The 57,671-nt window shown below is 73.8% G+C and carries 48 protein-coding genes and 2 pseudogenes (2 of these 50 running past the window's edge); 21 read left to right on the top strand and 29 right to left on the bottom strand.

The window, feature by feature from the left end:
- Positions 1 to 1,140, top strand: partial view of a beta-ketoacyl-[acyl-carrier-protein] synthase family protein gene (locus tag ACL02T_RS19365; protein WP_412832120.1) — the 3' portion only. 99 nt of this gene lie to the left of the window's left edge; only the last 1,140 of its 1,239 coding nucleotides appear in the window; its start codon lies off the left edge, out of view; the stop codon is at positions 1,138 to 1,140.
- Between the two features lie 84 nt (positions 1,141 to 1,224).
- Here ACL02T_RS19365 and ACL02T_RS19360 read toward each other — a convergent pair whose 3' ends face one another.
- The 3 genes from ACL02T_RS19360 to ACL02T_RS19350 all read right to left on the bottom strand — a co-directional run bounded on the left by ACL02T_RS19360 (position 1,225) and on the right by ACL02T_RS19350 (position 3,581).
- Positions 1,225 to 1,788, bottom strand: a complete 564-nt coding sequence (locus ACL02T_RS19360) for a hypothetical protein (RefSeq protein WP_412832119.1) — start codon at positions 1,786 to 1,788, stop codon at positions 1,225 to 1,227.
- Positions 1,789 to 1,825: 37 nt separating this feature from the next.
- Positions 1,826 to 2,314: a DUF3145 domain-containing protein gene (locus ACL02T_RS19355; protein WP_412832118.1), complete on the bottom strand. Its 489-nt coding sequence runs from the start codon at positions 2,312 to 2,314 to the stop codon at positions 1,826 to 1,828.
- 571 nt (positions 2,315 to 2,885) lie between these two features.
- Complete coding sequence (locus ACL02T_RS19350; protein WP_412832117.1) at positions 2,886 to 3,581, bottom strand: transglutaminase-like domain-containing protein; 696 nt, start codon at positions 3,579 to 3,581, stop codon at positions 2,886 to 2,888.
- Between the two features lie 239 nt (positions 3,582 to 3,820).
- Here ACL02T_RS19350 and ACL02T_RS19345 point away from each other — a divergent pair, with 239 nt between their 5' ends.
- The 3 genes from ACL02T_RS19345 (at position 3,821) to ACL02T_RS19335 (ending at position 5,338) form a co-directional block, all read left to right on the top strand.
- The gene (locus ACL02T_RS19345) at positions 3,821 to 4,033 is read left to right on the top strand and encodes a helix-turn-helix domain-containing protein (RefSeq protein ID WP_051738157.1); all 213 of its coding nucleotides are present in this window, start codon (positions 3,821 to 3,823) and stop codon (positions 4,031 to 4,033) included.
- Between the two features lie 234 nt (positions 4,034 to 4,267).
- Positions 4,268 to 4,474 carry a helix-turn-helix domain-containing protein gene (locus ACL02T_RS19340; protein ID WP_412832182.1) on the top strand — a complete coding sequence of 69 codons (207 nt, stop codon included), beginning with the start codon at positions 4,268 to 4,270 and terminating at the stop codon, positions 4,472 to 4,474.
- A 60-nt stretch (positions 4,475 to 4,534) separates the two neighbouring features.
- A complete protein-coding gene (locus tag ACL02T_RS19335; RefSeq protein WP_412832116.1) occupies positions 4,535 to 5,338 on the top strand; it encodes a transglutaminase-like domain-containing protein in 804 nt (267 codons plus the stop codon).
- Positions 5,339 to 5,453: 115 nt separating this feature from the next.
- On the opposite strand, the gene ACL02T_RS19330 is transcribed toward ACL02T_RS19335, so the two are convergent.
- Entirely contained in the window at positions 5,454 to 5,912 is a 459-nt protein-coding gene (locus ACL02T_RS19330; protein ID WP_412832115.1) for an NUDIX hydrolase, read from the bottom strand.
- Between the two features lie 179 nt (positions 5,913 to 6,091).
- Between ACL02T_RS19330 and ACL02T_RS19325 the strand changes: the two genes are divergently transcribed.
- Positions 6,092 to 7,096: an alpha/beta fold hydrolase gene (locus ACL02T_RS19325; RefSeq protein WP_412832114.1), complete on the top strand. Its 1,005-nt coding sequence runs from the start codon at positions 6,092 to 6,094 to the stop codon at positions 7,094 to 7,096.
- Positions 7,097 to 7,300: 204 nt separating this feature from the next.
- On the opposite strand, the gene ACL02T_RS19320 is transcribed toward ACL02T_RS19325, so the two are convergent.
- The 3 genes from ACL02T_RS19320 to ACL02T_RS19310 form a co-directional block, all read right to left on the bottom strand.
- Positions 7,301 to 10,177: a vitamin B12-dependent ribonucleotide reductase gene (locus ACL02T_RS19320; protein WP_412832113.1), complete on the bottom strand. Its 2,877-nt coding sequence runs from the start codon at positions 10,175 to 10,177 to the stop codon at positions 7,301 to 7,303.
- A 134-nt stretch (positions 10,178 to 10,311) separates the two neighbouring features.
- A complete protein-coding gene (nrdR, locus tag ACL02T_RS19315) occupies positions 10,312 to 10,815 on the bottom strand; it encodes a transcriptional regulator NrdR (RefSeq protein ID WP_412832112.1) in 504 nt (167 codons plus the stop codon).
- A 556-nt stretch (positions 10,816 to 11,371) separates the two neighbouring features.
- Positions 11,372 to 11,869: a hypothetical protein gene (locus ACL02T_RS19310; protein WP_412832111.1), complete on the bottom strand. Its 498-nt coding sequence runs from the start codon at positions 11,867 to 11,869 to the stop codon at positions 11,372 to 11,374.
- 782 nt (positions 11,870 to 12,651) lie between these two features.
- Between ACL02T_RS19310 and lexA the strand changes: the two genes are divergently transcribed.
- Complete coding sequence (lexA, locus tag ACL02T_RS19305; RefSeq protein ID WP_412832110.1) at positions 12,652 to 13,374, top strand: transcriptional repressor LexA; 723 nt, start codon at positions 12,652 to 12,654, stop codon at positions 13,372 to 13,374.
- Between the two features lie 86 nt (positions 13,375 to 13,460).
- Here the strand turns inward: lexA and ACL02T_RS19300 are convergent, their stop codons facing one another.
- The 6 genes from ACL02T_RS19300 to ACL02T_RS19275 all read right to left on the bottom strand — a co-directional run bounded on the left by ACL02T_RS19300 (position 13,461) and on the right by ACL02T_RS19275 (position 19,462).
- Positions 13,461 to 14,294, bottom strand: coding sequence for a universal stress protein (locus ACL02T_RS19300; protein ID WP_412832109.1), 834 nt, complete (start codon positions 14,292 to 14,294; stop codon positions 13,461 to 13,463).
- 84 nt (positions 14,295 to 14,378) lie between these two features.
- Positions 14,379 to 15,455, bottom strand: a complete 1,077-nt coding sequence (locus ACL02T_RS19295) for an SMP-30/gluconolactonase/LRE family protein (protein ID WP_412832108.1) — start codon at positions 15,453 to 15,455, stop codon at positions 14,379 to 14,381.
- Positions 15,424 to 16,962: a GTPase HflX gene (gene hflX / locus ACL02T_RS19290; RefSeq protein ID WP_412832107.1), complete on the bottom strand. Its 1,539-nt coding sequence runs from the start codon at positions 16,960 to 16,962 to the stop codon at positions 15,424 to 15,426. Before hflX ends, ACL02T_RS19295 begins: the two co-directional genes overlap by 32 nt.
- 57 nt (positions 16,963 to 17,019) lie before the next feature.
- Positions 17,020 to 17,850 carry a diaminopimelate epimerase gene (gene dapF, locus ACL02T_RS19285; RefSeq protein ID WP_412832106.1) on the bottom strand — a complete coding sequence of 277 codons (831 nt, stop codon included), beginning with the start codon at positions 17,848 to 17,850 and terminating at the stop codon, positions 17,020 to 17,022.
- Positions 17,847 to 18,746, bottom strand: a complete 900-nt coding sequence (gene miaA, locus ACL02T_RS19280; protein WP_412832105.1) for a tRNA (adenosine(37)-N6)-dimethylallyltransferase MiaA — start codon at positions 18,744 to 18,746, stop codon at positions 17,847 to 17,849. Before miaA ends, dapF begins: the two co-directional genes overlap by 4 nt.
- The gene (locus ACL02T_RS19275; RefSeq protein WP_412832104.1) at positions 18,743 to 19,462 is read right to left on the bottom strand and encodes a class III extradiol ring-cleavage dioxygenase family protein; all 720 of its coding nucleotides are present in this window, start codon (positions 19,460 to 19,462) and stop codon (positions 18,743 to 18,745) included. The genes miaA and ACL02T_RS19275 overlap by 4 nt, the downstream gene beginning before the upstream one ends.
- A gap of 1,065 nt (positions 19,463 to 20,527) precedes the next feature.
- On the opposite strand from ACL02T_RS19275, the gene ACL02T_RS19270 reads away from it, so the two are divergent.
- Entirely contained in the window at positions 20,528 to 21,793 is a 1,266-nt protein-coding gene (locus ACL02T_RS19270) for a DUF349 domain-containing protein (RefSeq protein WP_412832181.1), read from the top strand.
- 103 nt (positions 21,794 to 21,896) lie between these two features.
- On the opposite strand, the gene ACL02T_RS19265 is transcribed toward ACL02T_RS19270, so the two are convergent.
- Together ACL02T_RS19265 and miaB are read right to left on the bottom strand one after the other, a co-directional pair.
- Complete coding sequence (locus ACL02T_RS19265; RefSeq protein WP_412832103.1) at positions 21,897 to 22,424, bottom strand: Rv2732c family membrane protein; 528 nt, start codon at positions 22,422 to 22,424, stop codon at positions 21,897 to 21,899.
- Between the two features lie 35 nt (positions 22,425 to 22,459).
- Complete coding sequence (gene miaB, locus ACL02T_RS19260; protein WP_412832102.1) at positions 22,460 to 23,932, bottom strand: tRNA (N6-isopentenyl adenosine(37)-C2)-methylthiotransferase MiaB; 1,473 nt, start codon at positions 23,930 to 23,932, stop codon at positions 22,460 to 22,462.
- A gap of 319 nt (positions 23,933 to 24,251) precedes the next feature.
- On the opposite strand from miaB, the gene ACL02T_RS19255 reads away from it, so the two are divergent.
- From ACL02T_RS19255 to ACL02T_RS19240, 4 genes are all read left to right on the top strand, one after another.
- Positions 24,252 to 24,452, top strand: a complete 201-nt coding sequence (locus tag ACL02T_RS19255) for a hypothetical protein (RefSeq protein WP_412832101.1) — start codon at positions 24,252 to 24,254, stop codon at positions 24,450 to 24,452.
- Positions 24,453 to 24,649: 197 nt separating this feature from the next.
- On the top strand, positions 24,650 to 25,678 hold the full coding sequence (locus ACL02T_RS19250; RefSeq protein ID WP_412832100.1) for an iron ABC transporter substrate-binding protein: 1,029 nt from the start codon (positions 24,650 to 24,652) through the stop codon (positions 25,676 to 25,678).
- Positions 25,675 to 27,228 carry an ABC transporter permease gene (locus ACL02T_RS19245; protein ID WP_412832099.1) on the top strand — a complete coding sequence of 518 codons (1,554 nt, stop codon included), beginning with the start codon at positions 25,675 to 25,677 and terminating at the stop codon, positions 27,226 to 27,228. Before ACL02T_RS19250 ends, ACL02T_RS19245 begins: the two co-directional genes overlap by 4 nt.
- On the top strand, positions 27,225 to 28,232 hold the full coding sequence (locus ACL02T_RS19240; protein ID WP_412832098.1) for an ABC transporter ATP-binding protein: 1,008 nt from the start codon (positions 27,225 to 27,227) through the stop codon (positions 28,230 to 28,232). Before ACL02T_RS19245 ends, ACL02T_RS19240 begins: the two co-directional genes overlap by 4 nt.
- 1,557 nt (positions 28,233 to 29,789) lie before the next feature.
- Here the strand turns inward: ACL02T_RS19240 and ACL02T_RS19235 are convergent.
- Positions 29,790 to 30,521, bottom strand: a pseudogene (locus ACL02T_RS19235) (AMP-binding protein); the annotation flags it as partial.
- Between the two features lie 670 nt (positions 30,522 to 31,191).
- On the opposite strand from ACL02T_RS19235, the gene ACL02T_RS19230 reads away from it, so the two are divergent.
- From ACL02T_RS19230 to ACL02T_RS19215, 4 genes are all read left to right on the top strand, one after another.
- Positions 31,192 to 31,920, top strand: a complete 729-nt coding sequence (locus tag ACL02T_RS19230; protein ID WP_412832180.1) for an amino acid ABC transporter ATP-binding protein — start codon at positions 31,192 to 31,194, stop codon at positions 31,918 to 31,920.
- Positions 31,921 to 31,975: 55 nt separating this feature from the next.
- Positions 31,976 to 32,875 (top strand): glutamate ABC transporter substrate-binding protein, encoded by a 900-nt coding sequence (locus ACL02T_RS19225; RefSeq protein WP_412832097.1) that lies wholly within the window; start codon positions 31,976 to 31,978, stop codon positions 32,873 to 32,875.
- Positions 32,876 to 32,999: 124 nt separating this feature from the next.
- Entirely contained in the window at positions 33,000 to 33,650 is a 651-nt protein-coding gene (locus tag ACL02T_RS19220; protein ID WP_412832096.1) for an amino acid ABC transporter permease, read from the top strand.
- Positions 33,647 to 34,531 carry an amino acid ABC transporter permease gene (locus ACL02T_RS19215; RefSeq protein ID WP_412832095.1) on the top strand — a complete coding sequence of 295 codons (885 nt, stop codon included), beginning with the start codon at positions 33,647 to 33,649 and terminating at the stop codon, positions 34,529 to 34,531. The genes ACL02T_RS19220 and ACL02T_RS19215 overlap by 4 nt, the downstream gene beginning before the upstream one ends.
- Before the next feature lie 223 nt (positions 34,532 to 34,754).
- Here ACL02T_RS19215 and ACL02T_RS19210 read toward each other — a convergent pair whose 3' ends face one another.
- Together ACL02T_RS19210 and ACL02T_RS19205 are read right to left on the bottom strand one after the other, a co-directional pair.
- On the bottom strand, positions 34,755 to 36,755 hold the full coding sequence (locus ACL02T_RS19210) for a S9 family peptidase (protein ID WP_412832094.1): 2,001 nt from the start codon (positions 36,753 to 36,755) through the stop codon (positions 34,755 to 34,757).
- Positions 36,756 to 36,791: 36 nt separating this feature from the next.
- Complete coding sequence (locus tag ACL02T_RS19205) at positions 36,792 to 37,169, bottom strand: hypothetical protein (protein WP_412832093.1); 378 nt, start codon at positions 37,167 to 37,169, stop codon at positions 36,792 to 36,794.
- Between the two features lie 378 nt (positions 37,170 to 37,547).
- Here ACL02T_RS19205 and ACL02T_RS19200 point away from each other — a divergent pair, with 378 nt between their 5' ends.
- Positions 37,548 to 37,967: a hypothetical protein gene (locus ACL02T_RS19200; RefSeq protein ID WP_412832092.1), complete on the top strand. Its 420-nt coding sequence runs from the start codon at positions 37,548 to 37,550 to the stop codon at positions 37,965 to 37,967.
- Between the two features lie 568 nt (positions 37,968 to 38,535).
- Here ACL02T_RS19200 and ACL02T_RS19195 read toward each other — a convergent pair.
- The 6 genes from ACL02T_RS19195 to ACL02T_RS19170 all read right to left on the bottom strand — a co-directional run bounded on the left by ACL02T_RS19195 (position 38,536) and on the right by ACL02T_RS19170 (position 45,634).
- The gene (locus ACL02T_RS19195; RefSeq protein ID WP_412832091.1) at positions 38,536 to 39,282 is read right to left on the bottom strand and encodes a succinate dehydrogenase/fumarate reductase iron-sulfur subunit; all 747 of its coding nucleotides are present in this window, start codon (positions 39,280 to 39,282) and stop codon (positions 38,536 to 38,538) included.
- Positions 39,283 to 39,316: 34 nt separating this feature from the next.
- The gene (locus tag ACL02T_RS19190) at positions 39,317 to 41,260 is read right to left on the bottom strand and encodes a fumarate reductase/succinate dehydrogenase flavoprotein subunit (protein ID WP_412832090.1); all 1,944 of its coding nucleotides are present in this window, start codon (positions 41,258 to 41,260) and stop codon (positions 39,317 to 39,319) included.
- A gap of 5 nt (positions 41,261 to 41,265) precedes the next feature.
- On the bottom strand, positions 41,266 to 42,078 hold the full coding sequence (gene sdhC, locus ACL02T_RS19185; RefSeq protein ID WP_412832089.1) for a succinate dehydrogenase subunit SdhC: 813 nt from the start codon (positions 42,076 to 42,078) through the stop codon (positions 41,266 to 41,268).
- A gap of 223 nt (positions 42,079 to 42,301) precedes the next feature.
- Positions 42,302 to 43,060, bottom strand: coding sequence for a succinate dehydrogenase/fumarate reductase iron-sulfur subunit (locus ACL02T_RS19180; RefSeq protein ID WP_412832088.1), 759 nt, complete (start codon positions 43,058 to 43,060; stop codon positions 42,302 to 42,304).
- Positions 43,057 to 45,000, bottom strand: a complete 1,944-nt coding sequence (locus ACL02T_RS19175; RefSeq protein ID WP_412832087.1) for a fumarate reductase/succinate dehydrogenase flavoprotein subunit — start codon at positions 44,998 to 45,000, stop codon at positions 43,057 to 43,059. The genes ACL02T_RS19180 and ACL02T_RS19175 overlap by 4 nt, the downstream gene beginning before the upstream one ends.
- A gap of 1 nt (position 45,001) precedes the next feature.
- On the bottom strand, positions 45,002 to 45,634 hold the full coding sequence (locus ACL02T_RS19170; protein ID WP_412832086.1) for a succinate dehydrogenase cytochrome b subunit: 633 nt from the start codon (positions 45,632 to 45,634) through the stop codon (positions 45,002 to 45,004).
- A gap of 205 nt (positions 45,635 to 45,839) precedes the next feature.
- On the opposite strand from ACL02T_RS19170, the gene ACL02T_RS19165 reads away from it, so the two are divergent.
- Positions 45,840 to 46,778 carry a LysR family transcriptional regulator gene (locus ACL02T_RS19165; RefSeq protein ID WP_412832085.1) on the top strand — a complete coding sequence of 313 codons (939 nt, stop codon included), beginning with the start codon at positions 45,840 to 45,842 and terminating at the stop codon, positions 46,776 to 46,778.
- Positions 46,779 to 46,908: 130 nt separating this feature from the next.
- Here ACL02T_RS19165 and recX read toward each other — a convergent pair whose 3' ends face one another.
- From recX to ACL02T_RS19145, 4 genes are all read right to left on the bottom strand, one after another.
- Positions 46,909 to 47,730, bottom strand: coding sequence for a recombination regulator RecX (recX, locus tag ACL02T_RS19160; protein ID WP_412832084.1), 822 nt, complete (start codon positions 47,728 to 47,730; stop codon positions 46,909 to 46,911).
- Positions 47,731 to 48,233: 503 nt separating this feature from the next.
- Positions 48,234 to 49,283, bottom strand: coding sequence for a recombinase RecA (recA, locus tag ACL02T_RS19155; RefSeq protein WP_345383571.1), 1,050 nt, complete (start codon positions 49,281 to 49,283; stop codon positions 48,234 to 48,236).
- A 264-nt stretch (positions 49,284 to 49,547) separates the two neighbouring features.
- On the bottom strand, positions 49,548 to 49,757 hold the full coding sequence (locus ACL02T_RS19150) for a DUF3046 domain-containing protein (protein ID WP_412832083.1): 210 nt from the start codon (positions 49,755 to 49,757) through the stop codon (positions 49,548 to 49,550).
- A gap of 51 nt (positions 49,758 to 49,808) precedes the next feature.
- Positions 49,809 to 50,564, bottom strand: coding sequence for an ABC transporter permease (locus ACL02T_RS19145; protein WP_412832082.1), 756 nt, complete (start codon positions 50,562 to 50,564; stop codon positions 49,809 to 49,811).
- A 193-nt stretch (positions 50,565 to 50,757) separates the two neighbouring features.
- Between ACL02T_RS19145 and ACL02T_RS19140 the strand changes: the two genes are divergently transcribed.
- Complete coding sequence (locus ACL02T_RS19140; RefSeq protein ID WP_412832081.1) at positions 50,758 to 51,393, top strand: TetR/AcrR family transcriptional regulator; 636 nt, start codon at positions 50,758 to 50,760, stop codon at positions 51,391 to 51,393.
- Positions 51,394 to 51,397: 4 nt separating this feature from the next.
- Positions 51,398 to 52,675 (top strand): CoA transferase, encoded by a 1,278-nt coding sequence (locus ACL02T_RS19135; protein WP_412832080.1) that lies wholly within the window; start codon positions 51,398 to 51,400, stop codon positions 52,673 to 52,675.
- A gap of 29 nt (positions 52,676 to 52,704) precedes the next feature.
- Here the strand turns inward: ACL02T_RS19135 and ACL02T_RS19130 are convergent, their stop codons facing one another.
- Positions 52,705 to 53,295: a TetR/AcrR family transcriptional regulator gene (locus ACL02T_RS19130; protein WP_412832079.1), complete on the bottom strand. Its 591-nt coding sequence runs from the start codon at positions 53,293 to 53,295 to the stop codon at positions 52,705 to 52,707.
- Here ACL02T_RS19130 and ACL02T_RS19125 point away from each other — a divergent pair.
- Both ACL02T_RS19125 and ACL02T_RS19120 read left to right on the top strand, forming a co-directional pair.
- Positions 53,288 to 54,118: pseudogene (locus ACL02T_RS19125) on the top strand (DMT family transporter); the annotation flags it as partial. The gene ACL02T_RS19130 and the pseudogene ACL02T_RS19125 overlap by 8 nt on opposite strands.
- 106 nt (positions 54,119 to 54,224) lie before the next feature.
- A protein-coding gene (locus ACL02T_RS19120; protein WP_503129096.1) for an ATP-dependent helicase crosses the window boundary here: on the top strand, positions 54,225 to 57,671 show its 5' portion. Its footprint extends 1,467 nt past the window's final position; only the first 3,447 of its 4,914 coding nucleotides appear in the window; its start codon is at positions 54,225 to 54,227; the stop codon falls past the right edge of the window.

The following is a 57,671-nucleotide window of genomic DNA, read 5'->3' as shown; positions in this document are numbered from 1 at the left end:
GGGACCACCACCGGTGAGTGGGTGGACAAGCACGACCTGCCCGTGAAGATCTCCGCGCAGCTCGCCGTGGACCCCTCCGAGGTCCTGCCCCGCGTGCAGGCGCGCCGGATGGACCGCTGCGAGCAGGTCGCGGTGATCGCGGCACGGGAGGCGTGGTCGCACGCGGGCCTCGCCGTCGGCAAGGACGAGGAGCCCAGGGTCGACCCGACCCGGCTCGCGGTGGTCATCGGCACCGGCATCGGGGGCGCGGTCACCCTGCTCGACCAGGACGACCTGCTCGAGACGGGTGGCCTGCGCAAGGTCTCCCCGCTGACCGTCCCGATGCTGATGCCCAACGGCCCGGCCGCGATGGTCAGCCTGGAGATCAACGCCCAGGGCGGGGTCCACTCCCCCGCCTCCGCCTGCGCGACCGGGGCCGAGGCCCTGGCCTGGGCGTACAGGCTGCTCAAGGCGGGCGAGGTCGACGTCGTGGTGGCCGGCGGTGCGGAGGCCTGCATCACCGGCATCACCGTCGCCGGCTTCGTCCAGGCCCGGACCCTCTCCCAGCGCAACGACGCCCCGGAGGCGGCCTCGCGGCCGTTCGACACCGGGCGCGACGGGTTCGTGCTCGGCGAGGGTGCGGGTGTACTGGTGCTCGAGCGCGAGGAGTTCGCCACCGCGCGCGGCGCCACCGTGCACGGCCGGCTCGCCGGCATCGGCCTGACCTCCGACGCCTACCACATCACCGGGCCGGACCCGGAGGGCACGGGCCAGGCCCGCGCCATGGAGGCGGCGATCCGCACGGCCGGCCTCACGGCCTCCGACGTGGGGCACGTGAACTGCCACGCGACGTCGACCGTGGTCGGCGACGTCGGCGAGGCACGGGCGATCCGGAAGGCGTTGGGCGACCACCCGGTCCTGACCGCGCCGAAGGGCGCGCTCGGCCACCTGGTCGGCGGCGCCGGCGCGGTCGAAGGGCTGGTCGCACTGCTGTCGGTGCGCGACGGGATCATCCCGGCCACGCTCAACCTGGACGAGAAGGACCCGGGCGTCGAGCTCGACGTCGTCGCCGGCGAGCCGCGGAAGCTGGAGCTCACCGCCGCGGTCAACAACTCCTTCGGCTTCGGCGGGCACAACGCCAGCCTGCTGTTCACGAAGTAGCCCGTCCGGCGGGTCCCGTCGGCACGGTCCCGTCGGCAGGGTCCAGCGGCCGGCTCCGTCGGCGGGCTCCGTCGGTGAGGTGGCTCAGCAGGGTCGGGAGAGCGTGCTCCCCGGTGCCCCGGCGCCGATCGCGAGGCCGGCGCCGGTCATCGGGAGCGCGCTGCGCCAGCAGATCCGCCCCACCCGCAGATCGGCGGGCGCGTCGGCGAGGTCCTGGGTGCTCGTGAAGCGCACGAGCGCGAGCACGCCGTCGGCGATGTCCTCGATCCGGTCGACGCGGATGGTGCCGTCCTGCGTGCTGCGCACGCCCGCCAGCCAGATTTCGGCGGGCTGCGCGGCGACCCGCTCCGGGGTCACGGTGGCCGCCCAGGCGGCGTGGTCATGGGCGTTGACCGCGTCGAAGTAGGCCTGGAGCCGCTCGCGCACCGCGAGGTGCAGCGGATGGCCCAGCGCGTCGAGGCTCAGCTCGACGGTCGTCGGGCCGGACCCCGCGGCCGGGACCGCGGCGGGCGCGTCCGTGGGCGCGCCCGCCTCGAACGCCCGCCCGCCGACCAGCCAGGCCGCGGCCGCCGCCGCGACCACCACCAACCCGAGCGCCCCCGCCGTCGCGACCGCCACCGCACCCCGCACGAGGACAGTCTCCCCCATCCACTGCTCCGGACGGAGCAGCCGGGGGGACGAGCGGTCAGCCGACCTGGTGCAACCAGGTCACCGGGGCACCGTCGCCGGCGAACCGGCAGGCCTCCAGCTCGGCGTCCCACGCCTCGCCCAGGGCGTCGGAGATGCGCGCGGCGAGCTTCGCCGCCGGCCCGTCGGCGACGATGGTGCGGAGCTGGTCCTCACCCAGGAGCACGTCGCCGTTGGCGCTCATCCGGCCCGTCCACAACCCCAGCCCCGGGACATGGCAGAACCGCTGACCGTCGACGCCCGAGCTGGGCTCCTCGGTGACCTCGAAGCGCAGCATCGGCCACGCTCTCAGTGCGCCTGCGAGCGCACCGCCACTGCCCACCGGGCCCGTCCAGCTGAACTCGGCGCGCAACTGACCGGGTACGGCCGGCTGCGCGCTCCACTGGAGCGTCACCCGTGTCCCGAGCACGCCCGAGACCGCCCACTCGACGTGCGGGCAGACCGCAGTCGGCGACGAGTGGACGTGGACCACGCCGCGTGTGCTCACTGCAGACCTCCGCTTCTGACAGACGTGGATCGTCTTCCCCTACGTCCACGGTCGTCGGCGTCGGCCGGCGCTCCGGGTCCTCCGGCCCGGACGGGATGGAACTGTGCGTGATCACTCTGCCCGATCCCGCTCGCGTCTGCCAGCACTGAACGGTGGCTGCGGCGTGTCGCACGAACTCGGGAGTGTCGATCGAGTAGGCGCACGCACGGGCACCTCCGCGGCTCCGGAAGCCTCATCCGCGCACCTCTCCCCCGTCGACGAACACGGTGTCCCGCAGTTTCGCGGCAGTCCGGACGCGGCCACCCCGGTGGTACCCCGGGCTGGTCCGCACCCCCGTGCCGCTCTGCCTCGGCCCGATCGACCACCACGGCGCCGCGGGACGGCGGCCGGCGCCGAGGTCGGCCCGGTCGGCCGGTGACGAGCGAGGCCGCAGCACCGTCCTGGATCGAGTGCATGCACGGAGAGTACGGATGACGTTACGCCGAGTGGCACAACGGTCCCGGCGTGTCCCGCGCCGTCGGTGGATCAGGACGGGTCGTCGCGCAGCGATCGGTCGAGCGGTGGTTCGTTCTCAGCGGACGAACGTGTCGGGTTCCGCACCCTCCGCGTCGGGCGACCCGGCGCCGGTCAGCCGGCCGGGCCCGTAGAACTCGTCGAAGGTGGTGAGGATGAGATCGAGCGGCAGGTCGGTGAAGACGCCGCGGTGGTGCACGTACTCCATGTACCGGCTGCCGTCGCCGGAGAACTCGTGCATGAGGGCGTCGGCGCGGCCGTCGAACGAGATCGGCGAGACGCCGAAGCGGGCGCACAGCTCGGCGTTGAAGGCCGGGGTGGCCTTCACCCAGCGGCCCTCGAGGTACAGGTCGGTGTAGCCGTGGAAGACGAAGACGTCCGAGCCCATCCGCTCACGCAACCGCGGGGTCGTGAGGTGGTTGCGGACGTCGGCGAAGCCCAGCCGCGCCGGGATGCCGCGGGCCCGCGCCGCGGCCGTCAGCAGGACCGCCTTCGGCACGCACCAGTTGCTCGGCGTCGTGGCCACCGTGCTCGCCCGGTAGTCCGCGGGATCGGTGGAGAGATGGTGCGGGTCGTACCAGATCCCGTCCCGTACGGCCTCGAACAGCCGCGCCGCGACCTCGACGGGGTCGGTCGCGTCGCCGGCGGCCCGGGCCGCGAGCGCACGGACGTCGGGCGAGTCGGAGTCGACGAAGGCGGCGGGCGCGAGGTGCTCCGGGAGCGCCGGGTCGGCGGCATCGACGGTGGTCTTCACCCCTCGCAGCGTAGGCGTCCGCCCGCCCTCGCCTTCTGTGACGGCGCCCGCGTGAGCACCCTCCGTGGATCAGCAGTGACTTTCCGTTGCGCACCGCGCCGTTTCCACTCGTTCGGGAGAGTGCGAACCACCCGGATGGTGACGCTGGGTCGTCTAGGGTTCCCGCACAGGAACACCACAGGTGAGCGCGCCGGGCCCGGACGGGGGTCCGGCGCCGACAGGGCGGAGGGGCGCACGGCATGGCTACAGGGGATCGGGACCACCCGGACGTGATCGGCGCTCCGTTCCTCACCGTCGCCGAGGTGGCGGAGCGGATGCGCGTGTCCAAGATGACCGTCTACCGCCTGGTGCACAGCGGCGAGCTGCCCGCGGTGCGGTTCGGCCGTTCCTTCCGTGTGCAGAAGGGCGCGGTGGAGGAGCTCATCGCCGCGGCCCGGTACGAGGCGGGCTGAACGCCCCTCGCGGGCCGCTCGGCGCTCGCGGCGTCACACCGGCCTGACAGACTCTCCGCGATGCGACGCGACGTGACCACCCGGCTGCAGCTGACCGTCTCCGAACCCGCGCTGATGGCGTTGCAGATCGCCGTCGCCGGTCACGCGGCCTCCGAACGGCTCACCCTCACCCTCGACGACACCGTGCTCGACCCACCGCGCGAGCTCGACGCCGGACACGGCGGGCGCACACACGTGGGGGATCGGGACCACCCGGACGTGATCGGCGCTCCGTTCCTCACCGTCGCCGAGGTGGCGGAGCGGATGCGCGTGTCCAAGATGACCGTCTACCGCCTGGTGCACAGCGGCGAGCTGCCCGCGGTGCGGTTCGGCCGTTCCTTCCGTGTGCAGAAGGGCGCGGTGGAGGAGCTCATCGCCGCGGCCCGGTACGAGGCGGGCTGAACGCCCCTCGCGGGCCGCTCGGCGCTCGCGGCGTCACACCGGCCTGACAGACTCTCCGCGATGCGACGCGACGTGACCACCCGGCTGCAGCTGACCGTCTCCGAACCCGCGCTGATGGCGTTGCAGATCGCCGTCGCCGGTCACGCGGCCTCCGAACGGCTCACCCTCACCCTCGACGACACCGTGCTCGACCCACCGCGCGAGCTCGACGCCGGACACGGCGGGCGCACACACGTGCTCGACTGCGCGCCCGGCGAGCTGGTGGTGGAGTACGTCGCCCAGGTCGAGGGGCGGCAGGAGCCGCCGGCGGCACCGCTGCCGGACGAGATGGACCGGTTGGTCGCGCTCCGACCCAGCCGGTACTGCCCGTCGGACCGGCTGCTGGCCACCGCGACGCGCGAGTTCGGCTCGGTCGAAGGGGCGCAGGCGCGGATCGCCGCCGTGACGGGGTGGGTGCGCAACCGGCTCGCCTACGTGGGCGGGTCGAGCAAGCCGACGGACGACGCCGTCGACACCCTGCTGCAGGGCGAGGGGGTCTGCCGGGACTACGCGCACCTGGTCGTCACGCTGCTGCGGGCCCTCGACGTGCCGGCCCGCCTCGTGGCGGCGTACGCGCCGGGGCTGTTCCCGATGGACTTCCACGCGGTCGTCGAGGCGTGGGCGGGCTCGCGCTGGGTGGTGGTCGACGCCACCGGCCTCGCGCCCCGGGAGTCGATGCTCCGGATCCACACCGGGCGCGACGCCGCCGACACCGCCTTCCTCACCACCCACCACGGTGTCGTCGAGCTGACGTCCATGCAGGTCATGGCGGTGGTCGACGAGCTTCCGAAGGAAGATCCCGACGCGGTGGTGGAGCTGGGGTAGCGGGCGCGCGCCGTCGATCGGCGTTCGCGTGCGCTGGCGGCTTGCTCGGGTGTCGTGGATGCAGGGAATCGACGATCACCGGACGCTCGCCGTGCTGAGCGGCCTGCCCGAGGCCTCAGAACCCGTGCGTCGTGATCGCCGCCGGGCCCGCGCCGCGCAGCGCCTCGAAGACCGCCCGCTCGTGCGGGACGACGGGGTCGGGCAGGGCGTCGAGCGGGAACCAGCCGAGATCGGCGGTCTTGGCGCTCTCCACCAGCCGGGGTGCGCCGGTCCAGCGACGGCAGGCGAAGAAGAAGTCGACACGCTCGTCGATCGGGTCGCCGGTCGCCTCGGTGCGGTGCATCGCGGTCAGCGGCCGCAGGTCCGCGAGTGCGATCCCCACACCCAACTCCTCGCGGGCCTCCCGCACGGCCGCCGCGAGCACGGACTCGCCCTTCTCGACGTGCCCGGCCGCCGCCGTCGCCCAGAACCCGTCGCGGAACCCGGTGTTCTGCCTCAGCTGCAGCAGGATCTCGTCCGGCTCGCGGAGCAGGACGACGTACGCGGCGGGCACGAGCTGGTAGCGCGGGGTCACCGCACCACCGTAGGACCCGTCGCGGTGATCCACGGACCGGCGGCGGTCGCTCGAGATCCCTCCCGAACGTGGGTCGTCGTGAGGGCGGTCGCCCGGACGGCGACGCACACCGCGGGGCAACACGGTGGTAATCCCGCGCGCCTAGCGTCAGGACGACGCGAGCCCGCGGAGGTGACGCCATGGCCGGTCCGGCCCGCCCACGCATCCGCTCGGCCGGCGGCCGCCTCGGCGCGGTCCCGCCGCGCGACGCCGACCTGCGCTTCCGCACCGTCCACGGCTACCGGCGTGCCTTCCGGGTCGCCGGGTCGGGCCCGGCCGTGGTGCTGATCCACGGCATCGGCGACAACTCCACGACCTGGGAGTCCATCATCCCGGCGCTCGCCCGGCACCACCTCGTGATCGCGCCGGACCTGCTCGGCCACGGCCGCTCGGACAAGCCGCGCGCCGACTACTCGGTCGCCGCCTACGCCAACGGCGTCCGCGACCTGCTCGGTGTGCTGGGGATCCGCCGCGCCACGCTCGTCGGGCACTCGCTCGGCGGGGGTGTCGCCATGCAGTTCGCCTACCAGTTCCCCGACCGCACCGAGCGCCTCGTGCTGGTCGGCAGCGGCGGCGCCGGCCCCGAGGTCAACCCGGTGCTGCGGGCCATGACCCTGCCCGGTGCGACGGCCGCCCTGCACGCGTTGCGGCTGCCGACCATGCGCTGGCAGGTGGGCACGGTCGTCGAGGCCCTGCGGGTGTTCGGCACCGGACTCGGCCGCGACGCCCCCGACATGCTGCGGGTGGTCGACGCCCTGCCCGATGCGACCTCCCGCGCCGCGTTCATCCGCACTCTGCGGGCGGTCGTCGACTGGCGCGGGCAGGTGGTGACGATGCTCGACCGCTGCTACCTCACCCGCGGCATGCCCACGCTCCTGATCTGGGGCGCGCACGACGCGATCGTCCCCGTCGAGCACGGGCACCGCGCCCACGCGGCAATGCCCGGCAGCAGGCTGGAGATCTTCCCCGACGCCGGGCACTTCCCCTTCCACACCGACCCCCACCGGTTCGTCGGCCTGCTCGAAGAGTTCCTCGCCCGCACCGAACCCGCCCGCTGGAGCCCGGAGCAGTGGCGCCAACTCCTGCGCGCCACCCCCGACACCGTCGCCTCGGTCGAACCCTCCGCCCAACGCTCCGCCACCTGACCCGCATCGTGGATCCACAACGCCGTCGATCGGGCGGGGGATGTCGCATTATGACTCCACAACGCGGCCAGATGGGCCGGAAGCTCGCGTTATGGTTCCATAATGCCGTCAGACGGGGCGGGAGTTCGCATGATGGTTCCCTCGTGCGCTCGGACGCGGACGGCCCGCTCCCGGGTGGGAGCGGGGCCGTCCGGCGGCGAGGACTCAGCTGCAGCCGCTGGTGGAGCCGCAGCCCTCGCAGAGGTAGCACGAGCCCGCGGGGCGCATCTTGGTGCCGCAGGTGAGGCAGAGCGGCGCGTCGGCCGCCTTGCCGAGACGCAGCTCCAGCAGCTCGGTGGAGCTGCCGACCTCGACCGGCGCCGGGTCCACACCGGCCGGCTCGGGGGTCGTCGGGGTCGTGTCCACGCTGGACCGCACCGCATCGAGATCGACCTCGGCCGGGCCGTAGTCCTGCTCCACCTGGGACGCCCGCTCCGCCGCGGAGAAGATGCCCAGCTGGGCGCGCTTCTCGTAGGGCAGGTGGTCCAGCGCCAGCCGGCGGAACAGGTAGTCGAGCACGGAAGTCGCGATCCGGACGTCCGGGTCGTCCGTCATGCCCGCCGGCTCGAAGCGCAGGTTGGAGAACTTCGAGACGTAGAACTCCAGCGGGATGCCGTACTGCAGGCCGACCGAGATCGACATGGAGAAGGCGTCCATGACACCGGCCAGGGTCGAGCCCTGCTTGCCGAGCTTGACGAAGATCTCGCCCAGCCCGTCGTCGGGGTAGCAACCGGCAGTCAGGTAGCCCTCGGCGCCCGCGACCGTGAACGAGACGGTCTCGCTCGGCCGTTTCTTCGGGAGGCGCTTGCGCACCGGCCGCTGCTCGACGACGACCGTGGGCTCCTCGGCCTTCTCCCCCGCCTCACGCGCCTTCTTCCCGGCGGAGAGCGGCTGGCCGACCTTGCAGTTGTCGCGGTAGATCGCAAGGGCCTTGAGTCCGAGCCGCCAGCCCTCGAGGTAGATCCGCTCGACGTCGTCGACCGAGGCGGCCTCGGGCATGTTGACCGTCTTGGAGATCGCGCCGGAGAGGAACGGCTGGACGGCCGCCATCATCCGCACGTGCCCCATGGGCGCGATGGACCGCTCACCCATGGCGCAGTCGAACACCTCGTAGTGCTCGGGGCGCAGACCGGGCGCGTCGACGACGTGCCCGTGCTCGGCGACGTACTCGACGATCGCCTCGGCCTGCTCGGCCTGGTAGCCGAGCTGGTCGAGCGCCCGGCGCACGGTCTGGTTGACGATCTGCATGGAGCCGCCGCCGACCAGCTTCTTGAACTTGACCAGCGCCAGGTCCGGCTCGATGCCGGTCGTGTCGCAGTCCATCATCAGGCCGATGGTGCCGGTCGGGGCCAGCACGGAGGCCTGCGCGTTGCGCCAGCCGTTCTTCTCGCCGGTGGCCAACGCCTCCTTCCACGTGCTGGTGGCCAGCTTCTGGATGGCGGTGCTGGCCGGGAAGGTGCGGTAGCCGTCGTTGGCGGCGGCGTGCTTGCGCATGACGCGCTGGTGGGGCTCGGCGTTGCGGGTGTAGCCCTCGTACGGGCCGACGACGCCGGCGAGCTCGGCGGAGCGCTTGTAGGCCGCGCCCGTCATCAGCGAGGTGATCGAGGCGGCGAGCGAGCGGCCGCCCTCGGAGTCGTACGCGTGCCCGGTGGCCATGAGCAGCGCGCCGAGGTTGGCGTAGCCGATGCCCAGCTGGCGGAACCTGCGGGTGGTGTCCGCGATCGGCTCCGTCGGGAAGTCGGCGAAGCAGATGGAGATGTCCATCGCGGTGATGATCAGCTCGACGGCCCGGGCGAACCGCGGGGCGTCGAACCGGCCGTCCTCGCCCAGGAACTTGAGCAGGTTCAGCGAGGCCAGGTTGCAGCTGGAGTTGTCCAGGTGCATGTACTCCGAGCACGGGTTCGACGCGCTGATCCGGCCCGACTCGGGGCAGGTGTGCCAGTCGTTGATCGTGTCGTCGTACTGCAGACCCGGGTCGGCGCACTCCCAGGCGGCCTGCGCGATACCGCGGAACAGTGTGCGGGCGTCCGTGCGCTCGATGATCTCGCCGGTGGTGCGGGAGCGGAGCCCGAAGTCGGTGCCGCCCTCGACCGCGTGCATGAACTCGTCCGTGACGCGGACGGAGTTGTTGGCGTTCTGGTACTGCACCGACGTGATGTCGGAACCGCCCAGGTCCATGTCGAAGCCCGCGTCCCGCAGGACGCGGATCTTCGCCTCCTCCTTGGCCTTGGTCTGGACGAACTCCTCGATGTCGGGGTGGTCGACGTCGAGCACGACCATCTTCGCGGCCCGGCGGGTGGCACCGCCCGACTTGATCGTGCCGGCGGAGGCGTCCGCGCCGCGCATGAAGGAGACCGGGCCGGAGGCGGTGCCGCCGGAGGACAGCAGTTCCTTGGACGAGCGGATGCGGGAGAGGTTGAGGCCGGCACCGGAGCCGCCCTTGAAGATCAGGCCCTCCTCGCGGTACCAGTTCAGGATCGACTCCATGGTGTCGTCGACCGAGAGGATGAAGCAGGCGCTGACCTGCTGCGGCGAGGCGGTGCCGACGTTGAACCACACCGGCGAGTTGAAGCTGAACACCTGGTGCAGCAGCATCCAGGTGAGCTCCTGGGCGAAGATCTCCGCGTCCTCGTCCGTGGCGAAGTACCCGTGCTCGACGCCGGCGCGGTGGTAGGACCCGACGACCCGGTCGATCAGCGTGCGCAGGCTGGACTCGCGCTGCGGGGAGCCCACCGCGCCACGGAAGTACTTGCTGGTCACGATGTTGGTGGCGTTGACCGACCAGAATTCGGGGAACTCGACGCCCCGCTGCTCGAAGTTCACGCTGCCGTCGCGCCAGTTCGTCATCACGACGTCGCGCCGTTCCCAGGTCACCTCGTCGTACGGGTGGACCCCGGGGGCGGTGTGGAGCCGCTCGACGACCAGGCCGCGCCTGAGGCCCTGCTTGCCGGCCTTCGCGGCCCGGCCGCGACCCGAACCCCCCGCCGCGCTCTTGGCGCCGGCCGTGCTCCCGGCGGACTCCGCCCCGACGGTCTCCGTCATGCTCTCCCTCATTCGCATCCGACCCTGTGCTGCACCCTCCGCCGGCTGGGGCGGCGGACGGTGTCCTGCGTGCGAGATCGGGGTCGGCTCGACTTCCGTAGTCCGGGTCGGCCCCAGTGGTCCTCCGCGGACCCCTACCCGGTCGGCCTCGCGCCCCGACCGGCCCGATCGCGCCGGTCGGCTGCTTCCCCGGCAGCCGCCCTCCGCAGATCGGCGATCTCCTTCTCGAAGTCCTCGATGGACGAGAAGGAGCGGTACACGCTCGCGAAGCGCAGGTACGCCACCTCGTCGAGCTCCTTCAGCGGACCGAGGATCGCCAGCCCCACCTCGTGGCTGGGGATCTCCGCTGTCCCACCCGCCCGGACGGCCTCCTCGACGCGGTGCGCGAGCTTCTGCAGCGCGTCCTCGTCGACCGGCCGCCCCTGGCAGGCCCGGCGCACCCCGCTCACGACCTTGTCGCGGCTGAACGGTTCGGTGACGCCGCTGCGCTTCAGCACGGCGAGGACGGGCTCCTCGACGGTGGTGAAGCGCTTCCCGCAGGCCTGGCAGGAGCGGCGGCGACGCGTCGCCGCACCCTCGTCGACCTCACGGGAGTCGATCACCTTGCAGTCCGTGTGACGGCAGAACGGGCACCGCATGCGGACCTCCCCGACTCGACCGCGCCGACGGTCCGGTCTGCACCGAACCCAACCTGTAGGCGAACGACACGGATGTAACCACAACATGTAGGGGTCTCGCCATTCGTGCGCGGCGAGTCCGTGCCAGCTTCCCCCGATCGGGCACGAACCTTCCACGTGGTCCCGGGCGCCCCGTCCCCGGGTGCCTCGGTGGCCGGGCGGCGACACCCCGTGACGGTCCGCAGGTCATGCACGCCCCTCGCGAGCACGGTGGCGGCGCGGGTGACGACGCGTATCCCCCGAGACCGCTCGGCGCATCGGCGACACGCGGATGAACAGCGGGGAACGCGCCGTCGGGGTGTCGCGGCGTGTCGTGCCGTCCGGCGTGTCGCCCGCGTCGGTACGCACCGTGGCCGGGCCGGAAGGCCCGCCACCCACGGGGCCGCTCACGGGTCCCACGCGCGGCCCGCGCGAGAGACCGCACTCCACGTGGGACCCCCGGCGTGCGCGCCCGACGACCGGCCGGTTCGCCTCCCCGGCGACCGCGGCGATCGTGTCGCCCGGCCGGGGCGGCGGCTCATCGCGCGACGACGTCGGCGAGCAACCCGAGGACGACCACGACCGTGGCCGAGGCCAGCGCGACCGCCACGACCGCGAGGACACGGTCGAGCACACCGGCCCGGGTCTCGCCCGCCAGCCTGCGCGCCCCGCCCGCGCGTTCGTACCGCGACAGCCGAGAGGGGCGGGGCCGCCGCGGCGGCACGCAGCGGGTGTCGGCGACGGCCGGACGGGGCCTGACGACCGGCCGGCACCCCGGCACCGCGACGGGCCCGTCGGACGGGCGGACCAACCGCGCGCGGGCCCCCGAGGCGTAGGCACCGAGGATCCGCTCCGGTGTGCCGTCGGAGCGGCCGCGGACGGGGTGCGCACGGCCACTCGGCTCGCGGACCCCCGACCGGGGCCGCGGACGGGCCGCCGGCCGCGGCTCGGCCCGCCTTTCGCCCGGCGCGGCAGCCCGCGCGCCGGCCGGCGCGCCGGCACGCACACCGGCCGCCGCCGCACTCCTGGGATCCATGACGACCTCCCACCACCGCGCCGACCTCACCCGAACCGGATGCCCGAGCGACCGGTCGAACGCGTGTGCGATTCCTATCAACCAGCACCGACAGAAAGCGGTGCCCGCCGTGACCGCGGTCGCGGCGGGCCGCCCCCTCACGCGGGGACGCGCAGGACGAGACCCCCGGGCAGCGGCGCCGCGTCGGCTGGCTGCGCGTCGTCCGCCGCGATCCCGTCCACGACGACACCGGCCCCGGCGGGCCCGACGCAGGGCACCGCCCTCCGTGATTCCCGCGCCCGCCACGCCGGCCCCCTCCGCCTCGTCCCCGCCGCTCAGCGGCCGAGTATCGCACACATGTTCGAATCGAACCTCTGTGCGAGTTTCTACCATCACGAGGGACGCCCGTCACGGGTCCTCGCCGACACGATCGGCGTGTCGTTCGAACATGTGTTTGGCGATCGGGCGGATCCGGACTACCGTCCGGAACCGACGGACCGGCCGGGCGTGACCGGGCGGGCCGGCCGGGTCCCTCTCGGCACCGGCCCGCCCGGCGCCGTGGGCCGCGGAACGGGAGTACGGCCCGCCGGAACGGGCACGACGGCCGGGCCGCGGATGCGCGGCGGCCAGGGCCGCGTACCGATCCGGACCGCGAGCCCCGGGCCAGGACTCCGGCCGGGCCAGGACCGGGCCAGGACCGGGGCACGGGCCGGGGCACGGGCCGGACCAGCGGGACACGCCCCCGGACCGGCACCGGGCCGGGACAAGAGCGTGAGACAGGCACACGAGGAGGCGGCAGGCAGATGGCACGGGACGAGCTCGGCGGAGCCGGCGAGACCGGCCGGGAGCCCGGGCAGGTGCGCGCCTTCCCGGACCCGCCGGCGGACCCGGTGGGCCTCACCCCCCGGCAGCGCAAGGTGCTCGAGGTGATCCGGGACTGGGTGGAGCGCTTCGGTTACCCGCCGAGCGTCCGGGAGATCGGCGACGCGGTGGGGCTGACCTCCACCTCGTCGGTGCACCACCAGCTGCGCACGCTGGAGCGGAAGGGCTACCTGCGGCGCGACCCCAACCGGACCCGCGCGGTCGACGTGCGCAGCCCGGAGGAGGAGTCCGGCGGCACCCAGGCCGCCGAGGTCCGTGCCGAGCGGCCCGCGCCGGCGTTCGTGCCGCTGCTCGGCAACATCGCCGCCGGTGGACCGATCCTGGCGGAGCAGGCGGTGGAGAGCGTGTTCCCGCTCCCGCGCGAGATCGTCGGCGAGGGCACACTCTTCCTGCTCAACGTCAAGGGCGACTCGATGATCGAGGCCGCCATCACGGATGGCGACTGGGTCGTGGTGCGCCAGCAGCCGGTGGCCGAGCAGGGCGAGATCGTCGCCGCCATGATCGATGGCGAGGCCACGGTCAAGACCTTCAGGCGCACGGACGGGCAGGTCTGGTTGATGCCGGCCAACCCGGCCTACGAGCCGATCGACGGCAACGAGGCGACGATCCTGGGCCGGGTCGTCGCGGTGCTCCGCCGGCTCTGACCGCGGTTCCCGCGCCTGCAGGTTCCCGCGCCGGCAGGTTCCCGCGCCGGCAGGTCCCGCGCCCGCGGGTTCCCGCGCTGCGCCCGTCAGCGGCCCGGGGGCGGGACCACGATCACGGGGTAGCGGGCGGTGCGGACCAGCACGCCCGCGACCCCGCCGAGCAGCAGGCGTGTCATGAGCGGGTACCCGCGCGCTCCGACGACCAGGACGTCCGTGCGCTCGGGCAGGTCGGCGAGGCCGGCGGCGACCGAACGCCCGATCACCACGTCGGAGAGCGCGTCGATCTCCACCGGCGCCCGGGCGAGCCCCTGCTGCGCGGTCACCCTCGCTGCGGGCACGTCGTCCTCGCCGCTCGCGACCACCACGAACCGCAGTGCGGCCCCGGTCCGGCCGGCGAGGTGCACGGCCAGGACTGCGGCCCGGTCGGCCTCCGCCGTGCCGTCGTAGGCGACCGTGACGACCGTGACGCCCTGGGCAGCCGTGTGCCGGTACCCCCGCGGCGCGATGGCGACGGGACACCGCGCCGACGGCAACAGCCGCTGCACGGTGCCGCCCGGGGCGAGCCGGCCGAGCAGACCGCCACCCGTCGAGCCGACCACCAGCACGGCGGCGCCGACCTCCTCGGCGTGCTCGGCGAGGACCGTCGCCGCGGGGCCCGGCCCGAGCGGGGCGAACTCCGGTTCGCCGGGCCCGCCGGCCCCACCGATCAGCTCCCGCGCCCGGCCGAACCGCTCCCGCGCGACCTCCTCGACCTTCTCCCGCCACCGCGGGTCGCGGGCCATCGCCGAGTAACCCAGCCCGTCCGTCGGGTGGACGGTGGCGACGACGTTCGTCAGCCCCGTCAACCGGGCCAGCTGTGCGCCCAGGACCAGGGCGTCGTGGCCTCCCGGCGTGTCCTCGTAGGCGGTCACGATCGGCACCGCGGCCCCCCTCCTCCCGGCGGGCTCAGCCTAGGTGGACCGCGACCGCCCGGACCCCCGGCGCGACCAGCCTTAACTGGCTCGTCACACGCGGGAGCGGCGCCGCGCGTGCAGCGCCATCGCGCCCGCGGCCAGGCCCAGCACGACGACGGCGGCCCCGGCCCCGATCGCCGCGGGCAGCCAGTCCGGGGCGGGCTCCGGCGGGGTCGCCGGCGGCGGTGGCGCGACGACGGGCTCGGCCGGTGCGGCGGCGAGCGTCGCAGCGACCGCACCGGGCACCGCACGGAGCCGGCCACGGTCCAGGCCGCGGGTCTCGGACCCGGAGAGCAGGGTGCCGTCCGGCAGGAACGCGAGTGCCTCGCCCTGGGGCTCGCCGGGCAGCGGGACCTGGAGCGGGGTGCCCTGCAGCGCCGCGACCAGGTCGCCCGACGCCGGTACCCGGTAGAGCCACGCGTCGGTGTAGGTCCGTAGCGCGACGACCTCGCGGCCCGCACTCGTCGCCCCACCGGTCACGGTGAAGGCCCCGAGGGCGCCGATCGGGCCGCCGGATGTCTCCGAGCGCGGGAAGCCCGCCGAGCCGGCGCGCATCAGCGGCGTGGGTCCGGGCACGGCGAGCGGCTCCGCGGGCCGGTAGACCCCGGCGATGCCGCCGACCTCCTTGGTGACGATCACGGGCACGCCGTCGGCGCCGATCAGGAGGGCCTCGGCGTCGTGCGGGCCGTCGGGGTAGGTCAGCCGGTGCAGCCGCGGGGCGCCGTCGGCCGGCAGCACGAGGAGGGCGATGGTGTCCCGGGCCCGGTCGTTGTCCCCGGTGTCGGCGACCCAGAACGCGCCGTCGGGCGCGACGGCGAGGTCCTCGGCGTCGTACGGGTCCAGGTCCGCGGTCCTTGTCCCGATCACCGCGCACGTGCCCGGGTCGAGCCGGTACAGCGCGACCCGACGGCCGCCGTCGCTCATCGCCCAGACTCGGCCGTCGGGGCCGACGGCGAGGCCGGAGAGCTCCACGAGCCGGCGATCGGTGACCGTGCAGCGCTCCTCGGGCGCCGCCGGCGCCGCGCCGGCCGGAACCGCGAGCAGCAGTGTCAGCAGGAGGACGGCACCGATCGCGAGCCCGATGCCGCGGGCGCGCTCAGCGCCGCGCAGCGACGTGCGCCCCGGCACCGGCGCCCACGGCCCCGTTCCCGGATCCGTCTGCACTGCGCGAGCCTGCCCGGTCCGCGCCGCCCGCCGGCGACCCCGCCCCCGCGACCGCGAACGGCACGGCCGCGACCGCGAGCTCCGGGCCCACCCGGACGTGCAGCCGGGTGCCCTCGGGCGTGTGCTCGGAGGCGAGCACCTCGCCGTCCGAGTGCAGCCGCGCGACCAGCCCGCCCTCGGTGTAGGGGACGAGCAGCTCGAGGTCGACCTCGGGGCGCGGGAGCCTCTCGGCGATGCAGGCCGTGAGCCGCGCGACCCCGTCGCCCCGGTGCGCGGAGACGAACACCGCGTCGGGCAGCAGGTGCCGCAGCCGGGCCAGCGCCAGGTCACCGGCCGCGTCCGTCTTGTTGACGACGAGCAGCTCCTGGGGCATGGTCCCGCCCTGCTCCTCGCCGATCTCGACCAGGACCTTGCGCACGGCGGCGATCTGGTCCTCCGGCAACGGGTCCGAGGCGTCGACGACGTGGAGCAGCAGGTCCGCCTGGGCGGCCTCCTCCAGCGTCGAGCGGAAGGCCTCGACGAGCTGGTGCGGCAGGTGCCGCACGAACCCGACGGTGTCGGTGAGCGTGTAGGTGCGCCCGTCCGGCGTCGCGGCGCGGCGGGTCGTGGGGTCCAGGGTGGCGAACAGCGCGTCCTCGACCAGGACACCCGCGTCCGTCAACGCGTTGAGCAGCGAGGACTTGCCGGCGTTGGTGTAGCCGACGATCGCGACGCTCGGCACGTCGTTGCGGCGGCGGGCGCCGCGCTGGGTGTCCCGGACCCGGCTCATCGCGGCGATCTCGCGGCGCAGCTTGGACATGCGGTGACGGATGCGTCGGCGGTCCAGCTCGATCTTGGTCTCACCGGGACCACGGCCACCGATGCCGACACCGCCGGCGGCGCGGCCGCCGACCTGCCGGGACAGCGCCTCACCCCAGCCGCGCAGCCGCGGCAGGAGGTAGGACAGCTGGGCCAGCTCGACCTGGGCCTTGCCGTCCCGGGAGCGGGCGTGCTGGGCGAAGATGTCGAGGATCAGGGCGGTCCGGTCGATCACCTTGACCTTGAGCTTGTCCTCCAGCTGGCGCAGCTGTCCGGGCGAGAGCTCGCCGTCGCAGATCACGGTGTCGGCGCCGGCGGCCTGCACGGCGTGCGCCAGCTCGTCGACCTTGCCGGAGCCGATGAAGGTGGCGGGGTCGGGCTTGCTCCGCCGCTGGACCAGGCCGTCCATGACCTGGGAGCCGGCGGTCTCGGCGAGCCGGGCCAGCTCGACGAGCGAGGCGTTGGCCCGCTCCGAGCTGCCCTCGGTCCAGACCCCGACGAGCACGACGCGCTCGAGCCGCAGCCGCCGGTACTCGACCTCGGTGACGTCCGTGAGTTCGGTCGACAGACCTGCGACCCGCCGGAGCGAGGACCGTTCCTCCAGCTCCATCTCGCCCCGCGAAGGGTCGAGAGCATCGTCGGCAGGCGTGTAGCGCAGGGGGGTTTCAGTCATCGTGAGGTCGAGTGTCCCACGTTTCGGGGCGCCGTGTCGGCCGGTTTCACCCGCGCGTCATCCTGCGCACTCCCACCACGATCGATCCAGTTCACCGTGTGCGACCAGCACGGCCGGCCCGTGCAGGACGGTCGAGGTCCCCCCGTCGCGGACCGTGACCTCCAGCCGCCCGCCCGGGGTGTCGACCGGCAACCGGCCCTCGGCGCGCCCGGCCGCCCGCAGCGCCGCCACGACGGCCGCCACGGTGCCGGTGCCGCACGACCGGGTCTCGCCCACGCCCCGCTCGTGCACCCGCATCGCGACCGGCTCGTCGCCGCGGGCGGGGGCGACGAACTCGACGTTGGCCCCGTTCGGGAAGAGCTCCTCGTCCCGGCCCGGCGGCACGGTCAGGTCCAACCCGGCGAGATCGGTGTCGGTGACGCAGGCGAGGTGCGGGTTCCCGACGTCGACGGCCACGCCCGGGAACTCCCGCCCGCCGACCCGCGCGACGGACGCGGCGCCGACCCGCGCCGGGCCCATCTCGACGGACACCTGGTCGGCCTCGAACGTGACCCGCTTGACGCCCGCGCGGGTGCCCAGTGGCAGCTCCGTACCGCGGAACCAGCCCGCGTGCTGCAGGTACCGGGCAAAGACCCGCACGCCGTTGCCGCACATCTCGGCGACCGACCCGTCGGCGTTGCGGTAGTCCATGAACCACTCGGGACCGTCGACGCCCAGCGCGGCCGACCGGACCACGCGCAGCACCCCGTCCGCCCCGAGCCCGCGCCGCCGGTCGCAGAGGGCGGCGACCCGCTCCGGCGTGAGGTCGAGGGCGCCGTCGGGGTCGGGCAGCACGACGAAGTCGTTCTGCGTGCCGTGGCCCTTGGCGAACGGGATGCCGTCACTCACAGGACAAGCCTACGAGCCGCCGACGACAGTTCCGGATCCGCGCCGTCGAGCCAGTGGATGCGGGGGTCGCGGCGGAACCACGAGCGCTGCCGGCGCACGAACCGGCGGGTGGCACGCACGATCTCCGCGGCGGCCGTCGCCAGGTCGTACTCGCCGTCCAGCGCCGCGACGACCTGCCGGTAGCCCAGCGCCCGCGACGCCGTCCGGCCCTCCCGTAAACCCTTCTCCAGCAGCCCGCGGGTCTCCTCGACCAGCCCCTGCTCCAGCATCAGGTCCACCCGCCGGGACACGCGCTCGTCGAGTTCGGCCGTGTCCCGGTCCACCCCGATCAGCGCGGCGTCGTACCGGGGGGTGCGCTGCCCCGGCAGCGTCGCCCGGAAGGGGCGGCCGGTCAGCTCGATGACCTCGAGCGCCCGGACGATCCGGCGCCCGTTGCCGGGCAGCACGTTCCGCGCCGCCGCGGGGTCGACCTCGGCCAGCCTGCGGTGCAGGGCCGGGGCCCCGACGGCGGCCAGCTCGGCCTCCCACCGGCCGCGGACCGCCGGGTCGGTGCCGGGGAACTCCAGCTCGTCGACCACGGCCTGGACGTAGAGCCCCGATCCCCCGACCAGGACCGGCGTCCGTCCGGTGGCGAGCAGCGCCTCGATCGTGGAACGCGCCTCCCGCTGGTAGACGGCCACGGAGGCGGTCTCGGTGACGTCGAGGACGTCGAGCTGGTGGTGCGGGACGGCCCGGCGCTCGGCGACCGGCAGCTTGGCGGTGCCGATGTCGAGGCCGCGGTAGAGCTGCATGGCGTCGGCGTTGACGACCTCGCCGCCCAGCGCCTCGGCCAGGTCCAGGCCCAGGTCCGACTTGCCGGTCGCGGTCGGCCCGACGACGGCGACGAGCCTCGTCATGCCGGCGTCCAGACGGCCACGTGGTAGGCCACGCCGTACGGCGCGGCCGAGTACAGCAGCTCGCCGCGCCAGTCCCGGTCCTCCGCGGCCCCGGCGAGGACCTGCCACGGGGCGCGGCCGGCGGCCCACAGCTCGGCGGCGAGCCCCCGGTCGAGCGCGGCCAGGGGCGCGGGGTCGCCGTGCTCGAGCGCCTTCGCGACGCCGGCGTCGAAGGGCCCGGCCCGCTCGTCGAGATGGCCGGGCGCCTTCTCGGTGTGGGTGGCCGCGCCGTCGCCGACGATCAGCAGCCCGACGGGACCCGTCGCGGCGTCGGCCTCGGCGGCCAGTGCCCGGCCGAGCCGGAGGCACTCCTCGGTGGGGGCGTCGTCGGCGACGACCTCGCCGCGGATGCGCGGCTCCCGGCCGGTCCCGCCGGCGGCCCAGCCGGCCACGAGCAGGGGCAGCGGCAGCTCCGGGTCCGGGACGCCGGCTCCGGGCCCGAGTGCGACGCGGACGTCGCGGCCGAAGCCGAGGAACGTCCCGGCCGTCGCGGGCGGGACGGTGCGGCGCCCTCCGGGGTCGGCGCCCACGGCGATCCAGTCGGGGGCCGCGTCGGCGAGCCGGGCCGCGGCGGTGCGCACGGCCGAGCGCAGCTCCGCCGTCTCCCCCGCGGCTCCCGCGGCCAGTTCCGGGACGAGGAGCGGGGGGTGCGGGAGCACGACGACCAGCGACAGCACCCGACCGACACTAGGCCGTGTTCAGAGAACCGCAGATCGCGGTCTCCGCGCCCGGATCGTGCCCCGCGGCGTCGCCGCCCGCGGCCGAGTACGCCCGGTACGAGGCCGGGACGGCGCCTTGCCGGACACGACCCGGATCACGAAGCCCATCGACCAGGACCTTCTGAACGCGGCCCGGAGCCTTCTGAACACGCGGTGCGGTCCCGCGGGCCGCACCTCGGGCGCCGTGATCGCCCGGCCCGGACGGTGCCGGGGCTTCGTGATCGCCGGTCGGGACCGTCGGGTGCCGGATACGGCGGCTACCGGTCCCGGACGGCGATCACGGCAGTGGGCAGGGAGCCGGCAGCCCGATCCGCGGACGCCGGCAGGGGCGCGACCCGGCGGGCGCAGGAGGCACGCGCCGCGACGGGGTCACGGACGGACCCGCGGCGGCCTGCCCGGGCGCCACCCGGGGCATGATCACCCTCTGTGGCCGGTCGGGACCGGAGCGTCGCACCGGCGGCGACTCGGCGCGCTCAGGCGGCCGCCCGCGGTCTCGTCCGGGTCGCGGCGGTTCCGCGCGCCCCCGCGACCTGTTTGAATTCCGCCGACCGGTGGTCGCGCGGCGCGACCGGCCGGTTCGTGCACGGCCCCGGCGTTCCACGACGGGGCGCCCGTCCCCGCGGCGGGCCCGAACGAGGGAGGACGACGGTGTCGGACGAGCACACGGACGAGACGCAGCGGGAGGACCGGCCCGGTGCCGGCGCGGGTGCGCCCGATCAGGACGCCGCGCAGGAACCCGGACCGGGCGCGGAGGCGGCGGAGCAGGAGGCCGCGGAGCAGGAGGCGCCCGCCGCAGCCGAGCCGCACGCCACCGAACCCGCCGCAGCCGAGCCGCACGCCACCGAACCCGCCGCTCCGAGGCCCGCTCCCCCGGCGCCGGTCTCCCCGGCGCCGGTCTCCCCGACGCCGGCCCCGCCGAAGCCCGGTCCCCCCAAGCCCGGCCCGCCCCCCGGCGCGAAGCCCGGCCCGCGACCGGGCCCACCCCCGGGCGCCCGGCCGGCCCGCCCGGCCGCGGCTGCGCCGGTGGCCCGGTCGGCGGCCCCGCCCGCCGAGCCCTCGCCCGTGGCGACGGCGTCGGAGAACCCCTCCCGCTGGGGCCGGGTCGACGCCGAGGGCGGCGTCTTCGTGCACACCGCCGGTGGCGAGCGGCGGGTCGGTTCCTGGCAGGCCGGCGCACCCGACGAGGGCCTGGCCCACTTCGCCCGCCGGTTCGACGACCTGCTCGCCGAGACCGAACTGCTCGTCGCCCGGCTCGCCACCGGCGGCGGGGACCCGAAACACGCCTTGACCAGCGCGAAGGCCCTGCGGGACGGACTGGACGAGGCGGCCGTCGTCGGCGACCTGGACGGCCTGCGCAAGCGGCTCGACGAGCTGATCGGGATGGCCGAGGACGCGGTGGCCGCGGCCCGCACCGCCCGCGACGAGCAGCGGCACGCCGCGATCACCCGCAAGGAGGCCCTGGTCGCCGAGGCCGAGACCATGGCCGCCGAGGCCACCCAGTGGAAGCAGGCGGGCGACCGCTACAAGGCGATCCTCGACGAGTGGCGCACGATCAAGGGCATCGATCGTAAGACCGACGAGGCCCTGTGGAAGCGCTTCTCCCGCGCCCGCGAGGCCTTCAACCGGCGCCGCGGCTCGCACTTCGCCGACCTGGACCGCCAGCGCGCGGGGGCGAAGGCGCGCAAGGAGGAGCTGGTCGCCGAGGCCGAGGCGCTCGCCGACTCCGACGACTGGGGCCCCACCGCCGCCCGCTACCGCGACCTCATGACGGAGTGGAAGGCGGCTGGCCGCGCGCAGAAGGACGCCGACGACGCGCTCTGGCACCGGTTCCGCACCGCCCAGGACGCCTTCTTCTCGCGCCGTTCGTCGGTCTTCGCGGAGCGCGACTCCGAGTTCGCGGCGAACGCCCAGGCCAAGCGGGCCCTGCTCGACGAGGCCGAGAAGATCGACACTTCCGACCCCGACGCCGCCCGGATCGCCCTGCGCGGCGTCCAGGAGCGCTGGGAGGAGATCGGCAAGGTCCCGCGGGAGGACATGCGACCGCTGGAGCAGCGCCTGCGCGCCGTCGAGGATGCGGTCCGGGAGGCCGCGGACCGGCAGTGGCACCGGACCGACCCCGAGGCCGAGGCCCGGGTCGCCCAGTTCCGCGAGCGCGTCGCCCAGTTCGAGGCGCAGGCCGAGAAGGCGCACGCGGCCGGCGACCGGCGGCGCGCCGAACGGGCGGAGGCGCAGGCCGCGCAGTGGCGGGAGTGGCTGGAGACCGCGGAGCAGTCCGTCCAGGACCGCTGATCAGGCGGCACGAGCGGCGGTGATCCTCATCCGGGCAGCGGAACGGTCGACGTTCCCGACGCTCGGCGGCCCGGGCGTGGACCACCCCGAACGGACCGGACGCCTACCGGCGCTGGAGGGCGATGCGGGCCCAGGTGAAGGTCAGCAGCCCCACCCCGACCACCGCGAGGACGAGGCCGGGGCCGGGGCCCTCGACCCCCTCGGGCGCCAGGGTCTGCCGGCTCCACACCGCCCACACGCCGTTGACCAGCGAGATGCCGCACCCGACGGCGGAGACCCAGGCCAGGGCCCAGTACCGGGTGGACAGCGCGAGGGCCGAGGCGACGACCCCGAACGCGGTGGCCGTGAAGGTGAACAGCCGCGGCAGCGGCCCGGCCGACTCCGCGCCGACCAGCAGCTGCCAGCCGGTGGCGCCGGCCACCCAGGGCAGCAGCAGCCCGGCCACGACGACCACCGTGCCGATCGCCGCCACCAGCGCCGCCAGGCCGGGATCGATCCGCCGCTCCACCCGCCGGGCCACCCCGGCCAGCTCGGTCTCGAGGGCCGACAGCGCCGGGTCCGACTCCCGGTCCCAGGGCGCCCGGTCGCTCCCCGCCCCCGGCCGGTCCCGGGGGCTCCGCTCGTCGCTCATCGTCCGCTCCGTCCGTCCCTCGCTCGATCCTCCGCTCACGGTCCCTGCACCCCGCAGCCCGCCGCCACCGGCTCGACGGCCGGTCGGCCGAAGCCCGGCAGGCCCAGGCCCGTCGGCGCCCCGCCCGGCCGCTGCCCGGCCTCGTGCGCGTCGCCGGCCCGGGTGCGGCGGTGGTGGCGCACCCCGTCGTCCGCGACGAGGTGGTGCGGCGCGCCGTACCCGACGCGAACCGTGACCACGTCACCGGGGCGGACGCCCTCCCGCCCCGGCGCGAAGTGCACCAGCCGGCCGTCCCGGGCCCGCCCGCTCATCCGCCGGGTGGCGCCGTCCTTGCGACCCTCGCCCGTGCTCACCAGAACCTCGACCTCGCGGCCCTCCAGCGCGCGGTTCTCCTCCCAGGAGATCTGCTCCTGCAGCGCCACCAGCCGCTCGTACCGCTCCTGGACCACGGCCTTGGGCAGCTGATCGGGCAGCGCGGCGGCGGGGGTGCCCGGGCGCGGCGAGTACTGGAAGGTGAAGGCCTGCGCGAACCGCGCCCGGCGCACCACCTCGAGGGTCTCCGCGAAGTCCTCCTCGGTCTCGCCGGGGAAGCCCACGATGATGTCCGTGGACACCGCGGCGTCGGGGATCGAGGCGCGGACCTCGTCCAGGATGCCGAGGAAGCGGGACGAGCGGTACGACCGCCGCATCGCGCGCAGCACGCGGTCCGAGCCGGACTGCAGCGGCATGTGCAGCTGCGGGCAGACGTTGTCGGTCTCGGCCATGGCGGCGATGACGTCCGAGGTGAAGTCCCGCGGGTGCGGCGAGGTGAAGCGCACCCGCTCCAACCCGGGAACGGCCCCGCAGGAGCGCAGCAGCTTCGCGAAGGCGCCGCGGTCGCCGAACTCGGAGCCGTACGCGTTGACGTTCTGGCCGAGCAGGGTCACCTCGAGCACGCCGTCGGCCGCGAGAGCCTCCACCTCGGCGAGGATGTCGCCCGGGCGCCGGTCGCGCTCCTTGCCGCGCAGCGACGGCACGATGCAGAAGGTGCAGGTGTTGTTGCAGCCGACCGAGATCGAGACCCAGCCGGCGTAGGCGGACTCGCGGCGCGCGGGCAGCGTCGACGGGAAGACCTCGAGCGACTCGAGGATCTCCACCTCGGCCGCGCGGTTGTGCCGAGCGCGTTCGAGCAGCGCGGGCAGCGACCCGACGTTGTGCGTGCCGAACACGACGTCGACCCACGGGGCCTTCTTCGTGATCGTGTCGCGGTCCTTCTGCGCCAGGCAGCCACCGACGGCGATCTGCATGTCCGGGTTCGCCGTCTTGGCCGGCCGGAGGTGGCCGAGGTTGCCGTAGAGCTTGTTGTCCGCGTTCTCCCGGACGGCGCACGTGTTGAACACGACGACGTCCGCCGTGGCCGGGTCCTCCGCGCGCGCATAGCCCGCCGACTCCAGCAGACCGGCCATCCGCTCGGAGTCGTGCACGTTCATCTGGCACCCGTAGGTGCGGATGGTGTAGCTGCGGGTCACCCCACGAGGGTAGGCCTCCGCCGACGGTGCACCGGCCCCGGGGACGACGGCGAGCGGTGCCGGACGACCGCGCCGTCCGCCGGGAGGATGCGCACCGGCCGGGACCGGAGCGCGCCGGCCCGGGGACGACGGCACCCCCGCGTGACGACGGCACCCGCCCGGGACGACGGCCCCCGTCCGGCACGATGCCGCGACGGAGCCCGGACGCCGGTTCGACCGACGGTCCGCACCACGCGCCCTGGCCGCCCTCGCCGCCCTCCCCCTGCCGGTCGCGTGCGCGTCCGGCTTCGCCGGGCGCCGGCTGTCGATCGCCGCCGGCGTGGCCCCGGGCGTCTGCTCCCGGATCGGCGGCGCCCGGTCCGAGCTCCGGCGCGAGCACCTCGGCCTGGCCGTCGCCCCCCTCGTGCTGACGACGGCCGGCTCGGTCGACAACCTCGACCGGCCCGCCGGCGGGACCGCCGACGTGGCGTTCAGCCAGGTCGACAGCCCGGCCGAGCGCCTCGCCGGCCCGCGGCGCTGACCATCGACGCCCGGTCCGCCATCGGCACCCAGCCCGTCCCCCTCCATCCCGGGACCGAGCGCTTCCACCGGGAGGCGACGGGCGCCTGACCGACCGGGCTTCCGCCGCGCGAGGTAAAGCACAGGCAATACTTCTCCCAAACAAGGCTATGCTCTCCTCACCCGGACAGTCCGCCCGCCGACCGAGGAGAGCCGCCCGTGCCCCGCACCCGCGCCGCCCGTCCCCTGCGTGCGGCGGCGGCCGCCGTCGCCGTGATCGCCGTAGTCGCCCCGCTCGCCGCCTGCGGGAACAGTGCCGATCTCACCCTCTACTCGGGCCGCAACGAGCAGCTCGTGGGCGGGCTGCTCGAGCGGCTGGAGGAGCAGGTGGGCGGGACCGTCGAGGTGCGCTACGGCGGCAGCGCCGAGCTCGCCGCCCAGCTGCTGGAGGAGGGCACCGGCACCGAGGCGGACGTCTTCTTCTCCCAGGATGCCGGCGCCCTGGGTGCGCTCGACGACGCCGAGCGCCTCGAGCCGCTCCCCACCGCGACGCTCGACGCCGTGCCCGAGACCTACCGTGCCGACGACGGCAGCTGGATCGCCACCTCGGCCCGCTCCCGGGTGCTGTTCTACGACCCGCGGCAGGTGTCGGAGGCGGACCTCCCGGCGACGCTCGACGACGTCACCGACCCGAGGTGGCGCGGGAGGATCGGCTACGCGCCGACCAACGCCTCCTGGCAGGCCTTCGTCACCGGCGTGCGGGTGCTGCGCGGCGAGGACGGCGCCCGGGCGTGGTTGCAGGCCTTCGCGGCGAACCAGCCCGTCCGGTTCGAGAACAACATCCAGATCCTCGACGCGGTGAACGCCGGGCAGATCGCCCTCGGGCTGTCCAACCACTACTACTGGTACGAGCGGGTGGCGGAGGTGGGCGAGCAGGCCGTGCCGGCGCGCGTGCACTACGTCCCCGGTGGCGACCCGCTCGGCCTGGTCAACGTGGCGGGTGCCGGCGTGATCGCCGGGACCGCCCAGCAGGAGATGGCCCGCCGTGCCGTCGAGTTCCTGGTCTCGCCGGAGGCCCAGCAGTACTTCGCCGACGAGACCGCCGAGTACCCGGTCCGCCCGGGCGTCGCGTCCACCCGGCACAGCCTGCCGCCGCTCGACGAGCTCCAGCCGCCGGACATCGACCTGTCCGACCTCGCCTCGCTGCAGCAGTCGCTGACGCTGTTGCAGGAGACCGGTCTGGCGTGAGCGCGCACCCGCCCGCGCCCACCTCCGCGCGGTCCTACGCGGGGTTGGGAGCCGCACCCCGGTCGCTGGTCGGCGCCGCCGTCGTCACCGGCGTGCTGGCCTGTGTCCCCCTGGTCTACCTGGCCGTGCGGGCCCTGGGGGCGGGCCCGGGCGCGGCGGCCGCGGTCCTGGCCCGGCCCCGGACCGGCGAGCTGCTGGTCCGCAGCGTGCTGCTCGCCGGCTCGGTCACCGCGGCCTGCCTGGTCCTCGGCTGCGGGCTGGCGTGGCTGGTGGCCCGCACCGACCTGCCCGGTCGCCGGGCCTGGGCGGCGGTCCTGGCGCTGCCGCTCGCGATCCCGTCCTACGTCGCCGGGTTCACCTGGATCGCGGAGTGGCCCGGGCTCGCCGGCTTCCCCGGCGCGTTCCTCGTCCTCACCCTGGTCAGCTACCCGTACGTGCTGCTCCCGGTCGCGGCCGCCCTCCTGGTGTCCGACGGCGGCCTGGAGGAGGTCGCCCGCTCGCTCGGCCGGGGTCCGGGGCAGGTCCTGCTCGCGGTCACGCTGCGCCGGGTCCGCCCGACGGCGGCGGCCGCGGGCCTGCTCGTCGCCCTCTACGTGCTCAGCGACTTCGGCGCCGTGTCGCTGATGCGCTACGAGACCTTCACCCTCGGCATCTTCACCAGCTACCGGGCCACCTTCGACCGGACGCCCGCGGCCGTGCTGGGCTGCGTCCTCGTGGTCCTCGCCGCGCTGCTGACCTGGGGCGAGTACCGGGCGCGCGGACGGGCGGCCGGATGGGTCGGTCGCGGCACCCCGCGGCCCCCGGCGCCGGTGCCGCTGGGCGCCGGACGCCCGCTCGCCCTGCTCGCGGTGGCCGCCGTGGCCGCGGCGGCCCTCGGCGTACCCGCCGTGAGCCTGGTGCGCTGGACCGCGGCCGGCACCTCGGCCGGGGTGGACTGGCCCGCGCTCGGCGCCGCCGCACTCTCGTCGGTGCAGGTCGCCACGCTCGGCGCGGCCCTCACCACCGTGCTCGCGCTGCCGGTCGGGATCCTGGCCGCGCGGTTCCGCGGCCGGACGGTGACCGCGGTCGAGACCGCCGCCTACGCCGGCCACGCGCTGCCGGGCGTGACGGTCGGGCTCGCGCTGGTCTTCGTCGGGATCCGCCTGGTCCCGGCGGTGTACCAGGAGCTGCCGCTGCTGCTGGTCGGGTACGCCGTGCTGTTCCTGCCCCTGGCGATCGGGGCCGTGCGGACCGCCGTCACGGCCGCACCGGCCGGGCACGAGGAGGTGGCGCGCTCGCTCGGCTGCGGTCGCGCGGCCGCGTTCGCCCGCGTCACCCTGCCCCGCGCGCTGCCCGGCACGGTCGCCGGCGCCGCGCTCGTCTTCCTCACCGTGGTCAAGGAGTTGCCGGTGACGCTGATGCTGCGCCCGACCGGGACCGACACGCTGGCGGTGCAGCTGTGGAGCCACACCGGGGCGGGGGCGTTCGCGGCCGCCGCCCCGTACGCCGTGGTCCTGGTGCTGGTGTCGGCCGTCCCGGCGGTCCTCCTGGACAGGGCCGCGCACCGGTGAGCGCGGGGCTCTCGGTGGCGGGCGCGCACGCGGGCCATCCCGGCGTGCCCGTGCTGCACGGCGTGGACCTCGAGGTGCCCGCCGGTGCACTCGTGGCCGTGCTGGGCGGCTCCGGCAGCGGCAAGACCACGTTGCTGCGTTGCGTGGCCGGCTTCCACCCGCTCGACGCGGGCGAGATCGCGCTCGGCGGGCGCCTCGTCGCCGGACCGGGCGTCGACGTGCCGCCGGAGCGGCGCCGGGTCGGCCTTGTTCCTCAGGACGGCTCGCTGTTCGCCCACCTGTCGGTGGCCGCGAACGTCGGGTTCGGGCTCGACCGGGCCGCCCGCCGCGGGCCCCGGGTGCGCGAACTGCTGGACCTGGTCGGGCTCGCCGACCTCGCCGACCGCAGGCCGGCGGAGCTCTCCGGCGGACAGCAGCAGCGGGTCGCCCTCGCCCGCGCCCTCGCCCCCGATCCCGCGCTGGTGCTGCTCGACGAGCCGTTCAGCGCCCTCGACGCCGGGCTGCGGGCCGAGGTCCGCGAGCAGGTCCGGGGCGCGCTGCGGGCGGCGGGCACGACCGCGGTCCTGGTCACGCACGACCAGCAGGAGGCGCTCGGCGTCGCGGACCTCGTCGCGCTGCTGCGCGACGGCCGGATCGTCCAGCTCGCCCCGCCGCGGGACGTCTACGGCAGCCCGGCCGACGTCGGCGTGGGCACCTTCGTCGGCGAGGCGGTGGTCCTCCCGGCCGTCGCCCACGGCGGCTGCGCCGAGACGGTGCTCGGGGCGCTGCCGGTGGCGGCGCCCGACGGGCCGGGCCGGCTGCTGCTGCGTCCCGAGCAGCTGCGGCTACGCCCCGGCGGGCCGGCGCGCGTCCGGGAAGTGATCTTCCACGGGCACGACGCGACCGTCCTGGTCGAGCTCGGCGGCACCGCGTTGCGCTGCCGCACGACCGAACCGGACACCCCGGAACCGGGCGCCGACGTGAGTCTGCAGGTCCGCGGGCCGGTGCGCTTCTACCCGGACTGACGCCGCCGCGGCCGCACGGCTCAGGAGCTCCTGCACGACGACCCCGGTGAGCAGGCACGCGAACAGGACGAGGGCCGTGGGCAACCCGGTCAGCGCCGTCATGACCGCGTAGTGGGTCAGGTAGATCGCCAGCGACGCACCGGCGAGCAGCCCGCAGAGCCGCACGAGCGGCCTCGGCACCGGGAGCGCCGGCACCAGCAGCAGCGCTGTGCCGGCCGCGACCACCGCGGCCCGGTGCGGCTCGTGGGCGAACATCATCGGCACGGCGACCGCGAGCCCCGCGAGCACCGCGGCGCGCTGCCGCACGGTCGCGGCCCGCTGCGCGGCCCACCCCAGCGCGAACAGCCAGATCACGGTGTGCACGCTCATCTGGCGCAGGGAGAAGGCGTTGGTGCCGTCGTCGACGAACTGGCCGAGCAGTCCGACGACGTACACGGCCGCGGGCAGGGCGAACGGTCTGCCCCGGTCCAGCGCCCGGAGCCCGGGGACCGCGAAGAGCAACGCCATCAGCAGCAGGATCTGTGGCAGCGTCTCGACGAACCAGTAGCCCCAGGCCTCCGGGTCGAGCAGGTAGTTCAGCAGCAGGGCGTTGTACCAGTCGACGTCGTCGGCCACGGTCGCCCGCCACGCCACCCACAGCGCACTCGGGACGGCGATCCGGGCGGCGGCGCGCAGGATGGTGCGCGACGGCCGGGCCGGGGCCAGGGCGAACCGGGCGAACGCCCAGCCCGCCGCGGCCAGCAGCACGTGCGAGCCGCCGAGGATCCGGAACAGCTCCACGTGCGACCCCACGATCAGCACGATCGCCACGGTCCGCAGCACGACCGGGGTCTCCACCGACACCCACCGCCGCGGCCGCGGCGGAGTTCCCGCCGCACCCAGCTCCGCCACCGTGCGCGTCGGCCAGTCCGGCGGCAGCGCCCCGGCCGCGCGCTGCAGGCGCAGCGCCGTCTGGACGTACCGCAACGAGTCGCCGCCGAGGCCGACGAAGGTGTCCGTCTCGGCGATCTCGCGCCCGGGGAAGGCCGCCGCGAAGGCCCGGCGCACGGGATCGACGGCGGCACCGGATGCCGTCTCCCCGTCCCTGCCCCCGTCCGTGCCCCCGTCCGGCACGGGCTCGTCGGTCGGCTCGGGCTCGTCGGTCGGCTCGGGCTCGCCTGCGGGCAGGGCCGCCACCGCGGCCAGGTCGGTCTTCCCGTTGGGCAACCGGGGCAGGGCGCTCACCTCGACGACCCGGACGGCCGTCGGCGGGAGCCCGAGCCGGCGGGCGAGCCGCTCCCGCACCGCCCCGCGGCCGTCGGTGCCGCTGCCGCGCACCAGCGCCACCGTGATGGACCGGTCGTCGCCGGTCGCGGCGGCGCCCGCCCCGTCGGCGGCGACGATCCGCTCCACCTCGTCGAGGTCGATCCGGAGCCCGAACGGCTTGACGAACCGCGCCGCACGGCCGGTGATCTCGAGCAGCCCGTCGGGCCGCACGCGGGCCCTGTCGCCGGTCTTCAGCCGGTCGACGGTGCGGCCGAGGGCGAGGTCGGCGCCGCGGCGGGCGTACCCGAGCATCACGTTCTCGCCGCGGTAGACCAGGTCGCCCACGCCGTCCGGACCCGGCCGTTCGACGGTGAACGAGCCACCCGGCACGGGCACCCCGACCGCCGACGGCGCCTCCGCCGCCCGCTCCGGCGGCAGGTAGGCCATCCGCGCGGTGGCCTCCGTCTGCCCGTACATGGCGTACAGCGACCAGCCGCGCCGCGCACCGAGCTCCGCGTAGCGCGCGACCGCGGCCGGGTCCCACCGCCCGCCGGCCTGCGTCACGTACCGCAGCGACGGCAGTGTGCGTCCGGCGAAGCCCGTCGCGTCGAGCAGGTCGAACGTGTACGGGACGCCGTGCAGGCTGGTCAGGCCCAGCTCCGCGAACTCGGTCCAGAAGGCGGGCTCGGCGACCGACCGGTCCGTCAGCACCACGCTCGCCCCGCGGAGCAGGTTGCTGTTCACCACCGAGAGCCCGTAGCAGTACTGCAGCGGCAGGGTCAGCGGCGCCCGGTCGCCCGGCCGGATCGGCAGGTACCCCGCGATGGACCCGGCGTTCGCGGCGAGATTGCGGGCGGAGAGCCGGACCAGCTTCGGCGATCCGGTGGAGCCCGAGGTGGGCAGCAGCAGCGCGAGCTCCGGGTGCAGGTCCGGGCCGGGGCCCCACTCCTCGATCCGCACGCCGTCCGCCTCCGGCCGCACGACCAGCGCGGGGCCGTGCGCCGCGAGCAGGGACGTGGTGCGTGCGGCGTCGCCGACGAGCATCGCGACGTGCCCGGCCCGCAGCGCAGCGAGGTAGCTGACCACGGGCTCGACCCCCCGCCCCGCCACCACCGCGACGAGCTTGCGCCCGCCGCCCAGCTCGGCCGCGCGGGCGTCGGCCCGGTCCGCGAGCTCCCGGTAGGTCAGGCACGCGCCACCCGGCACCAGCAGCGCCGGACGCCCGCCGTGACGCTCGAGGGACCGGGCGAACTCCGGCGTTTCGGTCATACTTCCATCAGATATGGTGAGGCTGTCCTTGGCAAGACACCGGACGGACGGACCTCACCCCGGGTCGGCGGAAGGACCCTCCGCAACCGCGCCGCGACCTTCAGCCCCCCGTTCGGCGACAGCTCCAGGACCAGCGAGCCGCCTGCCAGCTCGACGGTCCGGCTCGGCCCGCGAGGCCGCGACGACCCGCCCGGCCCGGTCGACGACGGTCACCGCCACGCCGTCGACGTCGTCGTCGCGGGCCAGCTCCCGGCCGGGCGCAGCGCGGCCGCCACCCGGTCGTCGTCCTCCACCAACAGGATGTGCACGCCGCCTCCGGTCACCGTCGGGCGTTGTTATCGATACGAAACCCTAAAGCTTGCCCGAGGTGATGGACTCGCATGTCCGATTCCCCCTAGCGTCCCGCCATGCCTGGAGGCCGCCCATGACCGACACCGGTACACCCATGATCCGGATGGCGGCCGTCGACAAGCACTTCGGCGACCTGCACGTGCTCCGGGACATCAACCTCGAGGTCGAGCGCGGCCAGGTGGTGGTCGTGCTCGGCCCCTCGGGCTCGGGCAAGTCCACGCTCTGCCGCACCATCAACCGGCTGGAGCCGATCGACTCCGGCACGATCGAGGTCGACGGCAGGACGCTCCCCGAGGAGGGCAAGGCGCTCGCCGGGTTGCGCGCCGACGTCGGGATGGTCTTCCAGAGCTTCAACCTGTTCGCGCACAAGACGATTCTCGAGAACGTCATGCTCGCCCCGGTGAAGGTGCGCAAGCAGAAGAAGGCCGACGCCGAGAAGAACGCGATGCGGCTGCTGGAGCGGGTCGGCATCGCGAACCAGAAGGACAAGCACCCCGCACAGCTGTCCGGCGGCCAGCAGCAGCGGGTGGCGATCGCCCGCGCGCTGGCGATGAACCCCAAGGTCATGCTGTTCGACGAGCCCACGTCGGCGCTGGACCCGGAGATGGTCCAGGAGGTCCTCGACGTCATGACCGCGCTGGCCAAGGAGGGCATGACCATGCTGGTGGTCACCCACGAGATGGGCTTCGCCCGCCGGGCGGCGCACCGGGTCGTGTTCATGTCCGACGGCGAGATCGTCGAGGACTCGACGCCGGACGACTTCTTCGCCCACCCCACGAGCGACCGCGCCAAGGACTTCCTGGGCAAGATCCTCACCCACTGACCCGCGGGGTCGCTCGGCCTCGCAGCACCCCGCTCATCGGAAGGAACGGCTCTCCATGCGACTGTCCCGAATCACCCGGATCGCCGCGGTGGCGGCTGCGGTGGTCGTCGCCGCAACCGCTTGCGGCGGCGGGGGTTCCTCCAACCTCGGCTCGTCGGGCACCTCGCCGTCGGTGGCCGAGTCCCCCACCTTCCCCGCCGGCACCACGATGGAACGGCTGGCCTCGGCGGGCACCCTGCGCCTGGGCACCAAGTTCGACCAGCCGCTGTTCGGCCTGAAGGGCCTGGACGGCAACCCGCAGGGCTTCGACGTCGAGATCGCGAAGATCATCGCCGCGAAGCTCGGCATCCCCGCGGACAAGATCACCTACACGGAGACGCCGTCGGCCATCCGTGAGGAGGTCATCGAGCAGGACCGGGTCGACATGGTGGTCGCGACCTACACCATCAACGACAAGCGCAAGGAACGGATCAGCTTCGCCGGTCCGTACTACATCGCGGGTCAGGACCTGATGGTCGCCGCCGACAACAACGAGATCACCGGCCCCGACTCGCTGCGCGCGGCGAACGCCAAGGTCTGCTCGGTGGCGGGCTCCACGCCGTCGGAGAACATCAAGCAGTACATCGACGCGTCCAACCTCGTCCTGTTCGACGTGTACTCCAAGTGCGCGGACGCGCTGCGCACCGGCCAGGTCCAGGCCGTGACCACCGACAACGTGATCCTGCTCGGCCTGGTCGACCAGAGCAACGGCGCCTTCAAGCTCGTGGGCCAGCAGTTCACCGAGGAGCCGTACGGCATCGGGATCCAGAAGGGCGACGTCGAGTTCTGCCAGTTCATCGACCAGACCCTGCAGGAGGCCGCGGCGAACGGCAGTTACCAGGCCGCCTGGGAGTCCACCGCGGGCAAGGTGTCGCCGACGACGCCGACGCTGCCCGAGCCCGATCCCTGCGTCTGATCCCCTCCGCGGCCCTCGAACGCGGGCGGCCCGGTCGCGCACCGTCCTCACCGACCGGTGAGGACGGTGTCCCGACCGGGTCGACCGCCGCCCCGGGGCCGCCCGCTTCCTCGGAAGGAGTCCGGTGGGCGTCCTCGTCGAGCAGTTCCCGCTGTACGTGTCGGGGTTCCTGCAGACGCTGCGCATCTGCCTGTTCGCGGCGGTCGGCTCGCTCGTGCTGGGCACGGTCCTCGCGGCGTTCCGGGTGTCGCCGGTGCCGCCGCTGCGCTTCGTCGGCACGGCGTGGGTCACGGTCTTCCGCAACACCCCGCTCGCGGTCGTCCTGTTCGCGGTGGCCTTCGGGCTCCCCGAGATCGGGATCAACGGCTCGTACTTCTGGTTCGGCGTCGCCGGGCTGACCTTCTACACCGCCGCGTTCGTGTGCGAGGCGGTCCGGTCGGGCATCAACTCGGTGCCCGCCGGGCAGGCCGAGGCCGCCCGCGCGGTCGGGCTGACGTTCACCCAGTCCCTGTCGCTGATCGTCCTGCCGCAGGCGCTGCGCACCGTCATCCCCCCGCTCGGCAGCGTGATCATCGCGATGATCAAGAACTCGGCGATCGTCGGTGCGTTCGGGGTCGGCGGCGACCTGTTCTCGGTCGGGACCCAGCTCACCTCCGCCCAGGGCTACGCGGCCGCCGGAGTGCTCTTCGGCGTCCTGCTCGGCTACCTCGTCCTGACCATCCCCGCCGGGATCGGACTCGCCCGGCTGGAGAAGAAGCTGGCGGTGGCGCGATGAGCTCGGTCCTCTACGACGCCCCCGGGCCCGTGACGCGCAGGCGGACCCTGATCTCCAGCATCGTCGCCGGGATCATCCTGCTGGCGGTGGTCGTGGTGGTCGTCCTGCGGCTCGTGGCCCAGGGCCAGTTCACCGCGGAGAAGTGGGGCCCCCTGGTCAACCCGCTGAACCCCGACTTCGCCGCGGTCTGGACCCTCTTCGGGCAGGCCCTGGTCGCCACCCTCGCCGCGGCGGGCCTGACGCTGGTCTTCTCGCTGGTGATCGGCACCGTGCTGGCGATGACCCGGGTGACCGCCGCGAAGTGGTACCGCTGGCTGGTCGTCGGCGTGGTCGAGTTCCTCCGCGGCGTGCCGGTCGTGATCGCGATCTTCTTCGCGGCCCGGGTGCTACCCGAGGTCGGGATCTCGCTACCGATCATCTGGTACCTGGTCATCGGCCTGACCCTGTACAACTGCGTGATCATCGCCGAGATCCTGCGCGCGGGCATCAACTCGCTGCCCAAGGGCCAGTCGGAGGCCGGCTACTCGCTGGGGCTGACCCGCGGGCAGGTGCTGCGCTCGATCCAGCTGCCCCAGGCCTTCCGGATCATGCTCCCGGCGCTGATCAGCCAGCTCGTGGTGATCGTCAAGGACACCTCGCTCGGCTTCATCATCAGCTACGAGGAGTTCGTCCGGACGGCGAACATCATCATCCAGACGCTGCGCAACCCGATCCAGACCTACGCCGTCGTCGCCGTCATCTTCATCCTCATCAACTACACGCTCAGCAAGCTGGCCGAGTACGTCGAGCGCCGGCTCTCCCGCGGCCGGCGTGGGGGGGTGACCCCGACCGACACCGAGCACGAGGCCGAGGCCGGGGTCGGGGCCGTCACCGGCGGCTGACCCCGACGAAGGCCGGTTCCGCCCGCGCGGAACCGGCCCGAGGCGCAGACGGTCCGCGTGGACGAACCCGTCGGGGGAAGAACTCGCGGCGCGACCGGCCGGCCGACGCCGGCCGCGCTGGAGATCGCGTGCCGCTCCGCCCGGTCGTAGGAGGTACGGGGCGGGCGTCGACCACCGAGCACGACCCCGACCGCTCCCGAGAACCCCGAGGGCAGGGGCGCCGTCAGAGGTTCTCCACCTCCACCGGCACGATCCCCTCGGCCTCGGGCAACGCGAAGCCGAACACCTGGGCGTAGAAGCTCAGCTCGGCGTCGACGGCGCGGCGGATGTTCTCCGAGCGCCGGAAGCCGTGCTGCTCCCCCGGGAACAGCAGGTAGGCCACCGGCACGTGCCGCGTGCGGAGCGCCTCGACGATCGCCTCGGACTGGTTCGGGGGCACGATCGCGTCCTCCTCGCCCTGGAGGACGATCAGGGGGGTGCGGAACAGCCCGACGCGGTGGATCGGCGAGCGCTCGACGTACACCTCGCGGGCCGCGGGGTAGGGCCCCACCAGGCCGTCGAGGTAGCGGCTCTCGAACTTGTGCGTGTCGGCGGCCAGCGCCTCCAGGTCGGCGACGCCGAAGTGGTCCGCCCCCGCCGAGAACGGGGTGTCCTCGCGGGCCAGTGCCGCGAGCGTGGTGTACCCGCCGGCGGAGCCCCCGCGGATCGCCAGCCGTGCGCCGTCGACCCGGCCCCGGTCGGCGAGCCAGCGGGCCGCGGCGAGGCAGTCCGCGACGTCGACGACCCCCCACGCCCCCTTGAGCTGCTCCCGGTAGGCACGGCCGAAGCCGGTGGAGCCGCCGTAGTTGACGTCGACGACGCCGAAGCCACGGCTGGTCCAGTACTGCACCCCGACCGAGAGCACCGGCATCGCCGCGGCGGTCGGCCCGCCGTGGATGACGACGAGCAGGGGCGGCCGGGCGCCTTCCGGGCCGGTGACCGCCGGGTTGGCCGGCGGGTAGTACAGCCCGTGCGCGGTCCGGGCCGCGCCCTCGCCGTCGACCGAGGGGAAGGAGATCGGTTCGGGGACGGAGACGTAGCCGTCGTCGATCCCGAGCTCGCGCGGCGCGCGCAGGGTCTCCAGGTCGCCGTCGACGCTCACGACGTGCACGCCCGGCTCCTCGGTGGGTGTCCCGGCGACGACGAGCACGCTGCCGACGCCGTACGGCACCACCGAGGCGACCGCCGAGAAGGGCAGGTCCAGCTCGGTGAACTCGCCGTCGGGCTCGCGGACGGCCAGCCCGTCGTAGCCCTTGCTCCAGCGTGCGAACACGACCCGCCCGCCCGGCAGCACCGCGTAACGCGACGTGCCCAGCTGCCAGCCCGGGACGCCGATCTCGGCCTCGAGCACCACCACCGGCTCGATGTCGTGCCCGGGCGACCAGCGGTAGAGGTTCCACCACCCGGTGCGGTCGGAGAGGAACCACAGCGACCCGTCCGGCTGCCAGCGCGGCTCCGCGACCGACTCCCCCGGCCCGCCCGCGATGACCGCCTCGTCCCCCGTCTCCAGGTTCCGGGCCATCAACACCGTGTCGTCCCACGGCATCGACGGATGGTCCCACTGGATCCAGACCAGGCGCCTGCCGTCGGGCGACAGGCGCGGGCTGGTCACGAAGTCCGGCCCGGTGACCAGCACCTCGGGCTCCGACGGCCGGTCCGCGGCCAGCCGGACGATCTCGTTGCGGACCGCCGCGGCGCCGCCCTCCGGTGCGTGCCGCTCCCGGATCGTCACAATCGCGGAGCCGTCCGCGAGCACGGTCCCGTCGGCGAAGCGGTCCGCCCGCGGGAACGCGGGCGCGGGCGTGAGCGGCTCGGGCGCGCCGCCCGGCGCGAGCCGGTACAACCGCTGGTCGGCCCAGTTGGCGAACCACACCACGCCGTCGCGCACCCACCAGGCCCCGCCGCCGTACTCGTGGACGCCGGTGCGCGCGTCGAAGCCCTCGGGCAGCAGGTCGGTGGTGCCCCCGCCGGGCGCGCGGCGGACCAGCTGGGTGCGGCCGCCCTCGGTGGGCCGCGTCTCGGCCCAGATCACCGCGTCACCGTCCGTGCAGGCGCCGGACAACCGCACCGAGGCCGCCACGACGAGCTCGGAGGTGATCGGGGTCGGCCAGGAGCCGAAGGGCAGGACGGCGGGCGGCTCGTCGTCCTGGCCCGGGGTCGGCGGAGCGGTGTGCGCGGTGGTCACGGCCCAACGCTAGTGCCCGCCACCGACACTCCGCGATCAGCCGCGGGGACCGGCCGGGCTGTCGCGTCCCTCCGGTCCTCGCCGTCGGGTCCGCCGTGAGCCGGCCGCCGTACGCAGCAGCCGGACCGCACGGCCGAGCTCGCCCGGCCGCAGCACCGGCAGGATCCCGACCGCGCCGGACAGGCCCGTCCACCAGCGCACCTGCCCGTCCGTCCGCAGCACGCCGACGGCGGGGGTCCGGCAGCCCGCGACCCCCGCCGGCAGGTTCGGATAGATCTCGGCGAGCCGCGGCTCGGTGCACCTCCGCACCCTGACCCGCACCGTGACGCACTCGGGCAGCTCCCGGGCGATGCGGGAGCAGTGCGGGCAGGCGACGTCGTACACGACCACCAGCTCCCGCACCGCACGCCCCACCCTGCAAGGATCTCCGGGCGGTGCGGGGCCGGGGACCGGGGGTCGGCCGGGAGCCCCGTGACCAGCCGCGAGCCCGGTGACCGACCGTAAGCCCCGTGACCGACCGCGAGCCCTGTGAGCCCCGTGACCGGCCACGAGCCCCACTGACCGCTCACGAGCCCCGTGACTGGGCGCGAGCCCGGTGACCGGCCACGAGCCCTGGTGACCGGCCGGGGATCGGGGGCCGAGCTCCACCGCCGTGGGCGGCACACTCGTGCTCCCCGCCGACACCTGGCCGACGACGACTCCCGCCCGGGTTCCGACAACGCCGTCGACCCCGGCCCCCGACGTGCCCGGCCGCGTAGCGTGGGGGCGACCGCGCGGACAGGAGGCACCGACATGAGCCGGCCCGACGACCCACGCCCCGCCGACCATGCGACGCCCGGCTCAGGGCCCGGGCGGACCGGCGCCCAGCCCGCCGGCGCCCAACCCACCGCCGCCCAACCCACCGCCGCCCAGCCCAGTGCCGCCCAGCCCACCGACGCCGAGCCCATCGACGCCGAGATTGTGGAGACGGCGCCCATGCCCGTCGCGCCGGCCGCGCCCGACACGCCGGCCGCCACCGGCTACACGGACGAGGGCGTGCCGACGCTCGACTACGTGCGGGACAAGATCGAGGGCCGCGCCGCGACCGCCGCCGGATGGCAGGAGCTCACCGGCGACTCCGAGGCGGGCCGCGAGGTCGAGGAGAGGTTCGCCGAGCGCGAGCAGAAGGCCAAGGACAAGCTCGAGGAGATCCGCCGTTCCCTGGGTCGGTAGGCCTCGGTGCCTTTCATGATCACCGGCTTTCATGATCACCGACCGAGTGCCTCCATGGCAGCTCGGTCCGCCACCACTGCACCGGACCGCTGATCACGTCTCCGGTGATCACCGTTCGAGTGCGCGGGCGGTCGAGCAACCCGGCGCTAGATCGCGCCCGCCGGCTCCACACCCGCTCCTGCACGGCACCCCGCCGGCGCGGCTCGCAAGTGCGGGGACGCGCCTCGTCGTGATGGACCATCCCGTGCACTGAGGGCAGGGCGGTTCGCCCTCACTGCACGAAGCTGCCGATCATGTCGGACGCCCGGACCCGACATGCCCGGGCGGGCCAGTGCACGAACGGCACTCTCGTGCGGTCCAGCCGCACGAACGGCACTTTTGTGCGGTCAGCCGCACGAACGGCACTTTTGTGCGGTCAGCCGCACGAACGGCACTTTTGTGCGGTCCAGCCGCACGAACGGCACTTTTGTGCGCTCCAGCCGCACGAACGGCACTTTTGTGCGATCCGGCCGCACGAACGGCACTCTCGTGCGAGACAGCCGCACAAAAGTGCCGTTCGTGCAGGAGGTCAGCGGCGGAACAGCTTGTTGCCCAGCCAGACGATCGGGTCGTACTTGCGGTCCACCACCCGCTCCTTCAGCGGGATGATCGCGTTGTCGGTGATCTTGATGTGCTCGGGACAGACCTCGGTGCAGCACTTGGTGATGTTGCAGTAGCCGAGGCCGTGGTCCTCCTGCGCGAGGTCGCGGCGGTCGGCGGCGTCGAGCGGGTGCATGTCCAGCTCCGCGATCCGCATGAGGTAGCGCGGGCCGGAGAAGGCCGCCTTGTTCTCCTCGTGGTCCCGCACCGCGTGGCAGGTGTTCTGGCACAGGTAGCACTCGATGCACTTGCGGAACTCCTGGCTCCGCTCCACGTCGACCTGCTGCATCCGGTACTCGCCGGGCGCGACCCCGGCCGGGGGCGCGAACGCGGGCACCTCGCGGGCCTTGACGTAGTTGTACTCGACGTCCGTGACCAGGTCCCGGACCACCGGGAAGGTCCGCAGCGGGGTCACGGTGACGACCTCGTCGTCGGCGAAGGTCGACATACGGGTCATGCACATCAGCCGCGGTCGGCCGTTGATCTCGGCCGAGCAGGAGCCGCACTTGCCCGCCTTGCAGTTCCACCGCACGGCGAGATCGCCGGCCTCGGTCTGTTGCAGCCGGTGGATGATGTCGAGGACCACCTCGCCCTCGTTGACCTCCACCGGGTAGTCGACGAGCTCGCCGCCGTCGGCGTCGCCCCGCCAGACCCTGAAGTGGTGCCAGTGGCTCATGCCTGCTCCCCCTGGCCGGCCCGGTGCTCGTTGCTCATTCCGCACGCTCCGTTCGGTGCCCGCCGAGCTCCTCGCCGGTGTAGTACTTCTTGAGTTCGTCGAGCTCGAACAGGTCGAACAGCTCGGGCCGCATCGGTACCTGCTCCTTGCGGGTCAGCTCCACGTCGTCCTCGCCGAGACCCCGGCAGACCAGCAGGACGTGCCGCCAGTCGGAGTCCATGACCGGGAAGTCGTCCCGCGTGTGGCCGCCGCGGCTCTCCTGCCGCTCCAGCGCCGCCTTGCCCACGCACAGCGAGACCAGCAGCATGTTCCGCAGGTCCAGGGCGAGGTGCCAGCCCGGGTTGAACTCCCGGTGGCCCTCCACGCCGACGGTCCGGGTGCGGGCCGCGATGTCCTCGAGCTTCTTGAGCGCCATCTCCATCTCGTCGGCCTTGCGGATGATCCCGACGAGCTCGTGCATGGTCTTCTGCAGCTCCAGCTGCACGACGAACGGGTTCTCCCCGCCGTCCGTGGCGCTGGAGAAGGGCAGCAGGGCCCGCTCGATGGCCGCCTCGACGTCACCGGACCTGACCTCCGGCTGCGCGGCGAGGGCGTCGACGTACTCCGCCGCGCCCAGCCCGCACCGCCGCCCGAAGACGAGCAGGTCGGACAAGGAGTTGCCGCCCAGCCGGTTCGACCCGTGCATGCCGCCCGAGCACTCCCCGGCCGCGAACAGGCCCGGCACCGAGCTCATCCCGCTGTCCGGGTCGACCTCGATCCCGCCCATCACGTAGTGGCAGGTCGGGCCGACCTCCATGGGCTCCTTCGTGATGTCGACGTCGGCCAGCTCCTTGAACTGGTGGTGCATCGACGGCAGCCGCTTGAGGATCTCCTCGGGCTTGAGCCGCGAGGCGATGTCCAGGAACACCCCGCCGTGCGGGCTGCCCCGCCCGGCCTTCACCTCGGAGTTGATCGCCCGGGCGACCTCGTCACGCGGGAGCAGCTCCGGCGGCCGGCGGTTGTTGTCCGGGTCGGTGTACCAGCGGTCGCCCTCTTCCTCGGTGGTGGCGTACTGCTCCTTGAACACGTCCGGGACGTAGGAGAACATGAACCGCTCGCCCTCGGAGTTCCGGAGGACGCCGCCGTCGCCGCGGACCGACTCGGTGACGAGGATGCCCTTCACCGACGGCGGCCAGACCATGCCGGTCGGGTGGAACTGCAGGAACTCCATGTTGATCAGAGTCGCGCCGGCGCGCAGGGCCAGCGCGTGGCCGTCGCCGGTGTACTCCCAGGAGTTCGACGTGACCTGGTAGCTCTTGCCGACCCCGCCCGTCGCCATGACGATCGCCGGGGCGTCGAACCGCACGAACCGGCCGTCGTTGCGGAAGTAGCCGAAACAGCCCGCGATCCGACGCTCCTGCGCCGCGGCACCCGGACCCGGGCTCGTGGTGAACAGCTCGGTGATCGTGCACTCGTGGAAGACGCGCAGGTTCGCCTGGTAGTCGCCGGTGACCTTGTGGTCGTCCTGCTGCAGGGACACGATCTTCTGCTGCAGCGTGCGGATCAGCTCGAGGCCGGTGCGGTCGCCGACGTGCGCCAGCCGCGGGTAGGTGTGCCCGCCGAAGTTGCGCTGGCTGATCTTGCCGTCCTCGGTGCGGTCGAACAGCGCGCCGTAGGTCTCCAGTTCCCAGACGCGCTCCGGCGCCTCCTTGGCGTGCAGCTCGGCCATCCGCCAGTTGTTGAGGAACTTCCCGCCGCGCATGGTGTCGCGGTAGTGGACCTGCCAGTTGTCGTTCGGGTTCGCGTTGCCCATCGCCGCCGCGCAGCCGCCCTCGGCCATCACGGTGTGCGCCTTGCCGAACAGCGACTTCGAGATGATCGCGACCCGCTTGCCCTGCAGTCTCGCCTCGATCGCCGCCCGCAGGCCCGCGCCCCCCGCGCCGATGACGACGACGTCGTAGCTGTGCTGCTCGACGGTCCGGTCGGTCTGGTCGGTCATCCGAATCACCCCACGATCCGCAGGTCGGAGAACCAGCCCGCGGAGACGCACATGATGTAGGCGTCCGTGATCGCGAGGCTGGCCAGCGTGGTCCACGCCAGCTGCATGTGCTTGCCGTTGAGCTTGGTGACGAAGGTCCAGGCGCGGTACCGCACCGGGTGCCGCGAGAAGTGGTTCAGCCGGCCGCCGACGATGCTGCGACACGAGTGGCAGGACACCGTGTAGGCCCAGAGCAGCACCACGTTCGCAACGAGGATGATGTTGCCCAGCCCGAGGCCGAAGCTCCCGTCCGCCTTGATGAACGCCAGGACCGCGTCGTACGTGTTGATGATCGAGATCAGCGCCGCGATGTAGAAGAAGTAGCGGTGCAGGTTCTGCAGGATCAGCGGGAAGCGGGTCTCGCCGGTGTACTTGCCGTGCGGCTCGGCCACTGCACAGGCGGGCGGGCTGCCCCAGAAGGCCCGGTAGTAGGCCTTGCGGTAGTAGTAGCAGGTCAGCCGGAACAGCAGCAGGAACGGCAGCGAGATCAACGCGTACGGCAGCCACGGCACGTCCGGCACGAACCGGCCGAAGTGCGCCGCCTGCTCGACGCAGCCGTACGACACGCAGGGCGAGTAGAACGGCGTCAGGTAGTTGTACTCCGCCACGAAGTACCACTCCTGCATGAAGGCCCGGACCGTCGCGTAGATGACCCACGCGCCCAGCCCGACCAGGTTGAGCAACGGTGGGAGCCACCAGCGGTCGGTGCGGAGCGTCCGCGCCGCGATCCGGGCCCGGCCCGCGGCCCGCTGATCGGCGATGTCAGTGGTGGATGACACGTCGTCGTTGTCCCCGTCTTCTCCGGCGTCATTGCCTGTAGTGCGGATCACACGGAGCGTACGACGCGGGCCACAGTGAAGGTGTGTCAGGTGGGGAACAAATGGGTAGCGGAGACGGACGTCACACTCCGTGGCCGATTCGTGACGCAGCACGACGAGCCCGACCCCCACCAGGGGAATCGGGCTCGTCGTGTGGAGTTGTCCGACCGCTCCGGGGCGGGGGTCAGGCCTTCTTGCGCCGCCCGCCGACCGTCGCCTTGAGGTAGTCGTGGTTGAGCTGGGAGATCACGTCGAGCGGGATCTCCTTCGGGCAGGCCGTGGCGCAGGCACCGGTGTTGGTGCAGCCGCCGAAGCCGGCGTCGTCGTGCGTCTCGACCATGTCGACCACACGCTCCCAGCGCTCCGGCTGGCCCTGCGGCATCTCGCCGAGGTGGGTCAGCTTGGCGCCGAGGAACAGCGATGCGGAACCGTTCGGGCAGGCCGCCACGCACGCGCCGCAGCTGATGCAGTTCGCTGCGGCGAACGAGCGGTCGGCGTTGGCCTTCGGCACGGGGACGGAGTGCGCCTCCGGGGCCGAACCGGTGTTCACCGAGATGTAGCCGCCGGCCTGGATGATCTTGTCGAACGCGCTGCGGTCGACGACGAGGTCCTTGATCACCGGGAACGCCCCGGCCCGCCACGGCTCGACGGTGATCGTGGAGCCGTCGCGGAACTTCCGCATGTGCAGCTGGCAGACCGTGGTCGCCTTCTCCGGACCGTGCGGGTGCCCGTCGACGACCATGCTGCACGAGCCGCAGATGCCCTCGCGGCAGTCGTGGTCGAACGCGACGGGCTCCTCGCCCGAGAGGATCAGCTTCTCGTTCAGCACGTCGAGCAGCTCGAGGAACGACATGTCCTCGCTCGCGTCCTCGACGACGTAGGAGACCATGCGGCCCTCGTCGACGGCGTCGCGCTGCCGCCAGACACGCAGGTTGACCTTCACTTGTAGCTCCGCTGGGTCGGGTGGACGTACTCGAACTGGAGCTCTTCCTTGTGCAGCACCGGGGCCGAGCCGCGCCCCGTGTACTCCCAGGCGGCGGCGTACGAGAAGTTCTCGTCGTCGCGCTGGGCCTCGCCGTCCTCGGTCTGGCTCTCGCCGCGGAAGTGACCGCCGCAGGACTCCCTGCGGTGCAGGGCGTCCAGGCACATCAGCTCGCCGAGCTCGAGGAAGTCGGCCACGCGGCCCGCCTTCTCCAGGCTCTGGTTGAGCTCCTGCCCCGTCCCGGGGATCTTCACGTTGTTCCAGAACTCGCGGCGCAGCTCGGGGATGAGCTCCAGCGCCTTGCGCAGACCGTCCTCGGTGCGCTCCATGCCGCAGTAGTCCCACATGATGTGGCCCAGCTCCCGGTGGAACGAGTCGACGGTCCGGGTGCCGTTGATCGACAGCAGGGTCTCGATGCGGTCCGCGACCGCCTTCTCCGCCTCGACGACCTCGGGTGCGTCGGGCGCGACCTCCGGCAGCGTGTTCGACGCCAGGTAGTCGCCGATCGTGACCGGCAGGACGAAGTAGCCGTCGGACAGGCCCTGCATCAGCGCGGACGCGCCCAGCCGGTTGGCGCCGTGGTCGGAGAAGTTCGCCTCGCCCGCCACGTACAGGCCCGGGACGGTGCTCTGCAGGTCGTAGTCGACCCAGAGCCCACCCATCGTGTAGTGGACGGCCGGGAAGATGCGCATCGGGACCTCGTAGGGGTTCTCCCCCGTGATCCGCTCGTACATCTCGAAGAGGTTGCCGTACTTGGCCTCGACGGCCTTGCGACCGAGCCGCTGGATGGCGTCGTCGAAGTCCAGGTAGACCCCCAGGCCCGACGGGCCGACCCCGCGCTTCTCGTCGCAGACCTCCTTGGCCGCGCGGGAGGCGATGTCCCGCGGGACGAGGTTGCCGAACGACGGGTACTTGCGCTCGAGGAAGTAGTCCCGCTCCTCGTGCGGGATCTCCTTCGGGCTGCGGGTGTCGCCGATCTGCTTCGGGACCCACACGCGACCGTCGTTGCGCAGCGACTCCGACATCAGGGTCAGCTTCGACTGGTGGTCGCCGGAGACCGGGATGCAGGTCGGGTGGATCTGGGTGAAGCACGGGTTGGCGAACAGCGCGCCCTTGCGGTGCGCACGCCACGCCGCGGTGACGTTGCAGCCCTTGGCGTTGGTCGAGAGGTAGAAGACGTTGCCGTAGCCGCCGGTGGCGAGCACGACCGCGTCGGCCAGGTGCGTCTCGATCTCGCCGGTGACCATGTCCCGGACCACGACACCCCGCGCCCGGCCCTCGACCACGATGAGCTCGAGCATCTCGTGTCGTGGGTACATGTGCACGGTGCCGGCGTTCACCTGCCGCTCGAGCGCCTGGTAGGCGCCCAGCAGGAGCTGCTGGCCCGTCTGGCCGCGGGCGTAGAAGGTGCGGGAGACCTGGACGCCACCGAAGGAGCGGGTGTCGAGCAGGCCGCCGTACTCGCGGGCGAACGGCACACCCTGCGCCACGCACTGGTCGATGATCTGCCGGCTGACCTCGGCCAACCGGTGGACGTTCGACTCCCGGGCCCGGAAGTCGCCGCCCTTCACGGTGTCGTAGAAGAGCCGGTAGACGCTGTCGCCGTCGTTGCGGTAGTTCTTCGCCGCGTTGATGCCGCCCTGGGCGGCGATGGAGTGCGCCCGGCGGGGGCTGTCCTGGTAGCAGAACGAGGTGACCTGGTAGCCGGCCTCGCCCAGGGTCGCCGCCGCCGCGCCGCCGGCCAGGCCGGTGCCCACGACGATGATCTTGACCTTGCGCTTGTTGGCCGGGTTCACCAGCTTGACGCCGAACTTGCGGCGCTCCCAGCGGGTCTCGATCGGGCCGTCGGGAGCGGCCTTGTCGACGACGGGAGCGCCGACGGCGAAGTCGGAGTAGCTCATATCAGATCCATCCGAAGGTGACGGAGATCGGGACGATCATGAAGCCCAGGACCAGCACGGCGGAGAAGCCCGTGGCGATCGCCTTCAGGATCGGCTCGCGACGGTTGCTGTTCCAGCCGAAGGTCTGCACGGCGCTCCACAGCCCGTGGCGCAGGTGGAGGAAGATCGCGACCAGCGCGGCCAGGTACCAGATCGTCACGTACCACCGGCTCGGGGCGAAGTCCGCGGTCACGTTCTCGTAGACGGCGAGGTGCTCACCGTTCGGGTTCAGTGTGCCGACGGTCAGGTCCAGGATGTGGTAGACGATGAACAGCAGCACGATCACGCCGCCCCAGCGCATGGTGCGGGTGGTGTAGTTGCCCTTCACCTTGTTGCCGGTCGCGTACTTCACCGGACGCGCCTTGCGGGCCCGCAGCGCCAGGAGGGTCGCGGCCCAGATGTGGCCGATCACGGCCAGCATCAGCACGATGCGGACCACCCAGACGAAGCCCTCCCAGCCGAGTACCGGCTGCAGGAGCGTGCGAAGCCAGATCGCGTACTCGTTGATCGAGGTCTGACCCCAGAAGATCTGGAGGTTCCCGATCATGTGCACGACGAGGTACAGCACCAGGAACACGGAGCTGACCGCGATCACGAATTTGAGCAGGACGGCCGGGATCCGCGGCCGCTCGGCTCGCGCGGGTACTCCGGGCGCCGGAGTTGCGGGGGCTCCTCCGCTGGCCTTCTTGGCTGCCGAGCCCCGATTAGACACCTGTGTCGCCACGCGGTCAGTGCACTACTCAGGAGTCGGACCGTCCAATGCATGGAGTCGGCATGATCCATGCACGTACGCTATACACGTGACACTTCAGCAGCTTGCGTACTTCGTGGCGGTCGCGGACGTGCGCAGCTTCACGCGGGCGGCCGATACGGTAGGTGTCGCACAGCCCACACTCTCGCGGCAGCTCAAGGCCCTGGAGGACGATCTGGGCGCCCCTCTGGTGAACCGCGGGAAGATCGTCACGCTCACCCCCGCGGGCGAGGCGCTGCTTCCGCTCGCCCGCCGGATGCTCGCCGACATGGACCTCGCCCGCACCTCCGTCGCCGAGCTCGTCGGCCTGCGGACGGGCCGGGTGCGGGTCGGCGCGACGCCGTCGATGTGCATCGGCCTGCTCGCCGACGTGCTGCGGCTCTTCCACGAGCGGTACCCCGAGATCCACCTCGAGCTGGCCGAGAACGGTTCGCAGTCGCTCGTACGCGACCTCGCCCGCGGCGCCCTCGACGTGGCGCTGGTCATCGTGCCGCCCTCCGGCGTCGATCCCGCCCTGCACACGCTGCCCCTCCTGCGCGAGCGGCTCTCCGTGGCCTCGCCGAGGTCCGGCCGGCCTCCCTCCTCCCGCGGATCGATGACGGTCGCCGAGCTGTCCCGGCGCTCGTTGGTGATGGTGCGGCAGGGCTACGACCTGCGCGAGGTCACGCTCGACGCCTACCGCGCCGCCGGCGTGACGCCCAAGTTCGCGGTGGAGGGCGGGGAGATGGACGCCGTCCTGCGACTCGTCGAGGCCGGTACCGGCGTCGCCGTGGTGCCCGACCTGGTGTTCGCCGGGCGTCCCCGGTTGCGGCGGACGGTGCTGACCCCACCGCTCTACCGCACGGTCGCCCTCGCCCGCCGCACGGACATCGCGCCCACCCACGCCGCCCAGGCCTTCATCGACACCCTGCTCGCCTACATCGGCTCGGTCGCCGCCACCGGCGGTCTCTCGGCCGACGTCCAGGTACTGCACCGGGCGAAGGAGTAGAGCCGCCCCGCTCCCGGACGAGGACAGGGCGTCGGCATCCCGGCGCCGGTTCGCGCAGAGCATCGGTGACCCCATGCACCCAGGCTCGTGTACGAGCGCTCGAACCCCTGTGCGGAGCCTCGGAGGGCCGTCAGTCGAGGTGGGCGGGACCGAGTTCGTCCTCGTCGGCGCCGTGCTCGGCGAGGGCGGTGCGGACGACCCGGTACGCGATCGGCGGTGGGTAGCCCTTGCGCGCGAGCATGCCGAGCAGCCGGCGGCCGGCCTTCTGGCGGTCCTCGGGGCCGGTCACGGTGAGGGTGCGGAGGCGGCGGTCGACGAGCTCGCGGGCCCGCTGCTCCTCGGCGGCGTCGTCGACCTCGGTCAGCGCGGTGTCGGCGACCTCCTTGTCGATACCCTTCCGCCGGAGTTCCTGCGCGATCGCCCGGCGACCGAGGCCCCGGGCGCGGTGCCGGGAACGTACCCATGCGTCGGCGAAGGCCTGGTCGTCGATCAGGCCGACCTCGTCGAACCGCTCGAGGACCTTCTCCGCGATCTCGTCGACGACGCCCTTCTGGCGCAGCTTCGTGGCGAGCTCGTGCTTCGAGCGGGCGCGGTCGGTGAGCAGCCGCAGGCAGATCTCCTTGGCCGCGGCCTCCTGCTCCGCCGGGGACCGCGTGTCCTCGGCCGGCTCGCCCTCGGCCCCGCGGCGGCGTCCCCGGCCCGCGTCGGGATCGTCCTGGGTGCGGCCGCTGTCGGCGGTCGTGCCGCTCCCCGACTGCCGGACACCACGCGTCCCGTCCCTGCGCCATCGAGGCTCGCGATCGGTCGACGGCTCGGACTCGTGACTTCCCTCGGCGCGGCCGGTGCCGCCCGCGCGCCGGGCCCGGCGGATCCGGAGGTCCGCGAGGGAGAGGACCGTGGCCTGATCCGCCGGCGCGTCGAGCTCCCCCAGCTCCGCGGCCTCGGGCGCCACGGACGGACCGGTTTCGAGGGTGTCGAGGTCGACGAGCCCGATCCGCCGTTCCCGATGGGGGTCGGGGCCGGCGGCGCCTGCACGCGCCTCCGCGGCTCGGCCGGCGCCGGCGGTCCGGGCAGGGTCGACCGGCCCGGAGTCGTGTGGCCCTCGGTCGTGCGGCCCGGCCTCGCCCGCCCCTGAGACATCCGCCCCTGAGACATCCGCCCCTGAGACATCCGCCCCTGAGACATCCGCCCCTGAGGAATCCGAGCCTGAGACATCCGAGCCTGAGGCATCGGGCTCGGCATCGACGTGCCCGGCCACGAGGTCCGCGGACATCAGTCGGTCCCCGGCCGCCGGGGACCGGGACTCCGCCGGGTCGAGGTCGTCGAACGAGACGACCGAGGCTGCTTCCCGCGGAGCCGGCTCGAGCTCGTCGGGCGACATCCGGCGACGGGCCGGCCGCGGTGCAGGCAGCGGTGACCCGCCCCCCGCCTCGCCGGAGCCGGAGATCGCCACGATCAGAAGTCGACGGGCGCGGGCAGCGGCTCGACCTGCTCGGCGTCGGCATCGAGCACCGCACCGATCCCGAGCTTCTCCTTGATCCGCTTCTCGATCTCCGCGGCGATGTCGGGGTTCTCCTTGAGGAACTTGCGGGCGTTCTCCTTGCCCTGCCCCATCTGGTCGCCCTCGTACGTGTACCAGGCGCCGGACTTGCGGATGATCCCCTGCTCGACGCCGACGTCGATCAGCGAGCCCTCACGGCTGATACCGACGCCGTAGAGCACGTCGAACTCGGCCTGCTTGAACGGCGGGGCCACCTTGTTCTTCACGACCTTGACCCGGGTGCGGCTGCCGACCATGTCGGTGCCGTCCTTCAGGGTCTCGATGCGCCGGATGTCCAACCGGACGGAGGCGTAGAACTTGAGCGCCTTACCGCCCGTCGTGGTCTCGGGGGACCCGAACATCACGCCGATCTTCTCGCGCAGCTGGTTGATGAAGATCGCGGTGGTGCCGGAGGCGCTGAGCGCACCGGTGATCTTGCGGAGCGCCTGGCTCATGAGGCGGGCCTGCAGACCGACGTGGCTGTCGCCCATCTCGCCCTCGATCTCGGCGCGGGGCACGAGCGCGGCCACCGAGTCGATGACGATGACGTCCAGCGCGCCGGAGCGGATCAGCATGTCCGCGATCTCCAGCGCCTGCTCACCGGTGTCCGGCTGCGAGACCAGCAGCTCGTCCGTGTTCACGCCGAGTGCCTTGGCGTACTCCGGGTCCAGCGCGTGCTCCGCGTCGATGAACGCGGCCGTGCCGCCCGCGGCCTGCGCGTTCGCCACGGCGTGCAGCGCGACCGTGGTCTTGCCGCTGGACTCCGGGCCGTAGATCTCCACGACCCGGCCCCGGGGCAGCCCGCCCACGCCGAGCGCCACGTCGAGCGCGATCGATCCGGTGGGGATCACGCCGATCGGCGGACGCGTGTCGTCCCCCAGGCGCATCACCGAACCCTTGCCGTGGTTCTTCTCGATCTGGGCGAGGGCGAGCTGGAGCGCCTTCTCGCGGTCGGGAGTGCTCATCTGACTACCTCGCTCGGTGCGGGACGGGCCTGTGTTCGCTGTGTTCGCTGTGTTCGACGACTTCCGGGGAGCCACGGAGAAACCGTATTGGGTCCCCCCGACAGTTCCGGTACTCGCGCCCCCGCTGTGGACAACCGGGGCCGGGTGTGGAAGCCACGGTATACGAACACGTGTTCGATGCCGAGACCGACACGCCGATCGGCTATCGTGCGGCGCCGAGCGGCGCGCCCCCGCCCGAGCCGGTCGGGCGGGGCGCGTCGTCGGTCAGTCGTCCCGGCCCAGCCTGCGGTCCTCCGGCACGTCGTAGGCCTCGCAGATGACCTGCCACACCCGCTTGGGGTCGATGCCCGCCTCGATGGCCTGCTCCGCACTGCGTCCGCCGAGCTCGGCGAACACGTGGTCGCGCGCCAGCGAGCCCGCCCGCATCTCGCCGAACTCATCGTGCATCAGGGTCCGGAACTGGCTCAGTCGCACCCGGCCGAGGGTAGTCACGCGACGGCGCACCACGCGCCCGCGCCGCGGGAATCACGCGCCCGCGCGACGGCGGAACAGCGCACCGCACGCCAGCACCCCGAGCAGGCCCGGCCCGCCCCACCAGGCCACCGCCAGCAGCGGGGACGTCCCCACCGGCGCGTCCAGCAGCCCCCGGACCGCGTCGATCAACGGCGTGACCGGCTGGTGCCCGGCGAACCCGCGCAGCACCGCGGGCATGGCCTCCGGCGGCACGAACCCGCTCGAGACGTACGGCAGGAACAACAGCACGAAGGACAGCGCCCCGGCAGCGTCGGGGCTCGCGACCAGCAGGCCGAACGCCGCGGACAGCGCCGACACCCCGGCCATCAGCAGCGCCAGCAGCCCCGCCACGACCAGCCAGTCGAGGGGCGACGCGGCCGGCCGGAAGCCGAGCAGCAGCGCCACACCGACGACCACCGCCGTCGACACGAGGTTGCGGGCCACGCTCGCGAGGACGTGCCCCACCAGCACGGCGGATCCGAGCACCGGCAGCGAGCGGACGCGGTCGACCACTCCCGTCGTCATGTCCTGGTTGACCCCGACGGCCGTCTGCGCCGAGCCGTGCGCCGCGCAGAGCACGATCACGCCCGGCACCACGTAGGTCAGGGAGTCCGCGCCGCTCGCGCCGGTGGACATCGCGCCGCCGAACACGGAGACGAACACCAGCAGGATCAGCACCGGCAGCACGTCGACCAGGCCGAGGGCGATGTCCAGCCGCCGCGCCATGCCGCCGGAGTAGGTCGAGACGCGCCGGTCGGCCGCCTCCACCAGGTCGAACCGCTCCAGCAGGGTCCGCGCGCGCTCACGCGCGGCCGCCTTCGTGAGGTGCCGCAGCCGGCCATCGTCACGAGGTTCTCGCGCCCGCCGAGCACCTCGTCGACCGTGGCGTGCTGGCCGGTGAGGCGGTCTGGAAGGCCGGGCCCGGCACCGCGGGCGGGAGGGGCTCTCGCTCGCCCGGATCGTGGCCGCGGCGATCGAGATCGCCGACGCCGAGGGTCTCGACGCCGTGTCAATGAGCCGCGTCGCGAAGGCGGGTTTCACGCCGATGTCGCTCTATCGGCACGTGGGCGGCAAGGAGGAGTTGCTCCTGCACATGCAGGACGTCGCCGTCGGGCCGCCGCACGCGGAGCTCGACCCCGCCCCCGGCGCCGGCTGGCGGGAGTGTGTGGAGCGCTGGGCCTGGGCGACGGTGCGCCACATGCGCGCCCATCCGTGGATCCTGCAGACCGTGCCGATGTTGGGGCCGCCGGCCACGCCGAACCAGCTGAGCTGGCTGGAGTACGGGTTGCGGGCGCTGCGCCCCACGCCGCTCGCCGAACCGGAGAAGCTCTACGTCATCCTGATGCTCAACGCGCACACCTTCGGCGACCTGACCTTCCACGAGGCCGAGACGGCGGACACCCCCGAGTCGGCCTACGAGACGCTCTTCACCCGGTTCCTCGACCCCGCGCGGTTCCCCGCCCTGCTCGAGGCGTTCGCGGAGGGCGCGTTCGCGGAGGGCCCGGACCCGGCCGAGGACCGCGACGCCCAGTTCCGGTTCGGGCTGGACCGGATCCTCGACGGTGTCGCGCGGCTGATCGGGACACGGGCAGGATGACGTCGTGATCCAGCAGGTATGGGCCGCGCTCGGCGGCGACCCCGCAGAGCTCCGGCGGCTCACGACGACCGGCCCCGTACCCACGCTGAGCAGCCGGTTCCCCGTGACCGAGTTCGGCACGGCGACGATCGGGGCGGCCCTGCTCGCGGCCACGGCCGACGCGGGCCGGCCCGTCGGGATCGACACCCGGCAGGCCGCCGTCGCGTTGCGCAGCGAACGGTACCTGCGGCGGGACGGGGCGAGCCCGGGCAACCCGTTCGACCCCCTGTCCGCCTTCCACCCGACGGCCGATGGCGTGCTGCGCCTCCACGCGAACTACCCCTGGCACGCGGCCGCGGCCCGGCGGGTCCTGGACCTCGCCCCGGAGGCCGGCCCCGAGGAGGTGCGGGCCGCGATCGCCGGGTGGCGCAAGGTCGAGCTGGAGACCGCGCTGCACGAGGCCGGCGGGGTCGCCGCGGCCACCCGGACCGAGGAGGAGTGGGCGGCCACCGACGCCGGGCGCGCCGCCCGCGCGCTACCCCTGGTGGAACGGCGTGTGCTGGGCGAGGCCCGGCCGCGACCGGCCCGCCGGGCCCGGGTGCTCGATCTGACGCGCGTGATCGCGGGTCCGGTCGCCACCCGCGTCCTCGCCGCGCACGGCGCCGACGTGCTGCGACTCGACCCGCCGCACCGCCCGGAGCTGCCCGCGCAGGCCTGGGACACGCTGCCCGGCAAGCGGTCGGCGATCGCCGAGCTGCCGGCGGAGGACCTGCTCGCCGGCGCCGACGTCGTCGTGACGGGGTACCGGCCGGGATCGCTGGACCGCTTCGGGCTGGCCCCGGAGGAGCTGGCCGCGCGACATCCCGGGCTCGTCGTCGTCACGTTGTCGGCGTGGGGGCACACGGGTCCGTGGGCAGGGCGACGGGGGTTCGACAGCCTCGTGCAGTCCGCGTGCGGGATCGGGGTCACCGAGGGGTCCGCCACCGCTCCGGGCGCCCTGCCCGCCCAGGTCCTCGACCACGCGACCGGCTACCTCGGCGCGGCCGGGGCGCTGCTGGCGCTCGCCGCCCAGCGCCGGTCCGGCGGGACCCACCACGTCCGCCTCGCCCTGGCGGGCACGGCGGCGTTCCTGCAGGCCCTGCCCCGCACCGAACCGGGCGCCGCGGAGGTCGATCCCGCCCCCCACCTGGAGGAGCTCGGCCCGTTCACGCTCGCCTCGCCCCCGGGCACCGTCGACGGCGCGCCGCTGCACTGGCCCTCGCCCGCGGACTACGGCGGCGCGCGGCCGGCGTGGCTACCCTGACCGGTATGTCCGATCCCACCGGCCTGTCGTCACCGCTCGGCCAGGCTGTGGTCGTGCTGATGCTCCTGGCCTCGCTCACCCTCCTGATCCGCTGGTGGGTACAGAACCGCAAGCGCTGAGGCCCTCGCCCGGGCGGGTGCGTCGGGGTCGCCGCCGGCTGTCGCGAGCACCGTCGCCCCCTCGTAGAGCAGGTGCAGCGCGGCCCCGACCGCCTCCGGGTGCCCCTCTGCCCGCGCGCGCTCGACCAGGTAGGCCCGCATCCACTCCTTCTCCGCCCGGATCACGGGCTCGGCCGGGTGCCCGGTCCCGCCGATCTCCGCGTAGGCGTTGACGAAGGCGCAGCCGCGGTCCTGCTCGCGCAGCCAGAGGGCCAGGACGTCGAACACGTCCTCCACCGGCCGCCCGCGCATGTGCTCGTGCAGGAACTCCTGCCACACGCCGGTGCGGCGCTCGAGGTAGAGCGCGACCAGGGCGTCCTTCGAGCCGAAACGGTCGTAGAGCGTCTTCTTCGTGGTGCCGGCGGTCTCGGCGATGAGGTCGACGCCCACGGCCCGGATCCCGTGCCGATAGAACAGCGCGGAGGCCGCCGCGATCAGCTTCTCGCCCGCAGGGGTGCTCATACACTGCGAGTATACCGACCGGTGTGGTTACTTCAGAACCGTGAGACGAGACGCGGTCGCGGGCGCGGCGTTCGTGCTGTTCTGGAGCTCGGGGTTCGTCGGGGCCGAACTGGGAACCGGCTACACCGGGGCGGACACGTTGCTCGCGTGGCGCTACCTGGTGGCCGCCGCCGTCCTGTGGCTGGTCCTCGCGGTGCGCCGCAGCCCGGTCCCGCGCGGGGCGCCTGCCCGCCAAGTCCTGCTCGGCACCCTCTCCCAGGTGCTCTACCTCGGCGGCGTGGTGACGGGGGTGGGGCTCGGGGTCCCGGCGGGGACCGCGGCGCTGGTGGCGGCGTTGCAGCCGTTGGTCGTCGCGACGGCGGCCGGCCGGCTCCTCGGCGAGCGTACGACCGCCCGGCAACGGGTCGGGCTGGCGGCCGGGCTGGCCGGGGTCGCGCTGGTGGTGGCGGGCGACCTCGGCCCGGGCACCGCCCCGGCCTGGGCCTTCCTGCTGCCGGTGGGCGGGATGCTGGCGCTGTCGGCGGGGACGGCGCTGGAGCGCCGGATGCGGCCACCGGAGAGCCCGCTCACGGCCATGGCGCTGCAGTCCACCACGGGCGCGGTCCTGTTCACGGCCGTCGCCGCCCTGGCCGGGAACCTCCACCCGCCCGCCGAGCCGGGCTTCTGGGGCGCGGTGGCCTGGGTGGTGGTGCTGTCGTCCTTCGGCGGCTACGGCACCTACCTGGTGGTCCTGCGCCGCAGCGGGCCGACGCGGGTGTCCGCGCTGCTGTACCTCACCCCGCCCACGACCATGCTCTGGACCTTCCTGATGTTCGGCGATGTCCCGGTACTGCCGGCCGTCCCCGGCATCGCGCTGTGCGCCGTCGGGGTCTGGCTCGTGCTCGGCCGGCGGGGACCTGCTCGGTGCGAAACTGTCGGTGCCCGGGCGCATGATGGGAACCGTGAGCTCGCTGGAGGGTTTCTCCCCCGCCACCCGGGACTGGTTCGGGGGCGCCTTCGCCGCGCCCACGGCCGCCCAGGAGGGCGCGTGGAGCGCAGCCCAGGCGGGGCGCAACGCGCTGGTCGTGGCACCGACCGGGTCGGGTAAGACGCTCGCCGCGTTCCTCTGGGCGCTGGACCGGCTGGCGTCGGAGCCGGTGCCCGAGGAGCGCACCCGCCGGTGCCGGGTGCTGTACGTGTCCCCGCTGAAGGCCCTGGCGGTCGACGTGCAGCGCAACCTGCGCGCCCCGCTCACCGGGATGCGCCAGGAGGCGCAGCGGCGCGGGGACCCCGTCCCGGACATCACGGTCGGCATGCGCACCGGGGACACCCCGGCGGACGAGCGGCGCAGGTTCGCCCGCACCCCGCCGGACGTGCTGGTCACCACCCCGGAGTCGTTCTTCCTGCTGCTCACCTCCGCCGCGCGGGAGTCGCTGCGCGGGGTGGAGACCGTGATCCTCGACGAGGTGCACGCGGTCGCGGCGACCAAGCGCGGTGCGCACCTGGCTTTGTCCCTGGAGCGGCTCGACGAGCTGCTGGAGAGGCCCGCCCAGCGGATCGGCCTGTCCGCCACCGTCCGCCCGCTCGACGAGGTGTCGACCTTCCTGTCCGGCGCGCGGCCGGTCGAGGTGGTCCAGCCGAGGACCCCGAAGACGATCGAGGTCCGGGTCGAGGTCCCCGTGCCGGATCTCGCCGCGCTCGACGAGCGGCCGGCCCCGGGCAGCGCGGACGAGGAGGTCATCGGGTCCGCGGCCGGCGGCGCCCAGCGGCCCTCGATCTGGCCCGCGGTGGAGAAGCGGCTGCTCGATCTCGTGCGCGGGCACCGCTCGACCATCGTGTTCGCCAACTCGCGGCGGCTGGCCGAGCGGCTCACCGCCAAGCTCAACGAGCTGGCCGTCGAGGAGGCCGGGGAGGCCGTCGAGCTGGACCGCTTCCCCGCCGAGGCGATCGGCGAGTCCGGGGTGGGCGGCGGCGCGCCCCCCGTGGTGGCCAAGGCGCACCACGGCTCGATGTCCCGCGAGCAACGCACGCTCGTGGAGGAGGAGCTCAAGAGCGGCCGGCTGCCGTGCGTGGTGGCGACCTCGAGCCTCGAGCTGGGCATCGACATGGGCGCGGTGGACCTCGTCGTGCAGGTGGAGGCGCCGCCGAGCGTGGCGTCCGGGCTGCAGCGCGTCGGCCGCGCCGGGCACCAGGTCGGCGCCGTGTCGCAGGGCGTGGTGTTCCCGAAGTTCCGCGGGGACCTCGTCTCGTGCGCGGTCGTCGCCGAGCGGATGACCGGCGGGGCGATCGAGTCCATGCGCTACCCCCGCAACCCGCTCGACGTGCTGGCCCAGCAGGTCGTCGCCATGGTCGCGATGGACCCCTGGACGGTCGGGGAGCTGGCCGCCGTCGTCCGCCGGGCCGCGCCCTTCGCCGCCCTGCCGGACTCGGCGCTGCACTCGGTCCTCGACATGCTGGCGGGGCGCTACCCCTCGGAGGAGTTCGGCGAGCTGCGCGCCCGGATCACGTGGGACCGGGTCACTGACGAGCTGCGGGGCCGGCCCGGGGCGCAACGCCTCGCGGTCACCTCCGGCGGCACGATCCCCGACCGGGGCCTGTTCACCGTCATGACGCCGGGTGGGGCCGACGGCGCGGGGTCGCGCGTCGGCGAGCTCGACGAGGAGATGGTCTACGAGTCCCGGGTGGGCGACACGTTCCTGCTCGGCACGTCGAGCTGGCGGGTCGAGGACATCACGCACGACCGCGTGATCGTCACGCCCGCGCCCGGCGAGCCGGCGCGCATGCCGTTCTGGAAGGGCGAGTCGATCGGGCGGCCGCTGGAGCTGGGCCGGGCGGTGGGTGGGTTCGTCCGGGAGATGGCCGGGCTGGCGGACGAGGAGGCCCGGGCCCGGGCGGCCGCGGCCGGGCTGGACGAGTGGGCCACCGACAACCTGCTCTCCTACCTGCACGAGCAGCGCGAGGCCACGCGGCACGTGCCGAGCGACCGCACGATCCTGGTCGAGCGGTTCCGGGACGAGCTGGGCGACTGGCGGCTCGTGGTCCACTCCCCCTTCGGCTCCCAGGTCAACGGGCCGTGGGCGCTCGCCATCGCGGCGCGGATGCGGGAGAAGCGCGGGGTCGAGGTGCACGCGGCCGGCGCGGACGACGGGATCGTCCTGCGCCTGCCCGACGCGCTCGACGACAGCGGCGGCGAGGTCGTGCCCACCGCCGAGGACGTGCTGCTCGAACCCGGTGAGGTCGAGCAGATCGTGGTGGCAGAGCTGGGCAACTCGTCGCTGTTCGCCTCGCGGTTCCGCGAGTGCGCGGCCCGGGCGCTGCTGCTCCCCCGCCGCGACCCGAAGCGGCGCAGCCCGCTGTGGCAGCAGCGGCAGCGCTCGGCGCAGCTGCTGGCCGTGGCGGGCAGGTTCGAGCAGTTCCCGATCACGCTCGAGGCGATGCGCGAGTGCGTGCAGGACGTCTACGACCTGCCCGGCCTGCGCGAGCTGATGTCCGACGTGGAGTCGCGCAAGGTCAAGGTGGTCGAGGTGGCCACCCCGCAGCCCTCGCCCTTCGCGCGCAGCCTGCTGTTCGGCTACATCGGCATGTTCCTGTACGAGATGGACGCACCGCTGGCCGAGCGCCGCGCCGCGGCCCTCTCGTTGGACTCCACGCTGCTCGCCGAGCTGCTGGGTTCCGAGGCGATCCGCGAGCTCCTCGATCCCGAGGTCCTGGCCGAGGTCGAGGCATCGCTGCAGCGCACGGCGCCCGATCGGCACGCGCGCGACGCCGAGGGCGCGGCCGACCTGCTGCGCTTCGTCGGCGACCTGTCCGAGGCGGACGGGCGGGCCCGCGGTGTGGAGCCCGCGTGGTTGGCCGAGCTCGAGGCGCAACGCCGGGCGATCCGGGTGCGGATCGCCGGCGAGGAGCGGTTCGTCGCGATCGAGGACGCGGGCCGCATCCGGGACGCGCTGGGCGCCCCGCTGCCCGTCGGCGTGCCGGAGACGTTCACCGAGCCCGTGCCGGACCCGCTGGGCGACCTGGTGCTGCGCTACGCGCGGACGCACGGTCCGTTCACGGCTGCGGAGTGCGCGACGCGCTTCGGGCTGGGCGTCGCGGTCCTGGCCGGCGTGCTCGACCGGCTGACCGGCGTCGGGCGGCTGGTCCGCGGCGAGCTGCGCCCGCAGGCCGCCGGCGGCGGAGAGGGCTCGGTCGAGTACTGCGACGCCGAGGTCCTGCGCCGGCTGCGCCGCGCCTCGCTGGCGCGGCTGCGGGCCGAGGTCGAACCCGTGGAGCAGCGTGCCCTCGGCCGATTCCTGCCCGCGTGGCAGGGCGTCCGCACGCACGCCGGCGGCGAGCGGCGCGGCCGCATGCGACGCGCTCCCGGCCCCGAGGACGTGCTCGGCGTGGTCGAGCAGCTG

Origin of the sequence: Pseudonocardia oceanicola (assembly GCF_047200735.1) — a bacterium.
Taxonomy (GTDB): Bacteria; Actinomycetota; Actinomycetes; order Mycobacteriales; family Pseudonocardiaceae; genus Pseudonocardia.
The sequence above is the reverse complement of the archived record's forward strand: the minus strand, read 5'-3'. Positions and strand labels throughout refer to the sequence as shown.

Coding starts and splice junctions, on each gene's coding strand:
- ACL02T_RS19360 (WP_412832119.1), bottom strand. CDS start 1,788: ATGGGGGAGACTGTCCTCGTGCGGGGTGCGGTGGCGGTCGCGACGGCG.
- ACL02T_RS19345 (WP_051738157.1), top strand. CDS start 3,821: ATGGCTACAGGGGATCGGGACCACCCGGACGTGATCGGCGCTCCGTTC.
- ACL02T_RS19335 (WP_412832116.1), top strand. CDS start 4,535: ATGCGACGCGACGTGACCACCCGGCTGCAGCTGACCGTCTCCGAACCC.
- ACL02T_RS19325 (WP_412832114.1), top strand. CDS start 6,092: ATGGCCGGTCCGGCCCGCCCACGCATCCGCTCGGCCGGCGGCCGCCTC.
- ACL02T_RS19320 (WP_412832113.1), bottom strand. CDS start 10,177: ATGACGGAGACCGTCGGGGCGGAGTCCGCCGGGAGCACGGCCGGCGCC.
- nrdR (WP_412832112.1), bottom strand. CDS start 10,815: ATGCGGTGCCCGTTCTGCCGTCACACGGACTGCAAGGTGATCGACTCC.
- ACL02T_RS19310 (WP_412832111.1), bottom strand. CDS start 11,869: ATGGATCCCAGGAGTGCGGCGGCGGCCGGTGTGCGTGCCGGCGCGCCG.
- lexA (WP_412832110.1), top strand. CDS start 12,652: ATGGCACGGGACGAGCTCGGCGGAGCCGGCGAGACCGGCCGGGAGCCC.
- hflX (WP_412832107.1), bottom strand. CDS start 16,962: ATGACTGAAACCCCCCTGCGCTACACGCCTGCCGACGATGCTCTCGAC.
- miaA (WP_412832105.1), bottom strand. CDS start 18,746: ATGACGAGGCTCGTCGCCGTCGTCGGGCCGACCGCGACCGGCAAGTCG.
- ACL02T_RS19265 (WP_412832103.1), bottom strand. CDS start 22,424: ATGAGCGACGAGCGGAGCCCCCGGGACCGGCCGGGGGCGGGGAGCGAC.
- ACL02T_RS19230 (WP_412832180.1), top strand. CDS start 31,192: ATGATCCGGATGGCGGCCGTCGACAAGCACTTCGGCGACCTGCACGTG.
- ACL02T_RS19225 (WP_412832097.1), top strand. CDS start 31,976: ATGCGACTGTCCCGAATCACCCGGATCGCCGCGGTGGCGGCTGCGGTG.
- ACL02T_RS19215 (WP_412832095.1), top strand. CDS start 33,647: ATGAGCTCGGTCCTCTACGACGCCCCCGGGCCCGTGACGCGCAGGCGG.
- ACL02T_RS19200 (WP_412832092.1), top strand. CDS start 37,548: ATGAGCCGGCCCGACGACCCACGCCCCGCCGACCATGCGACGCCCGGC.
- ACL02T_RS19195 (WP_412832091.1), bottom strand. CDS start 39,282: ATGAGCCACTGGCACCACTTCAGGGTCTGGCGGGGCGACGCCGACGGC.
- ACL02T_RS19190 (WP_412832090.1), bottom strand. CDS start 41,260: ATGACCGACCAGACCGACCGGACCGTCGAGCAGCACAGCTACGACGTC.
- ACL02T_RS19175 (WP_412832087.1), bottom strand. CDS start 45,000: ATGAGCTACTCCGACTTCGCCGTCGGCGCTCCCGTCGTCGACAAGGCC.
- recA (WP_345383571.1), bottom strand. CDS start 49,283: ATGAGCACTCCCGACCGCGAGAAGGCGCTCCAGCTCGCCCTCGCCCAG.
- ACL02T_RS19130 (WP_412832079.1), bottom strand. CDS start 53,295: ATGAGCACCCCTGCGGGCGAGAAGCTGATCGCGGCGGCCTCCGCGCTG.